Source organism: Streptomyces sp. NPDC107500 (genome assembly GCF_055582785.1).
In genome coordinates this window covers 905062-960719 of the sequence record NZ_JBVJPF010000003.1, presented here as the reverse complement: position 1 = coordinate 960719, position 55658 = coordinate 905062, and the positions used below count along the sequence as shown (strand labels likewise).

The window sequence follows — 55658 nt, the reverse complement described above, 5'->3', positions numbered from 1 at the left end:
CGTAAGGGGGGTGCGCAAGATCCTCGGAACGGACATGCGAAACTTTTCACATGAGTGCCGCCAGCCGCGCCCCCCTGCGCTCGAACCGCACCGCCGCCCACCTGAGAGGGCGCGCCGTCCTCGCCGTCGGCGCTGCCGCCGCGGCGCTGCTCGTGTCCGCGTGCAGCTCCGGCGGCACCTCGGGCGGCGGCGGCCAGACGGGCTTCATCACCGGCTCGGACGGCATCGCCACCGCCAAGCAGGGTGAGCGCGCCGACGCCCCCGAGCTGTCCGGCAAGACCGTCGACGGCGGACAGGTCGACGTCGCCGACTTCAAGGGCAAGATCGTCGTCCTCAACGTCTGGGGCTCCTGGTGCGGGCCCTGCCGCGCCGAGGCCAAGAACCTGGAGACGGTCTACAAGGACACCAAGGGCCAGGGCGTCCAGTTCGTCGGCATCAACACCCGCGACACCTCCACCGGTCCGGCCCGCGCCTTCGAGAAGGACTACGGGATCACGTACCCGAGCCTGTACGACCCGACCGGCAAGCTGATGCTCCGCTTCGAGAAGGGCACCCTCAACCCGCAGGCCATCCCCTCGACGCTGATCATCGACCGGGAGGGGAAGGTCGCCGCGCGCACCCTCCAGGCGCTCAGCGAGGAGAAGCTGCGCAAGATGCTCGACCCGTACCTCCAGTCGGAGAAGTGACGTGTCCGCAGTGACCACGCTGGCCGCCGAGGGCTACAACGGCACGGTGCTCAACGGCGCCCTCCTCGTGGCCCTCCCCATCGCCCTGCTCGGCGGCCTCGTCTCCTTCTTCTCGCCCTGCGTGCTGCCCCTGGTCCCCGGCTACCTCTCCTACGTGACCGGGGTCACCGGCACCGACCTCGGCGAGGCCCGGCGCGGCCGGATGGTGGCCGGCGCCTCCCTCTTCGTCCTCGGCTTCACCGCCGTCTTCGTCTCCAGCGGGGCGCTGTTCGGCTACTTCGGCGACACGCTCCAGGAGAACCGGGGCGTGCTGAGCAAGGTGCTGGGCGTCTTCATGATCCTCATGGGCGTCTTCTTCATGGGCCTGATGCCCTGGCTCACCCAGCGCGAGTTCCGCTTCCACAAGAAGCCCGTGAACGGCCTGATCGGCGCCCCCGTGCTCGGTGCCCTGTTCGGCATCGGCTGGACCCCCTGCATCGGCCCGACCCTCGCCTCCGTGCTCGCGCTCTCCGCCGACCAGGGCACCGCCGGCCGCGGCGCGATACTGACCGTCGCCTACTGCCTCGGCCTCGGCGTCCCCTTCGTCCTCGCCGCGATCGCCTTCCGCAAGGCCCTCGGCGCCTTCGGCTGGATCAAGCGGCACTATGTCTGGGTGATGCGCGTGGGCGGCGTCATGATGATCGCGACCGGCCTGCTGCTGGTCACCGGCGCGTGGGACGCCATCGTGCAGGACATGCAGACCTGGTCCAACGGCTTCACTGTGGGGATCTGACCGATGAGCAAGACGACAACGGGCGAGACCCCGACAGCCACCGACGAGGGGGACCTCGGCGCCGCCGGCTCCCAGCTCTCCACCGCGCCGAAGGAGGAGGCCCCGAACCTCCCCTCGCTCGGCGTGATCGGCTGGGCCCGCTGGTTCTGGCGCCAGCTCACCTCGATGCGCGTCGCGCTGCTGCTGCTCCTGCTGCTGTCGCTGGGCGCGATCCCCGGGTCGCTGATCCCGCAGGACGGCGTCGACGCGATGAAGGTCGAGGAGTTCCGCCAGAACCACGACATCCTGGCGCCGGTCTACGACAAGCTCGGCCTCTTCCACGTCTACAGCTCGGTGTGGTTCTCCGCGATCTACATCCTGCTGTTCGTCTCCCTCATCGGCTGCATCGTCCCGCGCACCTGGCAGTTCGTCGGCCAGCTCCGCGGCCGCCCGCCCGGCGCCCCACGCCGCCTGGACCGGCTGCCCGCCTACACCAGCTGGCGCACCGGGGCCGAGCCCGAGGAGGTCCGCGAGGCCGCGCTGACGCTGCTGAGGAGGCGCCGCTTCCGCGCGCACACCGTCGGCGACGCCGTCGCCGCCGAGAAGGGCTACCTGCGGGAGGTCGGCAACCTCGCCTTCCACATCGCGCTGATCGTGATGCTGATCGCCTTCGCGTGGGGCCAGCTGTTCAAGTACGAGGGCAACAAGCTGATCCTGGAGGGCGACGGCTTCGCCAACACCCTCACCCAGTACGACGACTTCAAGTCCGGGAACCTCTTCGACCAGGACCAGCTCGACCCGTTCAGCTTCTCCCTGAAGAACTTCCGCGGCACCTACGAGCCGACCGGCCCCAACCGCGGCACCCCGCGGATCTACGAGGCCCACGTCACGTACAGCGAGGGCGCCGACGGCGCCGAGAAGACCAAGACCATCAAGGTCAACAAGCCCCTGGAGATCGAGGGCTCCAAGGTCTACCTCGTCAGCCACGGCTACGCCCCCGTCGTCACCGTCAGGGACGCCAAGGGCAACGTCGTCACCGACAAGCAGGCCGTGGCCCTGCTGCCGCTGGACTCCAACGTCACGTCCTCCGGCGCCATCAAGGTCATGGACGGCTACCGCAACGCGAAGGGCGTCAAGGAGCAGCTCGGCTTCAACGCGTTCTTCCTGCCGACGTACGGCGGCAAGGGCAGCACGATGCTCTCCACCTTCCCGGCGCTGATCAACCCGATGCTCGCGCTCTCCGCCTACCACGGCGACCTCGGTGTCGACGCGGGCTTCCCGCAGAGCATCTACCAGCTCGACAAGACCAACCTGAAGGAGTTCAAGGGCTCCGACGGCAAGCTGTTCAAGAAGCAGCTGAAGGTCGGCGAGACCATGACCCTCCCGAACGGCGCCGGCTCGGTCACCTTCAACGGCATCCACGAGTGGGCCGGCTTCCAGGTCACGCAGCAGCCCGGCAGCGGCTGGGCGCTCGGCGGCGCCGTCGTCGCCATCCTCGGCCTGGCCGGCTCCCTGTTCATCCAGCGCCGCCGCGTCTGGGTACGGGCCGTGCGCGGCGCCGACGGCGTCACGGTCGTCGAGATGGCGGGCCTCGGCCGCAGCGAGTCCGCGAAGGTCCCCGAGGAACTGGGCGACCTGGCCGGGGTCCTGTACGACCAGGCACCGGACGCGCCGAAGAACGACGACGAAACCCCCGACTCCCCGGATTCCCCCGACACCCACGCCGTACCTGCCGAAGGGGCTGAGAAGTGAATCTCGCCGCCGCGACCAACGAGAATCTGGCGAACGTCAGCAACACGCTGATCTACTCGTCGATGGCCGTCTACACCCTGGCCTTCTTCGCGTACATCGCCGAGTGGCTCTTCGGCAGCCGCAGCAAGGTCGGCCGCACCGCCGCCGCGCTCACCGCCACGGACGAGACCAAGGCCGCCAAGGCGAAGGCCGGTCCGGCCGTCACCGTGAACAAGGCCGGCGGCACCGCCGTACTGGAGCGCCCCGAGGTCGTCGTCCGCGCCGCCTCCGGCTCCCGTGACGTGCCCGACGGCCCCGGCGCGCACGGCGGTACCGAGCAGGGCGACCTGTACGGCCGGATCGCCATCTCGCTCACCCTCCTCGCCTTCGCGATCGAGGCGGGCGGCGTCCTCACCCGCGCGCTGTCGGTGCAGCGGGCGCCGTGGGGCAACATGTACGAGTTCAACATCACGTTCACGACGGTCGCCACCGGCGTGTACCTGGCGCTGCTCGCCCTGAAGAAGAACGTCCGCTGGCTGGGCCTGCCCCTGATCACCACGGTCCTGCTCGACCTCGGCCTCGCCGTCACGGTCCTCTACACCGCCAGCGACCAGCTCGTCCCGGCCCTGCACTCGTACTGGCTGTACATCCACGTCTCCACGGCGATCTTCTGCGGCGCGGTCTTCTACGTGGGCGCGGTCTCCACGATCCTGTACCTCTTCAAGGACTCGTTCGAGAACAAGCTCGCCTCCGGCGGCACCCCCGGCCGCTTCGCCAACTCGGTCCTGGACCGGCTGCCCTCCGCCGCCTCCCTCGACAAGTTCGCCTACCGCGTCAACGCCGCCGTCTTCCCGCTGTGGACGTTCACGATCATCGCGGGCGCGATCTGGGCGGGCGACGCCTGGGGCCGCTACTGGGGCTGGGACCCCAAGGAGACCTGGTCCTTCATCACCTGGGTCGCCTACGCCTGCTACCTGCACGCCCGTGCCACCGCCGGCTGGAAGGGCCGCAAGGCCGCCTACCTGGCCCTGATCGCCTTCGGCTGCTGGCTGTTCAACTACTACGGCGTCAACATCTTCGTCTCCGGCAAGCACTCGTACGCGGACGTCGGCCTGGGCGCCCTTCAGTCGGTGGGCTTCTGACCAAGGCGCCGCGAAAGGCCGGTTCCGGTGACCCAGGTCACCGGACCCGGCCTTTCGCGTCCGAGACGCATCTGTCGTCCGGGGAGGGGCTCTCTCACCCGCGGCTGGGGGCCCTCGGCACCGGGCCGGAGCGGGCCACGCCCCTGACGACGTCCCGCAGGCGTTCGACGTACAGCCGCAGGTTCTTGTGCGCCACGTCGGTGTCCGGGTAGCGGCTGGCGAACCAGAGGCCCTCGGGGAGCCGGGTGACCCACGCGCACACCTGGTCGCCGTACGAGACCCGGAGCAGGGCGTACGCCGACTGGTCCGGCCAGTGGCCGGCGCCGGGGACGTCGCGGGCGTCGACGTACGAGACGATCGAGTACAGGTCGGGCGAGGTCGGCCGGAAGTCCGTGCCGAGCAGGCGCAGCACCCGGTCGATCGGCATGCGGGACAGCCGCCGGTTGGCCTGGAGTTCGGCGCGTACGGTGCGCAGGGCGCTCGGGAAGTCGTGGGCCCGGTCCACCGGGACCTCGATCGGGGCGCCGCCCACGTACCAGCCGACGGACTCCGACCACTGGGACCGGGAGCGGGTGTGGAAGGGGACGACGGTGCGGTAGACGGGCTCGCCGCCGATCTCGTGGACGATCAGGGCGGTCGCGGCGAGCACACCGACCAGGCTGCCGCCGTACGGGCGGCAGTACGCCTCGAAGGCGGCGGCGTCGTCCGCGTCCACCAACGGCTCGCGCAGCATGTGCTGCTCGGGCAGGGTGGCGCCCGGCTCGACCCCGAGGTCGACGGGGAAGGACGGCAGCCGACCGTCGCACCGCCGGATGAACTCCCGCCAGCGGGCGACGATGTCGTGGGTGCCGTCGATCCGGTCCGCGTCGGCCCGCTCGGCCTCGCAGAAGTCGACGTAGGAGCCGACGCGGGACCGCGGCACGGTCCGGCCCGCGACGCCGGCCGCGTACAACTCGCCCACCTCGGCGGGGATCCGGTAGATCGAGTACGCGTCGACGTTGCTGTGGTCGAAGGCCATGTAGACGCTGACGCCGTCCTCGCGGACGACAGCCGTATAGATGAGGTTGGGCCAGCGCAGCGCGTCCGCGACCCGGTCGAAGCGGTCCTGGAGGTGGCGGGCGAGGACGGTCGCGTCCGGGAAGTCGCCGACGTCCTCGCGGTGCAGGTCCACGGCGTCCGCGTCGAGCGTGAACCGGCGCATCGTGTCCCCGCCCTCGCCGCCCCACCGGAAACCGCTGCGCAGGGTCTCGTGCCGCAGGGTCCAGGCGCGCAGCGCCTCCTGGAGCACGTCGAGGTCGACCGGGCCGGGGATGTCGAAGGCCGTGCCGAGCCAGGTCGGCACGAACAGCCCGTCCTCGCGCACCGACCGGGCCGTGCGGATGTGCGACTCCTGGATATAGGCGGGTGGTCGCGCGTCCTCGGGCAGCGCCGCCGCGATGTCGAGCGTCCTGGCACTGAGCGTCCACTCGACGAGGCGCCCGGGCCGGATCTCGCAGCGGTGGATGTCGGTCATTCGCACGAGGGGTCTCCGTTCGCAGATGTAACAGACCCGACCAAGGGAATGCCGGTTTTACGACCGCACACCGGCCGTGTCGCCACGGTTCAACGGAACGGATGGCCCTTCGAACGGCGGTGCGGTGCCCGGGTGAGGCCATAATGCGGGACATGTCGCTTCAGGGGACGGACGCCTACCGGGACGACGACCCCACCCTGCCGGCACTGGTCGTCCGCGCCGTGGCGGCGGCCCGGGCACACGGCTTCGCCTTCTCCTGCCGGCCCGAACAGGGGCGCCTGCTCCACCTGCTGGCGGCGGGCGCATCGCAGGGCATCGCGGAGACGGGCACGGGCTGCGGAGTGGGCCTGGCGTGGCTTGCGTCCGTCTTCGGGACCAACCGGTCGTCAATGCGATACCGAAGGCCCTGTCCACCGCATTGCGGGACGCGCCCCAAGACGTCGCGGACCCCATCGTCGAATTCACCGCCCATGGACTGGGCAACCGCCCGGCCAAGCACCTCTGGAGGAACCTGGTGGCCGCGGACCTCTCCTTCTACAAGTCCTACATCTCCGAGGAACTCCGCGACGAAGGTCGTGCACAGGGCCGTGAACTGGGCCTTGAACAGGGCCGGGCGCAGCGTGGTGCCGAGGACGTCCTGCTGGTCCTCGAACAGCGTGGCCTCGACGTCCCCGACCACGTGCGCCTCCGCATCACCGAGTGCGCTGATCCCGACATCCTCCGCCACTGGCTCGCCCGCGCCGTCACCGCACCCAGCGCCGAGGCGGTCTTCGAGGCCGAATGACCCGACGTCGAAGGCCCCGGGCCGCGGCAGGGGAGGCCACGGCCCGGAGTCGGTCTGAGGGCCGAACGCCACGCGGCGCACAAGGCGCTGCGGGAATTGAGTGACGTCCTCAGCGACGTGACGAGGGCAGTACGTACTTGAGCCGGCGCTGGGGGTCGGGCGGGATGGGTGCCGTCCCCTCCGTCGTGTCCACCACCTGCGCCAGGGCCTCGTAGTAGTCCGCGGGCCGGGTGTCGAAGTCGACCCGGGCGGAGAGGCCTGCCGGGTCGCCGTCCGCGCCTCTCAAGAGGTCGACCGACGCCTGCGCGAACCGCTCGGCCACTCCGTCCCGCTCCGCCTCGGCCAGCAGTCTGCGCAGTTCGGCCACGGCCATCGGGACGTACCGGCGTTCCGCACGTCCCGCGCCGAGCATCTTCCGCCATCCGGCAGCGGGTGCCGCCCCGGCCAGTGCCTCGTGCAGCTCGTGCTCCAGAAGGTCGGCGGTTTCCGCTGCGTTCCGAGCCTGCGGTCCCGCCGCCACCAGTACTTGAAGAGCGTTGAGCAGGGCCACGGTTCGGGCGTCGGGCCGGTCTGCGTCGAGGCGTACCGTCGTGTCCCGGCTCACCCGCTCGGACAGCAGCCGGGCGGCTGCCCACACCTTCTCCGCCTCTTGCCGGCCCAGTCCGCCGACGTGCGCCAACTCCCAGGCTCCCGCATCGAGCACGTCCCGAACGCTGTGAATGCCGTTCCGCTCCAGGAGCCTGACGGGCAGACGCGTCTTCGTCGCTCCTCGGAGCCCGGCGACCGGGATTCTGTCCAGGCGCTTCTCCACCAGTTCCTCGTGCAGTGGCGCCCACGCGGTGCGTACCGCCTCCTCGGCCCGCGCGTGGTCCTGCGCGACCTGAACGGCCCTCTCACGCAACCGTTCCCCCCTGCGGACCACGGCCGGGCGCACGCCGATCAGACGAGCCAGCGAGCGGATGTTGCCGCCGATGAGACCGATGATCGTCGGAAGCAGACCGATCCCCAGCAGCTGGTCGGACAATGCGATGGACGCCTCGATGTCCTCATCCTCGTCGAGTGAGTAGAGCTCGCCCTTCTGCGCGTCCTCGGCAAAGACGTAACCGACGTCCCAGCCCAGATCGGTGCCCGGTTCGTAGTTCGGAGCCTTGAACGTGGCGGGCCGGTAAGGGTCGCACTGGTACGGCCCCGTGTGCTCGACGAGTTCGAACGGATCCGTCCACCGGACCGTGCACGACCCGTCGGGAGCCTCGCTCAGGACGGTCAGGTCGACCTGTTCTCGTTCGGGGTAGTCCGGTGTCGTCAGATGTACGCCCACCGAGCAGCCGATCAGCACCAGTCCCAGTGTGACCACCCACCGGAAGAAGGGCACGTGCTTCATTTCGATCCCCCCTGATCCCCCTGATCCATCCGAGCCCCGCCTCGGCGGTTCTCGCGGACAGCTTGTCGGGATCCGGACACGACGCCAAGGACGTATGCAGGCAACGGAGGGCCCCTTCGGCTGCCAGAACCACGACACGAAGAAGGCCCCGGTCCGTGGCAGGGGAGGCCACGGCCCGGGGCCGGTACGAGGGTCAGCGCTGATGTGCTGCCCGGTGGGTGACCTTCTTGATGGCCTTGAGGGCGAGGTCGGGGCGGTCGGTGTGGATGTAGTGGCCGGTGCCCTTGGCGGTGGTGAGCCGGCTGCGGGTGGAGAGGGCGCGCCATTCGTGCTGGCCCTTGGCCCACATGCGCTCCAGGGCGGGGCCGTACTGGGGGACCTCGGCGTACTGGGACTCGTGCTTGAGGATCTCGACGGGGATGCGGCCCGCGGAGCGGACCCTGCCGTCGGCGATGACGAACTGCTCCGGGTTCTGGCCCTCGTTGACGGCGAGGGCGCCGGCGCGGACCTGGGCGGGGATGCCGGTGGCGTCGGCGGGGATCGTGCGGTTCATGTCGCGGGTGAGGTGGGGGATGGTGGCGTCGAGGAGGACCAGGCCCTTGACGCGGTCGGTGTGGTGCGGGGTGTAGCGGGCGGCGATGTAGCCGCCGAGGGAGTGGCCGGCCAGGACGACGGGGCGGTCGCCGGCGAGGCGGTCGAGGACCTTGGTGAGGAGCCTGCCGGTGTCGTCCATGGTCTGCGGGGTGCCCGGGGCGGGCTTGTCGCTGGCGCCCTCGCCGAGGCGGTCGTAGGAGCAGACGCGGTTCGTCCTGCTCACCGCCTTCTGGAGGGGGGCCATGTTGTCCAGGCCCTCGCCGCCGCCGGCCATCAGCATCACCAAGGGCTGGTCCGCGCCGTCGGCGTCGCCGGAGCAGGAGACGTTGACCGTGTGGCCGTCGACGCGGAGCTTCTTCGTGCCGGTGAAGGCGGCACCCGTCGAGGACGTACCGGTGTCGGTGGTGGCCTTGGCGTACTCCTCGTCGAGGACGAGTCCCGCACCGGCGACGGTGCAGACCACGGCGATGGCGGCGGTGGCCTTGGCGAGGGTGCGGAACATGGGGGCCTCCAGCAGGCATGGTGGGGGTGGGACAGCGGTGGGTGGGGGGGGGCTTCTCCGTCGGCTTCCGGCGATTTCCGTCGGTCTCCGGCGACTTCCGTCGGCCTGGGACGGCCCCGGTTCGGCCTGTCGTGCTCGGCGACTGGTGAAGACTCTATGGACGGGGCCGTCCGCGATCGTCACCCCGCGGTGGACACCTGCGTGTAGCTCCCCCGGGGGACAAGCCGCCCCGCCTGCTTCCCGCCCGCTCTACTCCCCGCCCGCGCTGATCGAGCGCCAGATCCGGTCCGGCAGCACCCGCGCCGCCTCCTCCAGGTCCAGGTCCCGGATGCCGGCGACGTGGCGGCGGGCGACGGCCACGACCGGGCCCAGGACGAGGGACTCCAGCACGGGCTGCGGCAGCGGGGCCAGTTCACCGGAGGCGATGTGCGGCTGGGCCCACGCGGCGAACGCCGACACGGCCGGCGCCTGGGCCTCCATCGTCTCCCGGGCCTTCGGCATCATGCGCTCGTCGGCGTACGGGGAGTGGAGGAGCAGGGCCGCGCCGGGGTGGTCGCGGACGAAGGCGAGGTACGCCTCCACCACCGCCCGGATCCCGGCCCGTGCGTCCTCCGTGGCGATCAGCGCGGTGACCAACTGCCCCATCAGCCTGCCCGTCCAGCGTTCCGTGAGGGCCGTGAGCAGGCCGTCCAGGCTGCCGAAGTGGTGGTACAGGCTGCCGAGGCTGACGCCGCTGGTCCGGGTGACGGCGGTGACGGTGACACCCTGTTCGCCCGACTCCGTGTAGAGGCGCAGCGCGGCTTCCAGGAGCCGGTCGGAGGTGACCTCACCGCGGTGCTGCTTGGGGCTCATGGACAGGCCGTTCTCGTTCGTCCGTGCTGGGGCTGGTTCTCGACGCCGTTCTAGAATCATTTTCTAGAAAGCACTTCCAATTCTACGTCCTCCTGGCTCAGACTGTCCCACGTCGGACGCGCGCGTCCGCCCGGATCCAGGAGGGGAGCGGGCGGGCCGCGGGTCCGCGGTAGGCAGGGCAACGGGGAGACGGGGCAGGCGTGTTGGAGCTGGACGGCAGCGGTGCCGAGCCACTGGAGGACGAGGACCCGCGGCGGATCGGGCCGATCCCGCTGATCGGACGCCTCGGCGCGGGCGGCATGGGCCGCGTCTACCTCGGCGTCCACGAGGGGCGGTACGCCGCCGTCAAGCAGCTGCTGCCCTCGATCGTCGCCGAGGACAAGGACTTCCTGCGCCGCTTCGGACACGAGCTGGACAACCTCGCGCGCTTACCCGCACGGGCGACCGCGCCGCTCCTCGCGGGCGACCGCACCGCCAGTCCGCCGTGGTTCGCCACCGCCTACGTCCCGGGGCTCACCCTGAACGAGGCGGTCGACGTCCACGGGGGCCCGCTGCCCGCGGACGCGCTGTGGCTGCTGCTCCGCGAGGCCGCCTCGGGGCTGGCGGCGGTGCACGCGATGGACATGGTGCACCGGGACCTCAAGCCGTCCAACGTGATGCTCACCCTGGACGGCCTCACCCTCATCGACTTCGGGGTGGCCCGCGCCGCCGAGCAGAGCCGGCTCACCCGCACCGGCATGGTGGTCGGCACGCCCGCCTACATGTCGCCCGAACAGGCGTCGGGGGCAGCGAGTTCGTCCGGTGCCGTCGACGTGTTCGCGCTCGGCTCCGTCCTCGCCTACGCGGCGACCGGCCGGCCGCCCTTCGGCGAGGAGTCCGGGCACGCCGTGCTGTACCGGATCGTGCACGAGGAACCCGATCTCGGCGCCGTACGCGAGCTGGACGCGGACCTCGCCGACGTGGTCGCCGCCTGCCTGGACAAGGACCACGAAGGGCGGCCGACCGCCGCCGAACTGGTCGGGATCGCCGACCGGCACGGCCCGTTCACGCCGCCGCTGTGGCCGGAGCCCGTCACCGGGCGCCTGACCGGGCGCGCCGCCTTCGCCGAGACGGTCCCGGACGCGGCGGACCTGCCCGCGGAGGTGCCCGCCGAGGCGTCCGTCGTGCCGCCCGCCGATGCCGCCGCCGAACCGGAGCGGCGTGAGCGCCGACGCCGTACGCGCGTCCTGTTCGCCGTGATCCCGGTCGTGGTCGGCGCCGCGAGCACCATCGCCGTCCAACTCCTGCCTCATGCCACCGACTCGGGCGCGGAGGCGGGCGCCGGTCCGGCCTCCTCCGTCCCGGCCTCCGCCTCGTCGCCGGCCGATCCCGCGACTTCGAAGCCGGAGAAGGAGAGCCCGACGCCCAGCACCTCGGCGTCGCCGTCGGCGTCCGCCTCGTCCGGGGGAGAAGGACGCGACGGAGGGGGAGCGGGGGAGGGAGAGGGCCGTTCCGGCGCGCCCGCCGGTACCGGCAGCGGCGGCGGTGCGGAGGGCGCCGACGGCTCGGGCGGCTCGGGCGGTTCAAGCGGCTCGGGCGGCTCCGGCAGCGCGGGTGACTCCGGCGGGTCGGGCGGCTCGGGCGATTCCGATGGTTCGGCGGGCTCGGACGGGTCGGCCGGATCCGGGTCAGGATCCGGGTCCGGTGACACGGACCAGGACCCGCCCGCCTCCGGATACTTCGGCCTCAAGAACGGCGAGGAGGGCAAGTGCCTCACCCAGGTCCTCAACAGGGCCGACACCGGGTTCTGCACGGACATGGCCGCCCACTGGACCTTCCGCGGCGCCGGGAACGGCACGGTCAAGGTGGTCAACAAGTCGGGCTCCTGCCTGAGCGCCAACATGAAGGACCAGGCCGTCTTCACCGGTGACTGCGCCACCAACAGCACCGCGCTCCTGTGGCGGACCGGGTCGGGCTCCACGCTCCGGAGCGTCTTCAGCGGAGGCTGCCTCGACCTGGCCTTCGGCCCGGGCGTCGACACCCAGACCTGCGGGTCCGGCGCGGCGTCCCAGAAATGGACACGGAACTAGCGGAACCAGGAGCCGTCCGACGGTCCGCGCCGGACGTCGTACGCGGCGACCGTCGTCCGGACGAACGAGCGGATCAGCGGGCTCTGGTGGTCGGCCTCCCGCCAGGCCACCAGGACGCGGCTCGGCGGCAGCCCGGTCAGCGGCACCACGGTGAGTCCCTCACCGGGCTCGTGGCCGACGAGGGTCATCCCGACCGTGCCGTTCCAGAGCACGGCCTGCCGGCACTCCCGCACGGTGCGCACCACGGGACCGGGCCGAACCTCCCCGCCGTTCCAGTACGTCTGCCACTCGGGGTCGGTGCCCTCCGGGAAGCGGAACCAGCGGCGGTCGGCCAAGTCGCCCGGTGCCAGGGCGGCGCGGTGGGCGAGTGGGTCGTCGGCGCGCAGCAGCGCCCCCACCGGGTCGGCGCGCAGCTCGTACGTGGTCAGGCCGGTCCGGTCGAAGGGGCCGCGGGTCAGCGCCACGTCGACCAGGCCCGCGTGCAGCCCGCAGGTGGGGTCGGTCAGGTCGGTCTCCCGGACGGTGACCTCGACGTGGGGATGGCGGCGGCGGTAGGCGTCGGCCAGCCGGACCACGTCCGGGTCGGTGCTGTCCCCGAGGATGCCGACGGTGAGGGTGGCGTCGCCGGCCGCGGCGGCCACGCGTGTGCGGACCCGGTCGGCCCGGTCGAGCAGCGCGCGCGCCTCGTCGAGCAGTACCGCCCCCGCGTCGGTGAGCGTGACGCCGGCGGAGTTCCGGTGGAAGAGCGTGGCGCCCAGCTCCGTCTCCAGGCCCTTGACCGCCCGGCTCAGCGGCGGCTGGCTCATGTGCAGCCGTACCGCCGCCCGGCCGAAGTGGAGTTCCTCGGCGACCGCCACGAAGTAGCGCAGCGTACGTAGCTCCATCCAGCGACGATACCCGTACGGTATCGAGGGCGCGGAACAGGTCTTGGACGCTCCACGTCACCCGGCGGTGGAATCGGGGCATGACCGAAGAACCGCAGACCAGAGAGCCCGGCAGCGAACCGGACGCCGAGCCGGACACCGAGCCGGGCACGGAATTGGACGCCGAGCCGGCCCGGGACCCCGCCGTGTCGGTGGTCGGCCCCGACGACGGGGAAACCCTCGTCCCGCACACCCCCGGACCGCGCCAGCACCGTCACGCCCGGCACGACGAGGGCTTCTACGATTTCGCCGACTCCTCCCGGGGGACCGGGTCGTGAACGTCGCGTACTGGATCGCCGCCGGTCTGCTCGCCGCCTTCTACCTCTACGGGGGCGCGCTGAAGGTCATCCGCGACCAGGACGGTCTCCGGCCGATGATGGCCTGGGTCGACCGTGTGCCGATGCCGGTCGTCCGGGCCGTCGGAGTCGTCGAACTGCTCGGCGCGGCCGGGCTGCTGCTCCCTCCGCTGACCGGCGTCGCGCCCTGGCTCGCCCCGGCCGCGGCGGTCGGCTTCGTGGTCCTCCAGATCGGCGCGACCGGGGTGCACCTGCGTCTCGGGGACCGCGAGGTCGCCCTCAACCTCACGCTGCTCGCCACCGCGGCCGTCACCGTCTGGCTCGCCACGACCTGGCTGTGACGGGGCGGGGCGCCTCAGCCCTGGGGTGGTGTGCGCCGGGCCGAGTCCATGAGCCGGCCGGCGAAGTCCGCGACGAGGTCCCGCAGTTCGTCCGGCCGCTCGACGGCGAACGGGCGGTCCAGCGAGGCGAGCACACCGGGCAGCCAGTCGAGCCGCTCGGCCCGCATCTCGACCCGTGACCAGGTCTCCGGCTCCGCCTCCGCACGGGCCGCCCCGGCACCGGCCCCGTCGCTCACCCCGCCGGGCCCCGGCGCCTGCGCCCCCACGATCGCCACGCTGCCCGGCAACCGGGTGCGTAGCTCCTCGGCCGTCCCCTGGACCCACACCGTCACCGCGTGCCGGTAGGGGGCGGTGGCCAGTGCCGTCAGGACCCGCTCCGCCGGGTCGGGACCGGTCGGCGGCTCGAAGGTGCCGGGCAGGGTCCGCACCCCGGCGACGCGGTCCAGCCGGAAGGTCCGGTCGGCACCGACCGAGAGGTCCCGTCCGGTCACGTACCACCGGCCGGCGTGCGCGACGAGCCCGTACGGGTACAGCGTGCGTTCGCCGTCCCCGCCCCGGCCGCCGCTGTACCGGATCGCCACCGGCCGGTGATGGCGTACCGCGTCGGCGACCGGGAGCAGGACAGCGGTCTCCGGGACGGCCGACTCGGCCGGCGGGGCCGTGAAGGCGACGGTGTCCAGTACGGCGTCCAGGCGGCGGCGCAGGCGCTCCGGGAGCACCCGGCGGATCTTCGCCGACGCCGTCTCGTCCGCCGTGCCCGCCGCCGAGGTGAGCCCGGTCCGCCGCCCGGAGACCAGGCCCAGCAGTACGGCCAGTGCCTCGTCGTCGGTCAGCATGAGCGGCGGCATGCGGTGGCCGGGGGCGAGGCGGTAGCCGCCGTAGCGACCGCGTACCGACTCCACGGGGACGTCGAGGTCGATCAGGTGGTCGACGTACCGGCGCACCGTGCGCTCGGCGACGCCCAGCCGGGCGGCGAGGTCGGCGACGGTCCGGACGCCTCCGGCCTGGAGGAGTTCGAGCAGGGTGAGGACGCGCGACACGGGACGGGACATGCCCGCAAGTCTGCCGCCGATACCGGCCGGATTATGACCGGTATCGCTCCTAGCGTGAGCACGCGAGCAAGGAGTTCGCAAGCAGCAAGCAGCAAGCAGCAAGCAGCAAGCAGCAAGCAGTGAGCCGCGAGCACCGAGCCGCGAGCACCGAGCCGCGAGCGGCCGGCCGCACGCAGCCGGCCGCACGCAGCCGGCCGCAAGCACCGATCGCCCAGGAGGCCCCCATGAATCTCGTCTCTCTCCGCGTCATCACGCACGACGTCGCCCGCCTCGTCGGCTTCTACGAGCGCGTCACCGGCGTCCGCGCGGACTGGTCCACCGAGGACTTCGCCGAACTGCGCACCGCCTCCGGCACCCTCGCGATCGGCAGCACCCGTACCGTCCCGCTCTTCGCCCCCGGCTCCGCCCGCCCGGCGGACAACCGGAGCGTCATCATCGAGTTCCTCGTCGACGACGTGGACTCCGTGCACCGGAATCTGACCGGCTTCGTCACGGAGTTCGTCAAGGAACCCACGACGATGCCCTGGGGCAACCGCGCGCTCCTCTTCCGCGACCCGGACGGCAATCTGGTCAATCTCTTCACCCCGGTGACCCCGGCAGCCATCGAGAAGTTCGCCGGCTCCGCCCGCTGACGGCCCCCCTATGCTGGACCGGCGACGGGGGTCAAGATCGCACGCCGGGAGGCATCTGTGTCAGCGCTGGAGCCGGACGACCCGCGCTCCGTGGGGGAGTACCGGTTGCTGGGCCGGCTGGGTGTGGGCGGCATGGGCCGGGTCTTCCTCGGGCGTTCACCGGGCGGACGGCTGGTCGCGGTCAAGGTGGTCCACGCCGAGCTGCTGCGCAGGCCCGAGTTCCGCGACCGCTTCCGCCGTGAGGTGCAGGCCGCGCGGATGGTCAGCGGCGCCTTCACCGCGCCGGTCGTCGACGCCGACCCCGACGCGCCCCTGCCCTGGCTGGTCACCAGCTACATCGCCGGGCCGTCGCTGGAGCGCGCGGTCGCCGAGCAGGGGCCCTTCGACCCGCGGGCGGTGCTCGCGCTGGCGGCCGGGCTGGCCGAGGCGCTGGTGTCGATCCACGCGGCGCACCTCGTCCACCGCGACCTCAAGCCCTCCAACGTCCTCCTCGCCGAGGACGGGCCGCGCGTCATCGACTTCGGCATCGTCCGCAGCGTCGACGCCGACTCCATCACCGGCACCGGGCACATGGCGGGCTCCCCGGGGTTCATGTCCCCCGAGCAGGTCAACGGCGACGAGGTCACCTGGGCCAGCGACGTGTTCTGCCTGGGCGCGGTGCTGGCCTTCGCGGCGACCGGCGCCAACCCCTTCGGCGGTGGTCCCACCCCCGCGCTGCTCTACCGCGTGGTGCACAACGCCCCCGACGTGGACGCGGTGACCGACCCGGCCCTGCGCGCCCTGATCGCCGACTGCCTCGCCAAGGAACCGGCCCGCCGTCCCACCCCGCGCGAGATCCTCGCCCGGATCGGCCCGCTGGGCGGCGAGAGCGCGACGGCCCTGCCGTACGCCCACCAGTGGACGCCGGCTGCCCGTCCGACCCGCGCGGACGCGGTACCCACCATGGTCGTGCCGCCTCCCGGGATGCCGGCGGCCCACCCGCACACCCGCGTCGACACCACGCCCCCGCCACCGCCCGCACCGGCGGGCGCGCGCCGCACGGCGGCCGATGGCGGTGGCCGCCGCAGCAGACGGGCCTTCCTGCTCTCCGGCGCGGGCGCGGTCGCCGCGCTCGGCGTGGGCACCGGGTTCTGGCTCAACCGCCCCGCCGCGTCGGACGACTCCGCGCCGGCCCCCTCGCCCTCCACCGCCGCCCCGCAGCCCCCGGGCCCGGTCGGGCTCTGGCCCCTCGACGAGGCCGACGGCGGGATCGCGCGGGACACGGCGGGCGGACACGACGGCACCGCGACCGGCGTCACGTGGCAGGCCGGCGAGGGCGGAGCCGCCTTCGACGGGACCGGCGGCCAGATCGTCACCGACGGGCCGGTCCTGGAGACCGGCGAGGGCCGCAGCTTCACCGTCGCGGCCTGGGTCCGCCTGACCGCCGTACCAGGCACCTTCGCCACCGCCGTCAGCCAGGACAGCGACACCGCCAGTGGCTTCTACCTCCAGTACGCCCACGAGGACGGCGGCTGGGCCTTCTCCCGTCCCGGCCTGCGCGCCGTCGGCCGCACCGCACCGGCCGCCGGCGTCTGGACCCACCTGACCGGAGTCTGCGACGGCCGGACCCGCAAGCTCCGCCTCTACGTCAACGGCGTCCAGGAGGCGGAGACCGACGACACCGGCGCCGCCCCCGCCACCGGCGCCTTCATGATCGGCCGGGCCTCCTACGACGGAACACCCGCCGACTTCTTCCCCGGCACCGTCCGGGACGTACGCGCCTTCGACCGTGCGCTGCCCCCGGCCGAGGTCGGGAAGCTCGTGTGACGGGACTGACGCTCCCTCACCGGCACGCCGCGAGGCGCCGGTCGGGCGGGACGGGGATCACGCCCCGCCGCGACCCCCGTCCGGGCGGTCGTCCTTGTCGGCGTCCCGGTCCTTGCCGCCGTCTGTGTCCCGGTCCCCGTCCGGGTCCGGATTCTTCGGGTCGTCCTTGCCCAGGGACTTCAGGAAGTCCGGGTTGTCGTCCGGCGCGACCCACTGCCGCCGGCCGCCGCCCGCCCAGGGCGACGCTCCCGCCGGGTGCCGCTTCTTGCCGGCGATGATCCACGAGACCGACCCGACCAGTGGGAACAGCAGCACGAGGATGGCCCAGAAGGGCTTGGGGATGTACCGCACGTCCTCGTCCTTCGTGCTGATGCAGTCGATGAACGCGTAGACGCTCAGGGCCAGTGGCACGAGGAACATCAGCACCCGGAGCATGGGCGTCTCCAGCGGAAGCGGGGGGGTGGGGACGCGTCACGACCCCAGGTACAGGGCCAGGGTAGCGGCTCGGGGATACTGGACGGCATGGCTTACGACGATCTTCGCTCCCTGCTCAGGGCGCTGGAGCGCGAGGGCGACCTCAAGCGCATCAAGGCCGAGGTGGACCCGTACCTGGAAGTCGGGGAGATCGTCGACCGGGTGAACAAGGCCGGCGGCCCCGCCCTCCTCTTCGAGAACGTGAAGGGCTCCGACATGCCCCTCGCGATGAACGTCTTCGGGACCGACCGCCGTCTGCTCAAGGCCCTCGGGCTCAAGTCGTACTCCGACATCTCCGACAAGATCGGCGGCCTGCTCCGTCCCGAGCTGCCGCAGGGCTTCGTCGGGATGCGCGAGGCGTTCGGCAAGCTCGGCACGATGACGCACGTGCCGCCGAAGAAGGTGAAGCAGGGCAGCGCGCCCGTCCAGGAGACCGTCCTCACCGGCGACGACGTCGACCTCGACCGGCTCCCCGCCCTCTTCACCTGGCCGGACGACGGCGGCTCCTTCTTCAACCTGGGCCTCACCCACACCAAGGACCCGGAGACCGGCGTCCGGAACCTGGGCCTGTACCGGCTCCAGCGCCACGACAAGCGCACTATCGGCATGCACTGGCAGATCCACAAGGACAGCCGGAACCACTACCAGGTGGCCGCCCGGCGCGGCGAGCGCCTGCCGGTCGCCATCGCCTTCGGCTGCCCGCCCGCCGTGACCTACGCCTCCACCGCCCCGCTCCCCGGCGACATCGACGAGTACCTGTTCGCCGGGTTCCTCCAGGGCAAGCGGGTCGAGATGGTCGACTGCAAGACGGTCCCGCTCCAGGTCCCCGCGCAGGCCGAGGTCGTCATCGAGGGCTGGCTGAAGCCCGGCGAGATGCTCCCCGAGGGCCCCTTCGGCGACCACACCGGCTTCTACACCCCGCAGGAGCCCTTCCCCGCCCTGAAGATCGACTGCGTGACGATGCGGAAGCGCCCGCTCCTCCAGTCGATCGTGGTCGGCCGCCCGCCGACGGAGGACGGCCCGCTGGGACGGGCGACGGAACGCTTCTTCCTCCCGCTCCTCAAGATCATCGTCCCGGACATCGTGGACTACCACCTCCCCGAGGCCGGCGGCTTCCACAACTGCGCGATCGTCTCGATCGACAAGAAGTACCCCAAGCACGCCCAGAAGGTCATGCACGCCATCTGGGGCGCCCACATGATGTCCCTGACCAAGCTGATCGTGGTCGTGGACTCCGACTGCGACGTCCACGACCTGCACGAGGTCGCCTGGCGCGCGCTCGGCAACACCGACTACGGGCGCGACCTGACCGTCGTGGAGGGCCCGGTCGACCACCTCGACCACGCCTCCTACCAGCAGTTCTGGGGCGGCAAGGCGGGCATCGACGCGACGCGGAAGCTGCCCGAGGAGGGCTACACCCGCGACGGGGGCTGGCCGGACATGGTGCTGTCCGACCCGGAGACGGCGGCGAAGGTCGACCGCCGCTGGAAGGAGTACGGACTGTGACGTCGGCATCCGCCGCGCTGCCCCATCAGCCGGGGCGCACCAAGGCGTTCCTGCGCCTGGTGATGATCGAGCACTCGGTCTTCGCGCTGCCCTTCGCCTACATCGCCGCCCTGACCGCGATGTACGAGTGGGACGAGAACATCCACTGGGGCCGGCTGCTCCTGGTCACCGTCGCCATGGTCGGCCTGCGCACCTTCGCGATGGCGGTCAACCGGATCATCGACCGCGAGATCGACGCCCGCAACCCGCGCACCGCCCACCGCGAACTGGTCACCGGCGCGATGTCGGTCCGGCACGCCTGGACCGGCGCGCTCATCGCCCTGGCCGTCTTCCTGGGCGCGGCGGCCCTGCTCAACCCGCTCTGCCTCGCGCTCGCCCCCATCGCCGTGATCCCGATGGTGGTCTACCCGTACGGCAAGCGGTTCACGAACTTCCCGCAGGCCATCCTCGGCCTCGCCCAGGCCATGGGCCCGATCGGCGGCTGGCTCGCGGTCACCGGCAGCTGGTCCTGGGACGCGGTGATCCTCGGCCTCGCGGTCGGCATCTGGATCGGCGGCTTCGACCTGATCTACGCCTGCCAGGACGTCGAGACGGACCGCGAGGTCGGCGTGAAGTCGGTCCCGGCCCGCTTCGGCGTCCCGGCGGCCATCTGGGGCGCCCGCGCCTGCCACACCGTGACCACCGCCCTCTTCGTCTGGTACGCCCTCGCCACCGACGCCGGTCTCCTCTTCTGGCTCGGCCTCCTGATCGTCGCGGGCGCCTTCGTCTACGAGCACACCATCGTCCGGCCCACCGACCTGACCCGCCTCAACAGGGCGTTCTTCAGCGTCAACGGGTTCATCGGCATCGCCCTGTTCGTGTGCGCGCTGCTTGATCTGCTGGTGCGGGGCCTCACGGTCTGAAAACCCTGAGCCTGCGACTAGGCTCGACATCATGAACCCAGGACAGACGCAGCGCGTGCCTTGGATCGTGGGGGTCTCCGGAGCATCCGGTACCCCCTACGCCGCCGCCGTGCTGCGCGCGCTGCTCGCCGCCGGCGAGAGCGTCGACCTGGTGGTCAGCCGGGCCTCGCGGCTCACCCTGCTCGACGAGACCGGCATCTCCTTCCGCGACGCCCACTGGCAGCACGACCTGCGCGAATGGCTGGCCCGCGGAGCCGACGGCAAGCCCGGCACCTTCGAGGTCGACCTCGGCGACGACCGGGTGCGGCACTGGAGCGCCGGCGACCTCGCGGCCGGGCCGTCGTCGGGGTCGTACCGGACGCGGGGCATGCTGATCGTGCCCGCGTCGACGGCGTGCGTGGCCGGAGTCGCGCTGGGGCTGTCGAAGGACCTGCTCCAGCGGTCGGCGAGCGTGACCCTGAAGGAGGGACGCAAGCTGGTCGTGGCCGTGCGCGAGACCCCGCTGGACGGCCGGACCCTGCGCCACCTGGTGACCCTGGACGACGCCGGAGCGGCCGTGGTGCCCGCGTCCCCCGCCTTCTACGCCGGGGCGACGCACATCCAGGACCTCGTGGACTTCGTCGCCGGACGCGTCCTCGACGCGGCGGGCGTCCCGCACGACCTCTACCGCCGCTGGCGCGGCGACCTCGGCGGGGCCCGCCCCACCACCTGAGCACGACCTCCCCCCACAGCTTTTGTAATCCACATCCGCAGAACTCTCAGAACCCGCAGATTTCTTCAGTTTTCTTCAGTGGAAGGCTTCGATCGCATGGACGCGGTGGACAGGCAGCTCATCCAGGCCCTGAGGGAGAACGGCCGGGCCTCCTACGCCGAGCTGGGGCGCCTCGTCGGACTGTCGGGACCCAGCGTCACCGACCGCATCAACCGGCTGGAGGCGGCCGGCGTCATCACCGGCTACCGGGCGACCGTGGACTCCGCCTCGCTCGGACTCGGCGTCATCGCCCTGATCGGCATCTCGCTCTCCGACGCCGCCGACCACGAGGACGTCGCGCAGCGGCTGAAGGACCTGAGCGAGATCGAGGACTGCTGGTTCATCGCCGGCGACGACTCCTACATGCTCAAGGTGCGGGCCACCGACGTGGACGGCCTGGAGAGCATCATCCGCCGCCTCTCCGGCACCAAGGGCGTCTCCCGCACCCGTACCACCATCGTGCTCTCCACCAAGTGGGAGAACCGGGTGGGCGAGCTGCCCGAAGAGGTCTGACACCGGGGCCCGGCACCGGGGGCGTACGGTTTACGAGTCTGTCTCAGAAAGAGGTATCGCATGGACGCCGGGCTCAAGCGGGAGCTGGAGCAGAAGGTCCGCTCCGGGGAGCGGCTGACCCGCGAGGACGGCATCGCGCTGTACGAGTCGGACGATCTCGCCTGGCTCGGCGGCCTCGCGCACGAGGTGCGGACGCGGAAGAACGGCGACGTCGTCCACTTCAACGTCAACCGCCACCTCAACATGACCAACGTGTGCACCGCCTCCTGCGCGTACTGCTCCTTCCAGCGCAAGCCGGGGGAGAAGGACGCGTACACGATGCGCATCGAGGAGGCGGTGAAGCTCGCCAAGGCGATGGAGGGCGAGAACCTCACCGAGCTGCACATCGTCAACGGCCTGCACCCGAACCTGCCGTGGCGCTACTACCCGCGCTCCCTGCGGGAGTTGAAGGCCGCGCTGCCGGACGTCTCGCTCAAGGCGTTCACCGCCACCGAGATCCACCACTTCGAGACCATCTCCGGGATGTCCGCCTCCGACATCCTCGACGAGCTGATCGACGCCGGTCTCGAGTCGCTGACCGGCGGTGGCGCGGAGATCTTCGACTGGGAGGTGCGGCAGCACATCGTCGACCACCGCACCCACTGGGAGGACTGGTCCCGCATCCACCGCCTGGCGCACGAGAAGGGTCTGAAGACCCCGTGCACCATGCTCTACGGCCACATCGAGGAACCGCGTCACCGCGTGGACCACGTGCTGCGCCTGCGCGAACTCCAGGACGAGACCGGCGGCTTCCAGGTCTTCATCCCGCTGCGCTACCAGCACGACTTCGTGGACATGAAGGACGGCAAGGTCCGCAACCGGCTCCAGGCGCGCACGCAGATGGCGACCGGCGCGGAGGCCCTCAAGACCTTCGCCGTCTCGCGGCTCCTCTTCGACAACGTCCCGCACGTCAAGGTCTTCTGGGTGATGCACGGCGTCCAGACCGCCCAGCTGGCCCTCCAGCACGGCGCGGACGACATGGACGGCTCGGTGGTCGAGTACAAGATCACCCACGACGCGGACGACTTCGGCACGCCGAACAAGCTGACGCGGGAGGACCTGCTCGACCTGATCCGCGACGCGGGGTTCCGGCCGGTGGAGCGGAACACGCGGTACGAAGTCCTCCGTGAGTACGACGGGCCCGACGCGGCACGCCGGGAGTCGCCGCAGCCGATGCGGGTGTGACGTCTCCGGTTGTTTCCCGGGTCCGGGTGAGTGGGTGGTTGCTCGCGCAGTTCCCCGCGCCCCTTCAGGGACGTGCGCTGAACGTCCCTGAAGGGGCGCGGGGAACTGCGCGACCAGCCACATACGGCCCGCACTTTCAGGTAATGGTTACCATGGGGCCGTGTCCCTTACCTTCGCCTTCGATCCGCCCGTCACCCCCGACCTCCGCGACGGCGTAATCGACCTGTGGACCGACGTCACCAACGCCGGCGGTTCCGTGGGCTTCGTGCCGCCGGTGACGCGGGAGGACATCCGTCCCGAACTGCTCAAACACCTGACCGGCATGGCCGAGGGCCGCACCCGCCTCCTCGTCGGACACGACGCCGAGGGGCAGGTGGCCGCCACCGCGTTCCTCGCCCTGAACACGCACCGGCTGATGGGCCACTGGCTGTGGCTCTACACGGTGATGGTCCACCCGCGCCACCAGGGCCGGGGCTACGGCCGCGACCTGATGACCGCCGCCGCGGACGCGGCCCGCACCGTCGACGGCATCGAGGCGATACGCCTCACCTGCCGCGGCGGCCTCGGCCTGGAGCGGTTCTACGAGTCCTGCGGATACAAGGAGGTCGGCCGGGTGCCCGGCGCGATCCGGGTGGCCCCGGGCGACGACCGCGACGACATCTTCCTCCTCCTGCCACTGACCTGACTCCACCCCCCTGCGGGACGCGCACCCCGGCATGCTTCACTGGGCAGTGCCTCTTTGTGCCAGAAACGGAAGAGTGGATTGAGATGCTCCGGTACACGCTGATGCGGCTCGGGATCTTCGTGGCCTGCCTCGTGGTCGTCTGGGGCCTCGTCTACGCCGGCGCGCTCCCGCGCGGCCTCGGCGACTCCAACGGCATGTGGGTCATCCTGCTCGCCCTGCTCATCTCGGCCCCCATCAGCTACGTCGCGCTGCGCAAGGAGCGTGACCGGGCCTCCGTACAGGTCGTCGGCCGGGTGGACCGCATGAAGGCCAACCTGGAGGCCAACCGCGGCCAGGAGGACCTCGCCGACGACTCCGCACGGGCACAGGCGCGGACGCGGGAGCAGGCCTCGTAACGTCCGTCACACCACGCGCACGCCCCGGCTTCCTGATTCACAGGAAACCGGGGCGCTTTGCGTTTTGCGGGCGATAGTGGACTCCAGCCTCTCAAAGATAGGCTTTGAGTGTCCCAAAGCATGGGTGTTAAAGTCGTGTGCATGAAGCAAGCAGCCGCGCCCGCCACACCGCCGAGCCTCGGGCTCGTGGCGCGCCTGCACGTGGACCTCTGTCGGTGCGCGTCCGCGAACTGTCGCCCCTGACGTCCTCCCCCCACCCGTCGTTCTCCACGTCAGTCCAGCGCGCCCGTCCCCGCGTCCCGTCCCCTTACGGAGCATGTCCGTGTCTTCAGAGACTTCAAAGTCTTCCGTGTCCTCGGTCACGAAGTACTTCAAGGTGCCCTTCTGGGCCCAGATACTCGCCGGCCTCGTGCTCGGCGTCCTGCTCGGCTGGCTGGCCCGAAGCCAGGACATATCCTGGCTGGTCACCACCCTGGAGAAGGTCGGTGACACCTTCATCGGCCTGCTGAAGCTGGCCGTCGCACCGCTCGTCTTCTTCGCGATCCTGGTGTCGATCACCAACCTGCGGAAGGTCAACAACGCGGCCCGCCTGGCGTCCCGCACCCTCCTCTGGTTCATGATCACCTCGCTGATCGCGGTGGCCATCGGCCTCGTCATCGGCCTGGTCACCAACCCGGGCGCCGGCACCGGCCTCACCCCCGCCGACGGCGCCAAGCCCGAGAACACCGGGTCCTGGATCGACTTCCTGACCGGCATCGTGCCCACGGACGTCATCACCCCGTTCACCGAGCTGAACGTCCTCCAGATCGTCTTCATGGCCGCCGTCGCCGGCATCGCCGCCCTCCAGCTCGGCGAGAAGGCCCAGCCGATCCTGAACCTGAGCGAGTCGATCCTCGAACTCCTCCAGAAGGCCCTGTGGTGGGTCATCCGCCTCGCCCCGCTCGGCACCGTCGGCCTCATCGGCAACGCCATCGCCACCTACGGCTGGGACCTGATCGGCAAGTACGCCACCTTCACCGCCGACATCTACGTCGGCTGCGCCATCGTGCTGTTCGTGGTCTACCCGGTGCTGCTCGCCACCGTCGCCAAGGCCAGCCCGATCCAGTTCTTCAAGGGCGCCTGGCCCGCGATCCAGCTGGCCTTCGTCTCCCGCTCCTCGGTCGGCACCATGCCGCTCACCCAGAAGGTCACCGAGCGCCTCGGCGTCCCGAAGGAGTACGCGTCCTTCGCCGTGCCCTTCGGCGCGACCACCAAGATGGACGGCTGCGCCGCGATCTACCCGGCGATCGCCGCGATCTTCGTCGCGCAGATCTTCGACATCCAGCTCGGCATCGGCGACTACCTGCTGATCGCCTTCGTCTCGGTGGTCGGCTCCGCCGCCACGGCGGGCCTCACCGGCGCCACGGTCATGCTGACCCTGACCCTCTCCACCCTGGGCCTGCCCATGGAGGGCGTCGGCCTCCTCCTCGCCATCGACCCGATCCTGGACATGATGCGCACCGCGACGAACGTCGCCGGCCAGGCGCTGGTCCCGGTCATCGTCTCGGCCCGCGAGGGCATCCTCGACCGCAAGGCCTACGACGAGGCGCACGCCTCGCCGATCGACGAGCCGGAGCGCGAGAAGCAGGCACCGGAGCCTGTTCCGGCCCCCGCCTGAGCACTGGCCCACCCGACACAGGACGCCCCGCGCCGGCACCCGGCGCGGGGCGTCCTGTGTCGTGCCGTGCGGGCTCGGCGGTGCGCAGTGCGCGGCGGTGGCGTGCTGATCACCGCCGTGCGGACCGTACGCTGATGCGCATGGGTGCCGGGAAGACCAAGCGGATGCCGCGTGCGGTGCGTGAGCAGCAGATGCTGGACGCCGCCGTGCGCGTCTTCGGACAGCGCGGGTACATGGCGGCGTCGATGGACGAGATCGCCGAACTGGCGGGTGTCTCCAAGCCGCTGGTGTACCTGTACCTGAACTCGAAGGACGACCTGTTCACCGCGTGCATCCGGCGTGAGGCCCGGGCCCTCACCGAGGCGGTCCGGGCCGGTGTGCGTCCGGGGCTGTCCGCCGACGGGCAACTGTGGTCGGGGCTGCGGGCGTTCTTCACGTACACCGCGCGGTACCCGGACGCGTGGCGGGTGCTGCACCTGCACGCCCGTACGCACGGTGAGCGGTTCGCGGCCGAGGTGGCGGCGATGCGCGAGGAGATCGTCGCGTTCGTGACGCAGCTCATCGCGGCGGCGGCGCGGGACGCGCACCGCGATCCGCACCTGCCCGAGGGCGAGGTCGCGGGGCTCGCCGAGGCGCTGGTCGGTGCCGCCGAGTCGCTCGCCGACTGGGCGGGCGCCACCGAGGGCGTCACCGCGAGGCAGGCGGCGGCGACCCTGATGAACTTCGCCTGGGCGGGCCTGGGCGACCTGATGGCGGGCCGCCCCTGGTCCGAGCCAGAGGACGCCGGACCGGAGCCACTGGCTCAGGCCGCCGGGTAGGGCCCCGCCTCGCCGGACAGGTGCAGCCGTCGCCCCGAGTCGCCGCGCAGCTCGAACCGGCCCCCTTCGGCCCCGTACGTCACCGTCCCCGGCAGCAGCACGGGCGCCCGGAACTCCGCCCGCACCACCGTCGCGTCCGGTGTCCCGTGCTCGGCGAGGCAGCGGGCCACGGTCCACATGCCGTGCGCGATGGCCCGGGGGAAGCCGAAGAGGCGGGCGGTGAGGGGGTGGAGGTGGATGGGGTTGCGGTCCCCGGAGGCGGCACCGTAGCGGCGTCCGACGTCACCGGCGAGGCGCCACTCGCGGTGGGTGGGCAGAGGCGCGGGGCCGGAGGCCGGCGTGGGCGACGCGTGTTCCGGGCCGGAGGCCTGCGCGCTCCCGTGCCGGGCCAGGTACGTGCTGCGTGACTCCCACACCACCGCCCCGTCGGTCCGGACCTCCGTCGCCACCGTGGCCTCGGTGCCGCGGCGGTGCGGTGCCAGGCCCTCGACGTACGTGGTGAGTTCGTACGCGGCGGTCGCGGGCATGGCGGCGTACCGGGTCATGGCGATCGACGTGTGGACGAGCCCGAGCAGCGGGAGCGGGAAATCCCGGCCGCTCATCAGGCGCATGGCCGAGGGGAAGCCCAGGACGTGCGGATACGTCACCGGAAGCGCGTCGGCCCCGGTGGGAAAGCCGCACACCCGCTCGTACGCCGCGAGCCGCGCGAGGTCGACGCGGAGGCCGGGCAGGACCAGCCGGGTGCGGGGGAAGTCCGCGTCCGGGCGGGGTCGTTTGAGGGGCGACAGGAGGGCGCCGCGGGCGAGCAGCGGCGCGAGGGCGGGCGGCCCGGTCAGGGTGGTGGTCGTCGGGTTCGCGGTGGTCATCACGCCCCCAGCAGGCTCTGGCCGCAGACCCGGACGACCTGGCCGTTGACCGCGCCGGAGGCCGGGTGGGCGAGCCAGGCGGTGGTCTCGGCGACGTCGACCGGCAGGCCGCCCTGGGCGAGGGAGTTCATGCGCCGGCCCGCCTCGCGGATGAAGAGCGGGACGGCCGCGGTCATCCTCGTCTCGATGAACCCGGGCGCCACCGCGTTCACCGTCACCCCGTGCCCGGCCAGCGCGCGCGGCGCGAGCGAGCGGACCAGGCCGGTGATCCCCGCCTTGCTCGCGCCGTAGTTGGTCTGGCCCGCGTTGCCCGCGAGCCCGGCGATGGAGGCCGTCGCCACGATCCGCCCGCCCCGGTTGACCGCGCCCGCGGCGAGCAGCGCGTCCGTGGTGCGCAGGACGCTCGCGAGGTTGACGTCGAGGACGGAACTCCAGCGTTCGGCGGGCATGTTGGCCAGGCGCCGGTCGCGGGTGATGCCGGCGTTGTGGACGAGGACGTCGATGCCGCCGGGCACGGCGGCGGCGATGCGCTCGCCCGCGTCGCCGGCCGTGATGTCGAGCGCGAGGGCGGTGCCGCCGAGGCGTTCCGCGGCCCGGCGTGCCTCGTCCTCGGCCTGCGGTACGTCGAGAACGACGACCTGGGCGCCCTGTCCGGCCAGTGTCCGGGCGACGGCGGCGCCGATGCCGCGGGCGGCGCCGGTGACGAGTGCGGTGCGTCCGGCCAGCGGGAGTTCCCAGTCGTCCGGTGCGGCCGTCCCGGGGGCGGGTCCCACCTCGACCACTTGGCCGCTGACGTAGGCGGAGGCGGGGGAGAGGAGGAAGCGGAGGGTGGATTCGGCGGCGTCGGCGTGGGCGGTGTCGGTGAGCCGGACGAGGTTGACCGTCCTGCCCCGGCCGATCTCCTTGCCGAGCGAGCGGGTGAAGCCCTCCAACGCCTGCTGGGCGGCGGCCTGGTGGTGGTCGGCCGGGTCGGGCGGGGTGCCGAGCACCACCACCCGTCCGCTGGTCGCGACGGACCGTACGACGGGGTGCAGCGCGGCGTGCACCTCGGCGAGCGCGTCGACGTCCCGGACTCCGGTGGCGTCGAGGACGACGGCGGCGGGGCGTCCGGTGCCGTCCGGGCCGAGGCCGGTGCGGGCGAGGACGGGCGCGAGGTCGAGGTCGGTCTTGCCGGCGGTGAGGTGCAGCAGGCTGCCGGAGAACGCGCCGCGTTCCAGCGGGGCGGGTTGCGGCAGCCCCAGTCGCCGGGTGAGGAAGCGGCCGGGCGCGGTGCCGGTGAAGCTGAGATAGCGGTCGGCCATGTCCTGTCTCCCCAAGCCCTCGGTCATATCCACATGTGCTTACTCTGGAGTAAGGTTACCGAAGGTAAGCCTACGTCACGGGTGAGGAGCAGGTCGAGATGAGCCCTCTGGCAGCGCAGCCCACGCGCCGCGTCGCGGTCATCGGCGGCGCCCGCGTCCCCTTCGCCCGCTCCGACGGGCCCTACGCCACCGCGTCCAACCAGGAGATGCTCACCGCGGCCCTCGACGGCCTGGTCGTCCGCCACGGCCTCCAGGAGCCCGGCGCCGTCGGCGAGTTCGTGGCCGGCGCGGTCCTCAAGCACAGCCGCGACTTCAACCTCGCCCGCGAGACGGTCCTCGGCTCGGCGCTCGACCCGCGCACCCCCGCGTACGACATCCAGCAGGCCTGCGGCACCGGGCTCCAGGCCGTGATCGCCGCCGCCAACAAGATCGCCCTCGGGCAGACCGAGTCGGCGATCGCGGGCGGCGCGGACACGGCGAGCGACGCCCCGCTCGGCGTCAACGACCGCCTGCGCCGCATCCTGTTGGAGGCCCGGCGCGCGAAGTCCCTCGGCGGCCGGGCGAAGGCGCTGGCGAAGATCCGCCCCGGCCACCTGGTCCCCGACATCCCGCGCAACGCCGAGCCGCGCACCGGCCTGTCGATGGGCGAGCACGCCGCGGTCACCGCCCGGGCCTGGGGCATCGCCCGCGAGGACCAGGACGAACTCGCCGCGACCAGCCACCAGCGGCTCGCGGCGGCCTACGAACGCGGCCTGTTCCAGGACCTCGTGGTCCCCTTCCGCGGCCTGGCCCGCGACCAGAACCTGCGCCCGGGCTCGACGGTGGAGAAACTGGCGGCGCTGAAACCGGTGTTCGGGCTCTCCGGCGCCGAACCGACCATGACGGCGGGCAACTCCACGCCGCTGACCGACGGCGCGGCCACCGTGCTGCTGGCGAGCGAGGAGTGGGCCGAGGCCCGGGGCCTGGAACCGCTGGCGTATCTGACGGCGTACGAGACGGCGGCCGTGGACTTCGTCGGCGGCGACGCGGCCGGCGGCGAGGACGGGCTGCTGATGGCCCCGGCGTACGCGGTCCCACGCATGCTGGAGCGCGCGGGCCTGGGCATCGAGGACTTCGACCTCGTCGAGATCCACGAGGCGTTCGCGTCCCAGGTGCTGGCCACGCTGGCGGCCTGGGAGAAGCGCGGTCTCGCCCCGGTCGACCGGGCCCGGCTGAACGCGGCCGGCTCCTCCCTCGCCACCGGCCACCCCTTCGCCGCGACCGGCGCCCGCGTCGTGGCGACCCTGGCCACCCTGCTCGCCGAACGGGAGGGCCCGGGGCGCGGACTGATCTCGGTCTGCGCGGCGGGCGGCCAGGGTGTGACGGCCATTCTGGAACGAACGTGACCTACCCGCAGGTAACCCCCGAGACTGCACACCCCCGGCGCCGGACCATCCCCGAACCCGCACCAACTCCCCACGCGGGCCCCGTACGATCCCGAGACTGACCGCCGGTAACCCCGCCTGCCCGGTACCGGCGATGAACGCCTCGGCGCGCGAGGCACGTACGTCATGCAGCAGAGCACCGACCGCAGAGCGGTGTCGCCGCTGCACGTCCCAGGAGCCGCCCGTGTCCACCCCGCTTCCCTCTTTCGCCGCATCCGCCGCCTACGCCGACTCGCCCGGCCCCACCCTGGTGGCGCCCGAGACGCGGCGGCTGGACGGCGCCGTACGGGAGGCCTACGTACCGCCGTTCGCCCCGCCGGTGCGCCGCGGGTCCCTCGCCGACCTGCCCTTCGACAACGCGGCGGCCGTCCCCGGCCAGGTGGTCCTCAGCCGCCGCTCCGCGGACGGCGACTGGTCCGACGTGACGGCGGCGGACTTCGCCGACCAGGTGCACGCCGTGGCCAAGGGCATGATCGCGGAGGGCCTGATGCCGGGCGACCGCATCGCGATCATGGCGCGGACGACGTACGAGTGGACACTGCTGGACTTCGCCGCGTGGGCGGCCGGCCTGGTCACCGTCCCCGTGTACCCGACCTCCTCCCTCTTCCAGACCCGCTGGATCCTCCAGGACTCCGGCGCGGTCACCCTCGTCACCGAGACCACCGCGCAGGCCGCGGCCCTCGGACCCGAGCTGGACCGCATCCCCGACCTCCAGCACCTGTGGGTCATGGAGAAGGGGCACGTGGAGCGGCTGGCGGAGCTGGGCGCGCGGGTGCCGGACGCGGAGGTCGAGGTACGGCGCGGCATGCTGGGCCCCAGCACCCTCGCCACCCTCATCTACACCTCCGGCACCACCGGCCGCCCCAAGGGCTGCGTGCTCACCCACGGCAACTTCTTCGCCGAGGTGGACAACGCGATCGAGCTGCTCTACCCCGTCTTCAAGGCGGAGACCGGCGAGGAGCCCTCGATCCTGCTCTTCCTGCCGATGTCCCACGTCTTCGGCCGCATGGTCGCCGTCGCCTGCGTCCGCGCCCGGGTCCGCCTCGGCCACGCCCCGAGCCTGAAGCCGGAGGACCTGCTCCCCGATCTCGCCGCCTTCCGCCCGACCTGCCTGCTGACCATCCCTTACATGCTGGAGAAGATCTACAACAGCGCCCGCGCCAAGGCCGAGTCCGGCGGCCGGGCCTCCGCCTTCGACCGCGCCGCCTCGGTGGCCGTGCGCTACGGCGAGGCCCGGGAGGCCCACCAGACCGGCACGGGCGGCGGCCCCGGCCGCGGCCTGAAGACCGCCCGCGCCTTCTACGACCCCCTCGTCTACCGCAAGATCCGCAACGCCATGGGGGGCCAGGTCAAGTACGCCATCTGCGGCGGCTCCCCGCTCGGCCGCCGCCTCGCCGCCTTCTACGCCGGCGCCGGCATCGAGATCTTCGAGGGCTACGGCCTCACCGAGACCACGGCCGCGGCCACCGTCACGCCCCCGCTCAAGCCGCGCCTCGGCACGGTCGGCTGGCCGCTGCCAGGCACCCGTATCCGCATCGCCGCCGACGGCGAGATCCTCGTCGCCGGCGAGCAGGTCCTGCACGGCTACTGGGACCCCCAGGCGGGCGGTGTCGTCCAGGCCGCCCCCGACGGCTGGTTCGCCACCGGCGACATCGGGAGCCTGGACGACGAGGGCTACCTGACGATCACCGGCCGCAAGAAGGAACTGCTGATCACCGCGGGCGGCAAGAGCGTGGCCCCCGCCCCGCTGGAGAACTGGCTGCGCTCCCACCCCCTCATCTCCCAGTGCATCGTCCTGGGCGACCGCCGCCCCTACGTCTCCGCCCTGTTCACCCTCGACCCCGACGGTGTCACCCACTGGCGCCGCATGAACGGCAAGCACCCGGTGCCGCCGGAGCTGCTCACCGACGACGAGGAGGTCCTGGCGATCCTCCAGCGCGCGGTCGACGAGGCCAACAAGCTGGTCTCCCGCCCGGAGTCCATCCGCCGCTTCGCCGTCCTGCCGAGGGACTTCACGGAGTGGGAGGGCCACCTGACCCCCTCGATGAAGCTGCGCCGAGAGGCGATCATGCGGGACTTCGCGGGAGCGGTGGAGGAGCTGTACGACACGTAGGCCGCGCGTCCGCCCTAGCGGCGGGCGATCAGGCAGGCCTGCGGGACCTTCGCGGACGTGTCCGCCTCCTGAATACGCACGGTCCGCGACAGCACGGTGAACCCGGCCCGCTCCAGCAGCCCGGCCATCGCCTCCGGCCGCCGCCGCTCGAACTCCAGGGCGACCGGGTGGCCGAACGGGCGGTCGAGCAGGCTCGGTTCGTCGCCGACCTGGAAACCGAGCAGCAGATGCCCGCCCGGGGCCAGCACGCGCCGGATCTCCCCGAAGAGGTCCGGCAGCCGCCCGGCCGGGGTGTGGATCGACGAGTACCAGGAGACGGCCCCCGCGAGGGCGCCGTCGGGCAGGTCCAGCTCCAGCATCGAACCCTGCTCGAACCGCAGCCCCGGGTTCTCGCGGCGCGCGATCGCGAGCATGGACGCGGACAGGTCCAGGCCGAAGACCCGCAGGCCCAGCGAGGCGAGGTGCGCGGTGACCCGGCCGGGCCCGCAGCCGAGGTCGGCCACCTGTCCGTCCGGCCCCACCAGCTCGGCGAAGGCGGCCATGAGGGCGCGGTCGAGCGCGGTGCCGGCGCCGGTGGAGCGGTGGTGTTCCGCGTAGTCCTCGGCGATGGCGTCGTAGAACGTCCGGGTGGTGGTCACGAAGGCGGCGTCAGTCATGGCGGGACCCTAGTGGCGGGCACTGACAGCCGCGCCGCACGGCCCGGGAAAGGGCAGGAGCCCCGTCGCCGGGACGGCGCGGGGCTCCTTGGGTACTGCTGTCAATCAGACAGGAGTGACGTTCTCCGCCTGCGGGCCCTTCGGACCCTGCGTGACGTCGAAGGACACCTGCTGGTTCTCCTCGAGGGAACGGAATCCCTGAGCGTTGATCGCGGAGTAGTGGACGAAGACGTCCGGGCCGCCGCCTTCCTGGGCGATGAAACCAAAGCCCTTTTCGGCGTTGAACCACTTCACGGTTCCGGTAGCCATAAGCCCTCCTTGGGCCCAAAGGGTTGCCCTGCTCCAGAACCAGCAAATGTGAAGACGGGAATTCCGCACAACTGCATACGTCTGAGAACGACGAGAGCCCGCGGTCACATGCTCCGCAGGCTCTGTACTGCAAGGGAAACCAAACTGCAACTTGCTGTGAGCCTAGCACGCGGCCACCCCAGCGCAACAGAGGTCAAGATCACTTCACCCGGACGTTTGAACACCTCCGCCGTTCGGCTGACGCCGGGGGGCGGCGGAGGGCGGATCCGGGAGGAGGTCTAGCCTCGCGATGTGGACAATTCTCGCACCCGGCCGCGCGTCGGCCACATCCAGTTCCTGAACTGCCTGCCCCTGTACTGGGGGCTCGCGAGAACAGGCACGCTCCTCGACTTCGAGCTGACGAAGGACACCCCGGAGAAGCTCAGCGAGCAGCTGGTGCGCGGTGATCTCGACATCGGTCCCGTCACCCTGGTCGAATTCCTCAAGAACGCCGACGACCTCGTCGCCTTCCCCGACATCGCCGTCGGGTGCGACGGGCCGGTGATGTCCTGCGTGATCGTCTCGCAGGCCCCGCTGGACCGCCTGGACGGTGCCCGGGTCGCCCTCGGCTCGACCTCGCGCACCTCCGTACGCCTCGCCCAGCTCCTGCTCGCCGAGCGCTTCGGGGTCCAGCCCGACTACTACACGTGCCCGCCCGACCTGAGCCTGATGATGCAGGAGGCGGACGCGGCCGTCCTGATCGGTGACGCGGCCCTGCGCGCCAACATGATCGACGGCCCGCGCTACGGCCTCGACGTGCACGACCTCGGCGCGCTGTGGAAGGAGTGGACCGGCCTGCCCTTCGTCTTCGCGGTCTGGGCGGCGCGCCGGGACTACGCGGAGCGGGAGCCGGTGCTCACCCGCAAGGTGCACGAGGCGTTCCTCGCCTCCCGCAACCTCTCCCTGGAGGAGGTCGACAAGGTCGCCGAGCAGGCGGCCCGCTGGGAGGCCTTCGACGAGGAGACCCTCGCGAAGTACTTCACCACCCTCGACTTCCGCTTCGGCGCCCCGCAGCTGGAGGCGGTCACCGAGTTCGCCCGCCGCGTCGGCCCCACCACGGGCTTCCCGGCGGACGTGAACGTGGAGCTGCTGCGCCCCTGATCCGCGCCGGACCCCGCGCGGGGGCCGCCCACTACCCTGCTCCCAGGGACTGGCGTACCTGCTGACGGGGGAGGGGTGGACGCCATGCGGCCGCTCGAAGTCGACGAGCCCACCGCCGTGGGACCCTACCGGTTGCTCGGCCGGCTGGGGTCCGGCGGCATGGGCCGGGTCTACCTGGGCCGCAGCGCCGGCGGCCGCACGGTCGCCGTGAAGATCGTGCACCCGCACTTCGCGCTGGACGAGGAGTTCCGGGCCCGGTTCCGGCGCGAGGTGGACGCCGCGCGCAGGGTCGGCGGCGCCTGGACCGCGCCCGTACTGGACGCGGACCCCGAAGCCCGGGTGCCGTGGGTCGCCACGGCCTACGTGGCCGGTCCGTCCCTCACGGCGGCCGTCGCGGACGGCGGCCCGCTGCCCGCCCACTCGGTACGGGCGCTCGGCGCGGGCCTGGGCGAGGCGCTGGCCGCGGTGCACGAACTGGGCCTCGTCCACCGGGACGTGAAGCCCTCCAACGTCCTCCTCACCCTCGACGGCCCCCTCTTGATCGACTTCGGCATCGCCCGCGCCACCGGGGGCACCTCCCGGACGGAGTCCGGGGGAGGCACGGCGTCCCTGACCTCGACGGGCGTCTCGATCGGCTCGCCCGGCTACATGGCGCCCGAGCAGATCCTCGGCAAGGGCGTGACGGGCGCGGCGGACGTGTTCTCGCTGGGTGCCGTCCTCGCGTTCGCGGCGACGGGCACGCCGCCCTTCCCGGGGGACTCCTCGGCCGCGCTGCTCTACAAGGTCGTCCACGAGGAGCCGCGGCTCGACGCCCTGGACGGGGAGCTGCGCGGCCTGGTCGCGGCCTGCCTGGCCAAGGACCCGGCCGCCCGTCCGGCCCCCGGCGAGGTCGCCCGGCGCCTGGCCCCCGAGGGCGCGGCCCGCCTGGTGACCGGCGGCTGGCTGCCGGGGGCGCTGGTGGAGCGGGTCAGCCGGAGCGCCGTACAGCTGCTGAACCTGGAGGCGGCGGACGCGTCGAAGCCGGGGCCGGTGTCGGGGCCCGTCGGCTTCAGCAGCCCGTCGGTCGGAGCGCCGGACGCGAACGGCGGTGCGGCGGACCCCGGCGTCTTCGGGCCGGCGCCGGTGATGCCCACGCCGACGGCGGCGAACGTGCCGGGTCCGCGTGACGGTGACCGCCCGCCTTCCCCCGCTCCCGGCAGGCTGTCCGTCTCCGTCGCGGCGACCTCCACCCGGGAGGACGAGGGGCGGCGCGGCCGCCGGATCAGCTGCACGGTGGCCCTCGCGGTGGCCGGGGCGATGGCCGCGGTGACGGTCGGATCGGTCTTCGTCCTCGACCTGCTCCCGGACGGCGGCAGGGACGACAACGCCGACGACGGCGGCCGCAACCCGTCGGCGACCGCGCCGTCGGAGCCCGGTTCCGGCGGGGGCGCCCAGCCCGTCCCCGGCCGCTACCTGGGCACCTGGGAGGGCCAGGCCGTCGCGGTCGAGGGCAACCTGCCCCTCGGCACCTTCCGCCTGACCGTCCGCGAGGCCGCGGTCGGCGCCCGGCTGGGCACCCTGCGCCACACCGACCTCTTCGGCGGCACCTGCGACGACGTACTGACCCTGAAGAAGGTGACCGGGAAGCAGGTCGTCGCGAGCGCCGTGGGCGCCGAGGGCAACCGCGACGTCTGCAACCAGGCCCGCCACACCGTGCTCCTCACCCCGGTCGGCGACGACCTCCGGTACGAGTCCGACAGCGAGGACTCGGGGCGGCCGAAGGCGCGGTTGTCGAAGGTCGGGTAGCGGCGACGCGGGCACGGGCGCGGGTCCCGCACCCGACCGTCCCGCCGCTCAACCCGGTACCACCACCGTGCGCAGCTCACCGTCGCCGAGGTGCAGCATGCCCTTGCCCGGCGCCACCGGGCCGCCGACCATGGCGCGGGAGACGCGCAGGCCGATGAGGTCGCCGCTGGAGGACTCCTGCGGGGAGAGCAGGATGCCGCGGCGGGCCTTCTTGGCGTCGACCTGCCAGCCGGAGAAGCCGCTGCACACGTCCTCCTCGTCACCGGCGATGACGAGGGCGAGGCCGCGTTCGGCGCCCCGGGAGACGATCTTCTTCATCTGGCTCTCGGCGTCGCAGTCCTCCAGGATCTCGCCGTCGTCGATCAGGACGGCGATCGGCTCCTCCGGGCTGGCCTGGTCGATCAGCTCCTCGAACTCGTCCTCGTCGATGTCGTCGCCGGTGAAGACCTTCAGCACGCCGTCCGCGCCGTCCAGTTGCCGCATCGGCGACTGGCGGGGCGCGGCGACGACCAGGCGGGTGCCCTGGGCGAGGAGCGACTGGGCGACGTTCATCAGGACGGTGGAGCGGCCGGACTTGGCGGGCCCCGCGATGACGAACGACGGTACGCCGTCGGCGAGATCGGGGCCGAAGCCGACGATCTCGTCGCCGCCGATGCCGATCAGCGCCCACAGCTTGGAGCGGGACGCCTCCGGGTCGCGCAGCTCCCAGGCCTCGGGGAAGGTGATCCGGCTGGGCAGGCTGTCGACGCGGAACGGACGCCGGGCGCGCGGCACTTCGGCGTCGCGGGCCGTCGCGGCCTCGCCGATCGCGGTGATCGCCGCCGCCTGGCCCTGGCCGGTGGTGTCCTCGGAGAGCAGCGCGAACTGCGTCTCCGTACCGGCCTCGTTGCGGAACGCGCGGCCCGGCGGGATCTCCTCGGGGACCTTGCGGGCCGGGATGCCGAGCGAGGCGAAGTCGCTGCGGTCGGCGAGGCGCAGACCGTACTTGTCCTCGGTGAGGGTCGCGATGCGGCCGACGAGGAGGGTGCGGTCACCGGTCAGGACCAGGTGGATGCCGATGCTCGCGCCCTCGCGCATCATCGTCTGCAACTCGTCGGTCAGCGCGCCGTGGTCCACCTCGCCGAGGGTCGGCACCCAGCCCTCCCAGCGGTCGAGGAGCACGACGATGTGCGGCAGCCGCTCGTCCTCGGTCACCGCGGCCCGCTGCTCGCCGATGTCGGCGAAGCCCTTGTCGGCCAGCAGGTTCTGGCGGCGGTCCATCTCCCCCTTGAGCCGGTTGACGAGCCGGACCACCCGCTCGGTCTGGTTGCGGCTGACGACCGCGCCGCAGTGCGGCAGCCGGGTCAGCGCGTTGAGGGCGCCGTTGCCGCAGTCGATGCCGTAGAGGTGGACGTCGGCGGTGGAGTGGGTGCGCGCCAGCGAGCCCGCGATGGTCCGCAGCACCTGGGAGCGGCCGCTGCGCGGGGCACCGCCGATCATCAGGTGCCCGAAGCTCGCGAAGTCGACGACGACCGGGCGGCGGGCCTGGTCGGAGGGCAGGTCCTCGATGCCGTACGGGGCGGGCGGCAGCTTGCCCGGGGCGGCGCCGGCGAGGACCGGGACCTCGACGTCGTCCAGCAGCAGCTTCTCGTCCAGCGCCGGCAGCCAGGGGCTGTGCTGGGCGGGGATGCCCATCGACCGGTTGGCGTCGCGCACCGCGTCGACCAGCACCTTGAGGTCGGTGATCTCGTCGTCCTCGCGCGACTCGGCCTTCGGCTTGGTCAGCGCGGCCCGGCCCAGGTCCTCCCAGCCGAGCGGCCCGACCCAGGGAGCGAGCGCGGCCGGGTCGGCGGCACCCGGCCGACGGCCACCCACACGGCCCGACTGGAAGGGGACCAGGGAGGAGTGGCCGAGGCGCACGTAGGCGCGGCCCGGGGTGTTCTTGGAGATGTGCCCGGCCTCCGGCGAGTCGATGACGTCGCTCGACTCGCCGCCGTCGGTCACGCGCAGCGCGATGCGGAGGTTGGTGTTGGCGCGGATCTCGGGGGAGACGACACCGCTGGGCCGCTGGGTGGCGAGCAGCAGGTGGATGCCGAGGGAACGCCCTCGCTGGGCGATGTTCACGAGGCCGGTGACGAAGTCCGGCAGGTCCCGCACCATGGACGCGAACTCGTCGATGACGATGAGCAGCCGCGGCACGGGCGCGTGCGAGGGGTCTCGCCTCACCAGATCCTGGTAGTCCTCGATGTCCTTGGCGTCGGCGGCGGCGAGGATGTGCTCCCGCCGCTTCAGCTCGGCGCCCAGCGACTCCAGGGCCCGCTCCACGAGGTGGGCGTCGAGGTCGGTGACCATGCCGACGGTGTGCGGCAGCTTCACGCAGTCCTTGAACGCGGACCCGCCCTTGTAGTCGACGAGGACGAAGGTCATGTTCTCGGGCGTGTTCGCGACGGCCAGCGCGGCGACGATCGTCTGCAACAGCTCGGACTTGCCGGAACCGGTCGTACCGGCGATCAGGCCGTGCGGCCCGTCCTTGCGCATGTCGATGCCGAAGGGACCGTCGTACGACTCACCGATGACGGCCATCGTCGACTGCCCGCCCATCCGCCACCGCGCGCTGATCGCGTCGGGCGTCGGCGGCTCCAGCTGGAGCACGTCGAGCAGCCGGCTGGCGCCGGGCAGCGCGGAGTCCTCGGTCTCGCCGCTGATGTCGCGCAGCGCGGACAGCGAGCGCGTCAGCCGCAGACACCACGCGGGCGTGACGAAGTCGGGCCGCACATCCGTGATCCGCTCGACCCCGGCCTCCTCGACCCGCAGCCGCAACTTCTCGGTGCGGGCCCGCTGTTCGGGCTCGGCGACCGCGTTGCCGTGCCAGGCCTGGAACGACGGGAACCCGCCGGGCGTCTGCTGTACGGCGGCCTGCTGCCCGCTCTCCTGCCGCCCCGGGTCCTCCGCCTTGGGCTCGGCGACGACGAACGCCTGGCACTCGCCCGGCAGGAACCGCTCCTCGGAGTCGAGGCACACGGCGAACATGGACACCGCCGGCCCCTCGCGCAGCAGCCGTACGACACCCGGCAGGGACCGCAGCCGGCGCGACCCGTCCCAGACGACGACGATGTCCGGGTCGCTGAAGCTCGTCCCCGGCCCGCCGCCGCCCTTCTGCTCGGCGGCCTTCTTGCGGGCGTCGAGGATCTGCGTCAGCTCGCCGATGCGGGCGCCGACGGTCTCGGCGTCGGTCCCGATGAGGACGTTGACGTCCTGACCGCCGGAGGGCCGGGAGTGCGGCAGCCAGCGCACCCAGTCCCACCCGGGCCGCGCCGAGTTCTCACTGAGCACGTAGAACTGCACGTCCATGGGGCTGTGCAGCGCGGCCGTCTGCGCGACCGCCCAGCGTCCGAGCGACCGGGCGGAGTCCCCTGGGCCCGCGACGCCGATGACACCGAGGGAACGCAGGGAGAGCGCGACGGGCGCGTCCTCGATCTTCCAGGTGACCTGGCGGCGGTGGTCGTCCTGCTCGGGGTCGTCGAGGACGACCTCGGAGGGCAGTTGCCCCGTACCGAAGCGCAGCAGGAGATGGTCGCGGTCGGTCCGCCGCCGCTCCCACAACCGTGTCCGCGGCCCCGTCCCGACGGACAGCACGACCGCCGGATCGGGAATGGCGTGCCGCCGGTCGGTCCGCTCGGTGACGAGCGCGTCCTGCGCGTCCTTCTCGATCCGGGCCTTCTGCTCCTCGTACTCCTTGACCTGCTTGGCGTGGGACTTGCGCCCGTGCTTCTTGTCGTTGAAGTAGTTGGCGAAGAGCAGGATGGGACTGAGTCCCGCCATGATCAGGTAGTACCAGCGCCCGAAGACCGCCACGGCCACCACCGCACCCACCAGCGGGGTCAGCGCCATCAGCCAGGGCAGCGGCCGTGCCTCGTACTCGCGGGGCGGCGAGGGCAGCCGGAAGTTCGTCTGCCGCTCCGGCGGACGCAGCCGCGGCGGCCGGTTGTAGTCCAGCCCGACGCCGTCCTCGGACCACTTCAGGGCGGCGTTGGGCGGCGAGTACCGGGCCAGCTCGACGAGTGAGTTCCCGACGGCTATCTGCGCGCCGAGCGGCCACTCGTCACCGTCCCGGTCCTTCATGGACTCGCCGTCGAGGGTGACCTCTTCCTTCTCGGCGTGCACGGCGACCTTGCAGGTGCCGTCGGTGGAGACGGAGAGGGTGAGGGCGCGCGCGTCGACCTCGGGATCGTCGATCCGGACGTACGACGCCGCTCCGCTGCCGATGTCGTACTTCCCTACGCCGAGCCGGTGCACGAACCCGGCCCCCGGCCCGCCGACGATCCGCAACTCCACCAGCCCGGTGGGCTCTCCGGGCAGACACCCGGACGGATCCTGGAGGGAGACGACGGCGCCCTCGCGCAGCGGCGAGCCGACCACGGTGGCGGAGGGATCGACGGCGTACCCGTCGACGTAGACGAGCGGCGCGCCGCTCGCCGGCGCCTGCCGCTGCTGCCCGATGGGGATGACCTGCGCGCCCGCGACGCCGACCTGCTTGGCCAGCTCCTCGGCGATGTCCCCCACGGTGGACTCTGGATCGGCGTCGAGCACGACATCGGCGGTGCCACCGCCGAACGGGTCGACGACGGTCAGGGTCAGTCGCACGCTTGTCCTCCCCAGGCGAGCCCCTGGAGCCGCTTCCACACCACGGCTCACAGTCCAGGCGACGATATCCGCTGGGTGTCGCGGTCCGGCAACAGGGAGGTGACCGGACGTTCCCGAAGGCAACGCAGGGATGTGACACCAACGGCCTCACCCGTAAGCTGCTGCCTCAAGAGCGGACGATCACACCGGTCGTGACATACGACCGGTCTGACCGGTGCGCCGGTTCGATCCGCAAAGAGGAGCCACGGGGGTTGGCCCTGCGGCGTTGTGAGAGGAAGCGGCTTCATGGCCAAAGACCTTGACATCACATACCAGGACATGCGGGATGCGGCCAAGCATGTCGTGAAGGAGAAGGAAAAGCTCCAGGAGAAGCTCGACGGCCTCCGCAAGTACATCGCGAACCTGGTCGAGGGGGGCTATGTCACGAAGTCCTCCTCGAAGGCCTTCGACGACAACTTCGACGAGTTCACCAAGGGCGCGAAGGACACGCTCGACGGCCTCGACGGCATGGGCGACTACCTGACCACGGCCGCGGACAAGTTCGAGCAGATCGACGAGGAACTGGCCAAGCAGGCGCGGAGCAAGTGACTCCCCGCCGGTAGGCGTGCGCACTGCCGCTCGGAGCGGCCCTCGGAGACTTGTTCCGGGGGCCGCTCCGTGAAGGTTGGCCTCATCCGGCCCGTTCCTTGACGGGGCTTGATCGATGAAGGGTCAATCAGGCGTATGCCTCGCAAGGCTGTCGACTGCCACCCGCCGAGACCGGATGAATGCATGAGTGACCTGACCCTTGACGACACGATTTTTCAGCATTTGAAGACGACCTTCTCCACAATCAGCGACCGCATGGAGGCCACCCGCCGCAGCCTGCGTGGCGCGGACGCCTCGGCTGTCGGAGAGAGTCAGCTCATCGAGGACGTGCAGGACTTCGCCGACGAGTGGGGCTACGGCATCAAGCAGCTCGGTAAGCACACGCAGGGTGCGGTGAAGATGATCAACACGATCGGTGACACCTTCGGCAAGCTCGACCTGGAGCTGGCCGAGTCGCTGAAGGCCAAGAAGAAGGGGAAGTGAGCGTGGCTGGAAAGCGCCCCGCCTTCCCTCACATCGGATGGGATCCGACGCCGGGCGACGTCGAGGACACTCGTGAACTTGCCAAGAAGCTCGGGAGTCTGGCAGGTGAGCTGGGCACCGCGGTCCGGGAGCTGGAGCGCATCGAGTGCGGTGCGTGGAAGGGGAAGACCGCGATCGCCTTCACCGAGTACATAGGTGAAGACGTCACTCCTCTCATCCGCAAGAGCTACGAGTCCTTCGACAAGGCCTCGCGTGCCCTGCACCGTTGGGCCGGCGAATTGCAGGACTTCCAGGACGAGGCGAACCGGCTGGAGAAGTCCGCCGGCGAGAAGCTCGACGACCGGGCCGAAGCCGAGGCGAAGGCCGAGGGCAAGGGCAGTAAGGAACTCGGCGAGGCCTCCAGTGCGGTCGACGGAGTTGTCCAGAAGGTTCACGCCCTTGAGGAGAGGTACAAGGCGGCCGCCCGGCAGATCAGCAAGGAACTGGACAAGGCTGCTGACATCGCACCGGATGAACCGGGCTTCTGGGACAAGCTCGGCAAGGGCATCGCCGATGCCTGGGACGCCACCGGTGACTGGCTGAAGGAGCACGCCGACCTCATCAAGGCAATCGGCGATGTGCTGAGCGATGTGACGGCCGTGCTCGGCATGCTGGCCATCATCACCCTGCCGTTTCCGCCCCTGGCCGCGATCTTCGGAACGGCCGCCCTCATCGGCAGCGGTCTCGCGCTGGCGACCCATGGAGTGGCCATGGCGGCGGGTGCGGACGTGAGCTGGGTGACGATGGGCACGGACGCACTGGGGCTGCTGCCAGGAATCGGCATGTTCGGCAAGGGCGTGAAGGTTGTCGGGGAGTCGGCCAAGGCGGCCCGGGGCTTGGCGGCGGCCAAGGTCGGCGCGTTGGGCAAGGGGTTCCAATCCACGAACCTCGGTTCGTCTCGCGTTCTGGTTGCCTTCGGCAAGTCTTCCAGGATCGTCGAAGGTGGGCTCGGCAAGGCCGGTCTGGTGAAGATCGGCGGCCAGGGAAGCTTCGTTCACGAAGTCGCGCATGCCAGCAGTGGGCTCAAGTCCCGTATGGGTGGTCTCGTGAGTGCGGGCTATCACGAGGGGCAGTGGCTGGGCACCAAGGGGATCAACACCTTTTTCAAGGGCAACATGGATCCGTTCAGTGGCCTCGGTAGAACCGTCGACGCAGGACTGAAGATCGCCCCCAAGGTGGGGACACACATCAGCAGTGCCGTTTCGGGGGATTAGCCTTGAAAGGCGGAAGGCCGCACTGACCACCGTCGTCGGAGAGGGAAGTCACGAGTGAACGTCTGGCAGCCGGAGTCCGGTGAAACGCTGCTCGCACGCGCGCCCGTCACCTTCGCGACGGGGGCGGCGCCACATGTACGAGGAATGCGCTGGTTTCGCGACGCGGAGCGCAACGACATCCAGCATGACCTTCAGGGGTGGCCGGAAGGCCCGTCCTTCTCGCCCCGCTCAAGCGGTGACACCGTCGCACACCGCTTGTTGAGGGGCGCCGCAAAAGTCACCGGAGCGACCGTCATGGCGGCCCTGGGTGCCGCGGGGGGCAACATCTCCACGCCCTCGTCCGCAGACTCCGGCTCGGACACACCCAGCGACCCCGCGAATGAGGTAGATGACTTTCCCGTCATGTGGGCCGCCCCGGACACGGTCGCCAGGACGCTTCCCTGGCAGTTGGATCCGGGCCGTGCGGATCAGAAGCACTGGCGAACGCATCTCATCGTCACGGACCGCAGGGTCCTCGTCGTCCAGCTTCCCTACGACGGGAAGAAGTTGGAGGCGGTCGACGACGAGATCCTGTGGCAGATTCCGCGCACGGAAGTCGCTGCGGTCGAGCCGAGGAATTTCAAAGAGGGCGAAGATTTTACGATCGCCTTCACGGACGGTTCCTGGTGCAGGTTGAGCTGCAGATCGCGGAGGCAGTTGACTCGATATCTCATGCGAGCACCGGAGCTGCTCTCCGTGGCCGATCTCAATCCGGCGCAACGGAAGGCTGTTCTGGACTACGCGAGAGAGATCGAGATGCCGGGTTCTGTCACGCCCGTCATCACGCGAAATTCTTGCGGTCACCTCAACGTCGATATCCTTCTCCCCGATCGGCTCACCTCGGCCTTCGGTGCCTCTGAAGAAAATATCGTGCTGGATGAAGAAGGGTGCGAAGTCGCTTTCTCGGACTACCACCCCGAAGACCTCTGAAGCTGCGGTCGTAGCTGCGGTCGTTCCCTTCCCTACTCGATGCATCGGTTCACATGACCTCCTCTGCTGGTTCCTCCTCCGCCGTTCTTCCCGCATCGTCGGCCGAGCCTCCCCCGATATGGTTTCTGGCGCCTGAGGGGTTCTTCGCACTGCCGTTGGCCGACGGCCCCGCGGAGCGGGCCGAACGTGCGGAGTCCTTCGTGCGACAGCTCTACTCGCGTGGGGATGAGGAGGTCTGGAACCCCGCCGCACCCGTCTACGCGACCTTGGCCGAGAGGATCGGGGACACGGGGGTGTCCTACGCCGCCCTGGGGTTGTTCTCCACCTCCGAGGTGGAACGCGCCACGACGGGCGATGTCGCCAGGCACGACCTCTCCGGGGGAGCCGCCCAGTGTGCGTTCACCCTGGCGGCCGTTCCCACCGATCACGATGCCGATGCCACCGACGTGGTCGCGCAGGGCATTGTGGCCATCCTGTCGAAGGACACGTTCAACGACGTTCAGTGGCTCGACCTCCCCTGTGGGCCGGCGGTCTCGTGCGTCACCTGGCGGCAGTACCAGCTCAACCCCGAGGTCACGGCCACAGGGGAGCCGACGGACCTCGTCACCGCCGAGATCCAGGTCCATGTGCCCTTCCCGACCGGCCCGTTCACCGCGGTGTTCACGCTCGTCACGGCCTCTGTCGATCAGTGGACCGAATTCGTCGACATGATGGCCGGGATCCTTCAGACGATCTCCTTCACGGATCCTGCCGAGGCCCTTGCCGAGTAGTCCGCCATCACCGTGTGCCGACCCAGGTGCCCGAAGAAGGGACATACAGCAGAGGTGATGCGTGAGACCTCGCAGGCTCTCCGGGCCCCGGGGTCAATGCGTCGTGGCAGGGAGCCGCAGCGTTCGCGCGAAGTCGTCCAGGGGCTCCATGGCCGCGGCGATCACTTCCGGATCGTCGTGGTGCCCGCGGAGTACGACGTCGGGTAGGCCGGGCGGGGTGTGCCAGTGGTACGTGACCGAGGTCATCATGATGGTGCTGTCCGCAGGATAGGAGCGGGTGACCCGGACGCCGTCCGCGCCCAGGTACGGGGAGGCGAACGGAATACTGCCGGATCGCTGCTGCCACTCGGGGATGTCAGGGTGCGGCACCGTGAACGCGGTGGCTCCCTCGCAGGAGGACGGGTCAGGGGCTTCGCAGTGGAGGCGAGTGGCGTGCATCACCAGAGGCATATAGGTGAGTGGGACGGGGCGATAGATGAACGCCTCGTCGGCCTGGAGCTTGTCCCGGAGGATCACGATCGTCTGCTCGTAGAAGCTCTTCTGAAAACGGCGGAGTTTACGGGTGAGTTCGATTCCGTGTATGGCAGCCAGTTCGGACAAGGTCGCATCGAGCCAGTCCTTGAACGTCTTCTTGTCCATCTGGAGCCAGAGATAGTCCCAAAGACCCTTGTTGGCATCTGTATCGACATGAAGAGCGCCGAGGTCGGCGCTCCACAGGGTGCCTTCAGACATGAGCGGTCACTTTCGTCGGGGCATGGGCAGGGTGCGATCCATCAGGCATAGCTCCAGCGGAAGGTGCCCATCACGGCATCGAACAACTCAACCAGGGTGTCGTAGAAGGCGGGATCCGAACCGGGGGCGACCAGAGCGCTGAAGGAGAACGCGAGGTACTGGTCGGGGGTGCTGTCCGGGACCGGAACGAAGTACTCGACGCGGCGGTGGGCAACGTCCACCCCCTGGGCCGCATCCGCGGGTACGTCTCGCTCCGAGCGCAAGGCTGCGGTGTCGTCGAGTTCCCGCGCCTTGGCGCCGGGCGTCTGGGAGGCGAGCGCGGCCAGGACGGCTTCCGGGCCGGTGTCGGGCCTGACCCGTGGAACCTCGATCGGCGCGGAAGCCACGATCGAAACGGGGAGCGCGACGCCGTGGAGTCGTTCGGTGGGAAGGTAGAGGGTCATTCCCCCCTTGGCGCGGGCCCGGCGGACGACCTTCTTCAATTCCTGGATCAGTTTCAGCCGGGCCTGCGGAATGTCGTCCCTGGGAAATCCGGCGGGTAGCTGTGCGACAGCCTTGCGGACGATGCGTTCCATCGCCTCCTTGGTTCCGCTGTGCAGCGGAATCACGTCCCAGCCGGGCGGCGGCACCAGGTTGAATCCAACGGGGGCTCGACGAGGTTCAGCGGTGATCATTTTGCTCCCGAGTCACTTCCACGGCATAGGTAATGCCTACGAACAGCGCCCACGCCGGGGCAGCGATCATGCCTGGCCAGAAGCCGAAGAACAGGGAAGGGAGGAAGAAACCGCCCCCCATGGCGAGATCTCGGGTGAGGTAAGGCGGACGGGCCGCATGCCGGGGATATTTTGTGAAGACCCAGACGTAGTGCAACAGGCAGCCGATGATGCCGGCCTCGTAAACGTACAGTACGTCATTCATCAACGACTTCGGCACCAGGATCATGATTCCCAATACCGGCAGGAACAGCGGCATTCCGATGATCAACGTCAGCCGAAGCCGTCGGTTGGGGCCGGTGCCGATTCCGGTGCGGCCGGCTTCGGCCTCGACAATGCGTCGCGCCGAGTTCAGATCCATGGCATTCCTCACCAGTGGGTGTCGGGGGCCGGCTTCAGGGTGTTGTCCTTCCAGTCCGAGTACCCCGCGTTGTAGGGCTTCTCGTCTGTTCCCCATTTCTCCTTGGTCCAGCTCGTCAGATCGCTCTTCCCCAGCGCCTTGTCCGTGACGTCCATCGCCATTCCCGTCCAGGCGATGCCGAGGCCCACCTGATAGGACTTGTACGCCTTGTCCGCTGCGGCCCCCGCCGCCGCGGGGAACGTGGCCTTGTTCGCCTGCAGCATCTTTGCCATGCCGGCCATCTCCTTGTCGCCGAGGTGTACCAGCGTCGACAGCGGACTGACCCTCAGTGGGTTCTTGGCGACCAGGCCGACGTTCTGGGAGATGGACTTGCGTATGTCGTTACGGGCCGTGCGGACAATCTGTCGTCCCGCTCCTTCCGGCATTCTGGTCATCAGGCGGCCCATGTCGTCCATGACGCCCTTGACGCCCCTGAGCCCTCGGCTCAGCCCGGCGGTCCGGGCAGCCTGAGCAGCGCCCACGGTCGCCTTGGCACCACTGGCGAGCTTCGCGGCCGCCCCGAGGCCGCCCACGACGAGCAGCCCACCCACGACGTCGAAGATGACATCTGTCCAGGTGGCGTCGCCCGATGCCACCAGCAGGAGTCTGAGCCCGATCGTCAGCGCCGCGATGCCGAGGACAAGCAAGTTCAAGCCGGGAATGGCGAGTGCCAGGAAGCCTGCCGCCGTCGCCACCCAGCCGAGAACATCGATGAAGGCTTTGATCCCGTCCGCGTGATCATGGACCCAGCCCTTGACGTCGTCCCACCACGAATCCTCGATCACATCGTCGATCTCGTCGCGGATCTTGCCCGCGTGATGGCTCGCGCGGGTGTCCCGGTTGCCGGTAATGGTGCTCAGCCGGGTGCGGTACGAGTGGAGGGGGTCGTCGTGGGGATGCTCGGTGCCGCTGGGTGGGGCCTGCGGAGCGTCCTTGTCACCGGAGTCGGCCTTCTTGGCCTTGTCGGCCTCGACCTCGGCCTCCTTCTCCTTGGCCTGGCGCAGCACCTTGTCCGCGTCGCTCTGGAAGTCCTCCAGTTCGTTCGACCACTTGGTCAGGTGGCCGTGCACCCGTTCGTACCGTCCGGCCACCTCCCGCATGTGCTTCTCCAGCGTGGAGGACTCGTCCCGCAAGGTCTTTACGTATTTGCCCTTGAGGGTCTCGTCGTCGCTGATCGCCTTGAGGTTCTTGGCCTGGTCCCGGAGCTTCTTGGCCACCGAGACCATGTGCTTGACCTCGGCACGGATCTCCTCCGGATCGCCGGGAACGGGATCGGATGCGCACAGCGGCTGCCAGTCCACCGGACGGCGCTTGGATGTCGGTGTCACGGCGTCACTTCTTCTGCTTCTTCTTGTTGGCATCGGCCAGCTGCTTGTCGAGATCCTCGAAGGCCTTCTTGCTGCCGGCCACGAGCTTGCCGACCGATTCGATGGATTCGATGAGCCTGGTGCGGTAGTCGTCCCAGTTGTCGACGAAGTCCTCCATCGCCGAGGCAATGTCACCGGCGCCCCAGTGCTCCTTCATGTCGTCGCGCCGGTTCTCGATGTCCTCGAAGGTCTTCTTGAGCTGGCCGAGCTTGCGCTCGCAGTCCGCGAGGAAGTCGTAGTCGACCGTCAGATCCGGTTCGCCCACAGTGGCCCCTCCCCGCGCACGCGCTCTCGCTGTTCCGCCTTCACCGGTTGACCGCCTGTATCTCCTGTACGACGACCTCCTGGCCGTTCCCGAACGTCCCGTCGGGCAGGTCGCCGCCCGCTCCACCGGAGCCCGTCCAGGCGACCTCCCACGTGACCGTTGCCTGGAGGTCGAACGCGCCGTCTCCGGAGCTGCGGAGGTACTTGACGCCGCACGGCGGGGTCCGGTCGGCGTTGCCCTTGGTGTAGGGCTCGCCGATCGATCCGTCGTCGTTGATCGCGCACTCCCCGGAGGCGGGGTAGGTCTCGGCGTCCGGCGTGCCCGGCTCCAGCTTGAGGGAGACCGGGGTGGCGGTGGTGGTCGCCTGGATGTTCACGCCGCCCACGTCGAGCGACGCGGTGACGGACACCTCGTCGAACTTGGCCCGGTCGAGCCAGGCCCACGTCGGCAGGTTGACCTTCGTCGCGCCTCCGGGGGCGAGGGTGACCGCAGTGTCGGGGACCTTGATCCTGGCGTAGGCGAGCTGGGCGAGGATCTCCGGGGTCACGGCGTTCTCGACCTCGGGGGCCTCCCCGTTCTCGACCCAGAACGTCTCGGTGTCGCAGGCGAAGGCGGCCGGGTCACCCGCTTCGGCGCGGTCCTCGTCCCGGACCGAGTCCCACCAGATGCCCTTGCCGGCTTCCTTCTTGTTGAAGTCGTCGTAGGGCTCCCCGTTGATGTAGTGGTCCTGGGAGAGGCGGTAGGCCTCGCCCACTCCACTCGCGTGGGGTATGTCCCAGCGTTCGCGGAACTCGTCGGCGAACTCGTCCGGGGTCCACTTCGGCTCGTACCAGCAGGCCGGCGGGCTCCAGCCCCCGGCCGGGGTGAACCCTCCCGGGCTCTCCTCGCCGCCCCCTCCGGTCGATCCGGTGAAGACGATCCGTGATTCGAGGGTCTGACCCTTGTCCTTGTCGTTGGTGCCCTCGACGTCGAACTGGGACCCGCCGGGGTCCTTGCCGAGCGCCGTGCCGGCGGTGGCGAGCACGCACGTGGCGGCCAGCGCCCCCGTCGCCGTCACGAGCCGGGCCTTTCTCACTGCACGCATGTCTTGCTCCCCCGTACAGAAGTGCCGTCCGTCGTACGCCAGACGCCCTGGTCGTTCTTCTCCAGCCGGGTGTTGTACAGCACGTAGGAATCGCTCGTGGCCGGAGACTTGTCGACCTTTCCGGTCTTTCGCTCCTTGTTGTACGCCTTCGTCTCGTCGGCGCAGAACGAGACGCCCGCGGACTTCGCGTCGAAGAGTTCGACCTTGGGGTCGAAGTACCGGGTGGTGCCGGTGTACGTGATTCCGGCGTCCAGCCACTTCTGCACCCACTTCACGGACGTGGTCAGCGCCTTGCCCTCGTAGTAGAAGGTCAGACCCGCCGTGTCCGTCTTGCCCTGCACGATGGCGTCGTTCATCGCCGACTGCGCCCGCGCCGCGTCGGCGAGGGCGGCGTCCTTGGCCGTGTCGCCCGTCTCCCACTTCTCGAAGACGTCCTGGACGTCCTTCGGAAGCGTGATGTCCGGGCGGTCGGCGGAGTCCGACGCGGCGTCGCTCGGCGCCGTGGCCGACGGCGAGCCCCCGGTGTCCGCTCCCGCGATCTTGTCACCGTCGTCGGACTTGTCGTCCCCGCCGCCGCAGGCCGTCAGAAGCAGCGCTGCCGTTGCAGCGAGCGCGGTGGCAACGGGCAAAGAACGGCGCTTCACAGTGAGCTCCCCCGTGAGACAAAGATTCGGTCAAGAGATCTGACGGTAGTCGTGGGGTTGTTGGTTTCGCCAGAGCGAACTTCCCTGAGAAGAGGGGCAATACCGGGCGTAGAGGGCGCTTCGGGGAGCGGGCCGTGTGGCCATGACACGCTCGTTAGAGTGATCCCGGACACGCGAGGTGCGGTTGAAGGGCTGGGGGCACGTGGCGGACGACATACCCCGCACCGGCGGCGGATCCGTGTGGTGGCGCGTGCACTGGTTCCGCTGGTTGCTGTTCAGCCTGATGTGCGCCGGCGGCTCGTTGGGGCTCTCCTGGCTGGGACCCGTGGTGCCGCTCCCTGCCGTCGCGCGGGCGACAGGGCTGCTGCTTGCCGTCTTCGTGCTCCCACTGGCGACGCTGCTGGTCCCGGTGCTCGCGTTGCGGCGGGTGCCGCGCAAGAAGAGGAAGGTCGCCTGGCAACTCATCGTCCCTGTGATCACCGGTGTCGCCATGGGCTTCCTGGGGACCGGCGCGGGTGCTCAGGAAGCCCTGACGGACCGGGGCCTGTGGACCGAAGCCATGGTCGTCGGCATGGACGACAGCGGCACCAACCACTGCGACCTCCGCTCCGTCGACGGACGGGCGATATCCCCCTCGCTCTCGGAGGGCGACGGCTGTGAGGACTGGGTCGAGAAGGGCGACGAGATGCGCGTGCGGTACGACCCCGAAGGCATCGCCGGCCCGACTACGGACAGGGACATCAGCTACAACGGAGGGTTGCTCGCGCTGCTCTTCGGGGCGGCGGTCGTGATGGGGACCTGGGGTGGCGTGCGGCAGAGCAGGTGGGATCGGGAGTATGACGGGAGCTGACCGGGGGGCGCTCGGGGAGAGGGGCGACGGTCGCATCCGGGTGCGGGACGTGGTCGGGCTGTTGCTGTACCTCGTGGTCGGCGGGGCGCTGCTGGTCCTTGGCGTCGGGGGTACGCGGTGGTTCTCGCGTCACGTCGCGCCGGTGCTGTACGACCTGCCCGGTGGCTCCTGGGCAGTCGGGGGCGCTCTGGGGCTGCTCAGCCTGGTCGGGTGGGCCGGGGCCTCGTCGAGACGGTTCGAGAGCCCCGGCGCGGACGGTACGGGCAGGCCGGCGCGCGTGGCGCGGGTCGTGGCCCGTGGTGTGTGCTGGGCGGCCGCGCTGGTGCCGGTCTTCTTCCTGATCAGTGGCCTTCGTGGCAGGAACTGTCGCTCGTACGAGCCTGGTTGCGCGTACATCTCCGGGACCGGTCCGGCGGTGCTCGCGTACGTCGTCGTCGCGGGCGGAGTGGGCTGGCTCTGCCACCGGTGGCGCCGCGCTCGCATCGAGGAGCGCCGTGCGCGGGAGCGCGAGCGTTTGCGCAAGTTGCGGAAGAAGGGCAAGGGCAAGAGCCGCGGCGTCAGGTAGCGATGGCCACGGCAAGGGCCGCCGAGCCTCAGGTCAGCGCCCCCTTCGGCAACTCCACCGTCTGGAAACGCACCCAGCGCCCCACCCGCTCACTCCGCCCCGCCGCCATGAACAACAGGAACGGCGCCGGAACCCCCACCACCGCGACCACCCACCCCGGCAGGAACCACCCCAACTGGGACACGCACAGGCAGCAGACGAGAAGCGCCGTGCCGGTACGGGCGAAGTCGGCCGTGGCCGCCGTGAGGCCGTGGTCCGGATGCGGCCGGAGACGGGCGGCGGCCAGGAGGCCCGCGGCCGCGCCCGCGTGCAGGCCCCAGAGGATGCCGCCAGGGAGGAACATCGCCGGAGCGCCCGCCCTCGGGAAGGGAAAGTTGCGGCCGAGTACGAGGCCCACGACGGCCCCGGTGCACACCGCGGTGAGGACGACCACCGTCGCCAGGTGCTCGCGGACCTGAGCGGGCGGGGCCTCCCCGGGCCCTGTCTCGCGGAACACCGAGCCCGAGACCACCGCGTACACCACCGTGCCGATCACCAGTCCGATCGCCGCGCCGAAGAGGCCGCCGCTCCTGCCCGGACCGTCGGTTGCGGGGAACAGCCCCTCCACCTGCCAGGCCACCGGCGCGAGCAGCAGGACGAACAGCCAGTAGCCCGCCAGCAGAGCCCAGCCGGCTCCGAGGCGCGCGCCGCGCAGCCGCGCCACCGGCGTTTGCAGCAGGCCCGCCACGGGCAACGCGATCAGCGCCCAGGCGAAGATGAGGGCCTCGCCCGCGCGGCCCCGTTCCTCAGCCTTTGCCCTGGCCCACTCGAACAAGCCGACGGCCTCGGGATTCAAGGTCAACAGCACCGTCAGGACGAGCGCGCCGACGCCCGCCGTGACACCCGCCGCGATGCGCAGCCGGAGGACGCTCACGTCCTTACGCCAGCTTCGCGTTCTGCGCCTTCACCACGGTCGGCGAGAGCTTCGCGTCGCTCGGCCTGGCGTTGGCGATCGCCATGCCGTCGACCGAGAAGTAGACGGCGAGGGTGTCGCCGCTGCGGACGACCTCCGTGTGTACGACGTGCTGAACGTCGCGGACGGTCAGCGTGGACTTGAAGCCGAGCGCCTCGTCCCCGGCGGGCGTGACCTTCTCCGCCGTGACGGAGTCGTAGGGGCTCTCGGTCTCCTTCGACTTGGCCGTGAAGCCGCCGCCGCACCCCTCCACGGCCTTCTTCACGTCGGCCAGCGCGGACGCCGCGCCCCCGGACGCGTAGCTGGTCAGGGTGATGTACGTGTAGCCGTTGCCGCTCTTGCGCTCCGACTCGATGTGTCCCGAGACCGAGCGGGTCAGGTCGGCCCGGGGGTCGCCCAGCGGCAGTTGGTTCATGGCGAGCGCCAGCGGCGCACAGTCGGGCTTGTCCGTGGTCACCTCGTCGGGGGATTTGGCGAAGAGGAACTCGTCGTCCATCTCGTTCACGTTGAGTCCGTCGACCTCTGACGTCGTGACCATCGTCTTCGCCAGGTACTCCGCCGGTGCGGGCTGCTTGGCCGCGGTCTCGGTCGTGTCCGGCTTTCCGGCCGCCGGGTCCGCGTCCGAACCGGAGTCCCCACCACACGCCGTGAGCGCGGCGAGGGAGAGCAGGGTCAGGGTGGAGAGGGCGGTCTTCGTGGCGCGGTTCATCGAGGCTCCTTGGTGGGGGAGAGGAAGAGATCAGGGCCGGTGGCGGCAAGTCGGCGGTTAGGCCTCGGCCACCAGCTTCCGCAGTTCGGAGGAGAGTTCCGGCACCCGGGCGCCGGCCGCCTGTGCCGTCGCGATCGCCCTCACGTAGGCCAGCGCCTCCTCCCGCAGGCGTTCCTTCTCCCTGCCCTGGCGCCGGCCGGCCAGCCAGACGTACAGGGCCAGGGGTACGAGGACGAGAGCGCCGTAGCCGGCCGGCTCACTCGACGTCGCGGCATAGGCCGCGCCACCGCCGCCGACCAGGATCAGCAGGCAGCCGGCCTCGTCGTGCCAGCCGCCCTCGTTGACCCTCGACTCGTACTCCGACACGGCGGCGGGCTTCGGCGGTACGGCGACGGGAGCGGAAGGTGCCCCGGGAGTGGGGACGTCCGTCGCCGGGGGCCGGACGTCCAACGGCGCTGCGGCCGGATACGACGGCACCGGCGCCGCCCCCTTCCCGCCCTCGGGTGACGACCTGCCCTCCAGCCACGGCGGGATGTGCGTCAGTGGGATGCCGTGGGCGCGGGCGATGCCGAGGGTCTCGCGGTAGCCGGCCAGCGTGGGATGGTTCAGCGCGCGCTTCCAGCGGGTGTACGCGTACACGACCAGGGCGGTGCCGACCACGACGAGGCACCCCGAGGCGGCCAGTACCGCGATCAGGCGGTGGCCGCTCAGCGTGCGGATCGTCGGGACGACGGCCGGCAGGAGCAGGCCCACCGTCAGTGCGAGGATCCCGAGCCATGCGGACGGGTGCCGACGCTCCCCTTCCATCGCCTGCCGCCGCTCCGCGAGCAACGCGCTCACCGCGCCGTCGTCCATGTAGTCGACCCCGTGCCGGGCGCTCACGGCGCCTATCGCCTCCGCGGCCCGCGGGTCGGCGGCCAACGCCGTCCCGTTCACTGGAAGAAGGTCCATCGACGCCCCCGGTGATCTCTCCGTGCTCGCCCCGTCACTGATCCGAGCGAAGATCATGGCACGCCGGGTCCGCTCCCTCGTGAGTGAATCGTGCAGGCCTGATGGGCGCACCGTGACGAAGAGCACGCGGACGGTGCCCGGCGGTACCGCTCGTGGATTCGCGCGTGCACAGTTGAAGTGCCGTTTGCCGCGCGGTACTCAAGGGGGTTCCGTGGGCGCGAAGTTGCAGATGAGTAACGGTGGGCGGGGTGGCGGTACGGGGGGCGGGGACGCCTTGAGGGGCTTATGTGTGGCTGATACGGTGCGATGGCTTGACACCCGCCTCACTGCTGGTCATTCGCCCAGGTAGGACGGGTGTGTGAGGGGATGTCCCGGGGCGTCACCGGTGGGGTGGGCGCGAGTGGACTGTCCGAATTTGCAGACGATTCTGCGTACTTGGGCCGTCCTGGCTCGGGTGTGAACGTGGCAGACAATTTCTTGGTCGTACGGGGAGCGGTTGCGTGAAGATCCAGGAGCGTACGGGGGCGGGCGCGGGGCGTTCCGCGGCTCCGGCTCAGCCGTCGGTCGGTGACCGGCTTCCCAGCCCTCCTCGCGAGCGCAAACCCGCGCTCGCCGCGTTGGCGGTGCTGCTGATTCTGGTGGGTGCGCTGGGAGCCACGATGCTCGTGCTGCGGGCCGGGGACCGGGTGGAGGTCGTCAGGGTGACCTCCGACATCCAGGCCGGCGAGTCCGTGGGCAACAACGTCGAGTCCGTGATGGTGGCCGCCGACGACAGCATCAACTACATCCAGTGGACGCAGCTGGAAGCGCTCAAGGATCTCAAGGCCAAGTCCACGATCTTCAAGGACACGGTCGTGATGGGGCAGATGTTCGCGGAGCAGGAGCAGATTCCCGCGGGCAAGGCCTCCGTCGGTGTCGCCCTGAAGGAGGGGCAGTACCCGGCGGGCATCAAGTCGGGTGACATCGTCGCCGCCTACCGCGTCGGAGCCAACGGCTCCGGCAACGACTCCGACTCCTCCGGCAACGACGCGTCGTCGTCCGCCTCCGGTGGAGCGATCGTGCCGGACGCCCGGGTGAACGGCGTGTCCGAGGACAGCGACTCCACGGTGAGTACCGGAAGCAAGTCCCTCACCCTCCTGGTCGACGAGGCCGACGCCGCAGCCCTCGCCTCGGCCGCCGCCGCCGGCGAGGTCGCCGTCGTGCGCGTCCCCGGCAAGTAGAAGGGGCCCCATCCCATGGCCCTCATCGCACTGGCCGCCGACAAGGGTTCCCCCGGCGTCACCACCGCGGCCGTCGCCCTCGCGGCGGTCTGGCCGCGCCGTGTCCTGCTGGCCGAGACCGACCCGGCCGGCGGTGACCTGGTGTACCGGTCCGCCGCCGCGCACGGCGGTCCGCTGAACCCGAACACCGGCATGCTGTCGATCGCCGCCACCGCGCGCCGCGGACTCGTACCCGACCAGCTCTGGGACCACGTACAGCCGCTCAGCGGCGGCCTCGAAGTCCTCGTCGGGCTCGGCATCTCCGAGCAGGCCGCCGGGCTCGCGGGCCTGTGGCCCACCCTCGGCCGGGCCTTCGCCTCCCTCGCCGACTCCCCGAACGCGCCCGCCGACGTCATCGCCGACTGCGGCCGCGTCAGCGGCGACACCCCCGTGGCGGAGCTGTTCCCGCACGCCGCGCTCGTCCTCCTCGTCTCCCGTACCGAGCCGGAGGCCATCGCCCGCGTGCGCGACCGTGCCGCCGCCCTGTCCAACAAGCTGCACGGCGGCGCGCGCGGTGCCGCGAACGCCGGTATGCCGCTGATCGGCGTCGTCCTCGTCGCCGACACGAACAACGCCGCCAAGCTGTCCGGCCAGGTCAACGACATGCTCGTGCACGCCCAGACCGGCGCGCGCGTGGTCGGCACGATCGCCGACGACCCGGCGGGAGCGGACCAGTTGGCCGGGCGCAGGCGCGGGCGGCTGGAGAAGTCGCTGCTCATCCGCTCGGCCCGCAAGGTCACGTCGGACCTGTACCAGCAGTTCGGCGCCGCCTGGTCGATGCCCACCGGACCCACCGGACCCGCCGGCACCGGCATGTCCGGCCACGCGGGGGCCGGCCGATGACCGCTGTCGACCACTCGTTGGTCAAGCGGTTCCGGCAGGACGCCGGCGACCGCATCGCCGAGCA

55 protein-coding genes and 2 pseudogenes (1 of these 57 running past the window's edge) are annotated in these 55658 nt (G+C 70.9%); 35 read left to right on the top strand and 22 right to left on the bottom strand.

Annotated elements, in window-relative coordinates; genetic code table 11:
• Nucleotides 1-50 precede the first annotated feature (50 nt).
• The 4 genes from ACZ67M_RS16080 to ccsB are packed head-to-tail and all read left to right on the top strand — an operon-like array spanning nucleotide 51 to nucleotide 4310.
• On the top strand, nucleotides 51-686 hold the full coding sequence (locus ACZ67M_RS16080) for a TlpA family protein disulfide reductase (RefSeq protein WP_385804005.1): 636 nt from the start codon (nucleotides 51-53) through the stop codon (nucleotides 684-686).
• Between the two features lies 1 nt (nucleotide 687).
• Nucleotides 688-1458: a cytochrome c biogenesis CcdA family protein gene (locus tag ACZ67M_RS16075; RefSeq protein WP_361353338.1), complete on the top strand. Its 771-nt coding sequence runs from the start codon at nucleotides 688-690 to the stop codon at nucleotides 1456-1458.
• Between the two features lie 3 nt (nucleotides 1459-1461).
• Entirely contained in the window at nucleotides 1462-3189 is a 1728-nt protein-coding gene (gene resB, locus ACZ67M_RS16070) for a cytochrome c biogenesis protein ResB (RefSeq protein ID WP_469851265.1), read from the top strand.
• Entirely contained in the window at nucleotides 3186-4310 is a 1125-nt protein-coding gene (gene ccsB / locus ACZ67M_RS16065) for a c-type cytochrome biogenesis protein CcsB (protein ID WP_361353333.1), read from the top strand. Before resB ends, ccsB begins: the two co-directional genes overlap by 4 nt.
• A 94-nt stretch (nucleotides 4311-4404) precedes the next feature.
• On the opposite strand, the gene ACZ67M_RS16060 is transcribed toward ccsB, so the two are convergent.
• Nucleotides 4405-5829 carry a condensation domain-containing protein gene (locus ACZ67M_RS16060; RefSeq protein WP_385794215.1) on the bottom strand — a complete coding sequence of 475 codons (1425 nt, stop codon included), beginning with the start codon at nucleotides 5827-5829 and terminating at the stop codon, nucleotides 4405-4407.
• A gap of 146 nt (nucleotides 5830-5975) precedes the next feature.
• On the opposite strand from ACZ67M_RS16060, the pseudogene ACZ67M_RS16055 reads away from it, so the two are divergent.
• Together ACZ67M_RS16055 and ACZ67M_RS16050 are read left to right on the top strand one after the other, a co-directional pair.
• Nucleotides 5976-6188 (top strand): annotated as a pseudogene (locus ACZ67M_RS16055) (SAM-dependent methyltransferase); the annotation flags it as partial.
• 11 nt (nucleotides 6189-6199) lie between these two features.
• Nucleotides 6200-6607 (top strand): annotated as a pseudogene (locus tag ACZ67M_RS16050) (hypothetical protein); the annotation flags it as partial.
• A 109-nt stretch (nucleotides 6608-6716) separates the two neighbouring features.
• Here ACZ67M_RS16050 and ACZ67M_RS16045 read toward each other — a convergent pair.
• The 3 genes from ACZ67M_RS16045 to ACZ67M_RS16035 all read right to left on the bottom strand — a co-directional run bounded on the left by ACZ67M_RS16045 (nucleotide 6717) and on the right by ACZ67M_RS16035 (nucleotide 9936).
• Nucleotides 6717-7988: a hypothetical protein gene (locus tag ACZ67M_RS16045; RefSeq protein ID WP_469851262.1), complete on the bottom strand. Its 1272-nt coding sequence runs from the start codon at nucleotides 7986-7988 to the stop codon at nucleotides 6717-6719.
• 193 nt (nucleotides 7989-8181) lie between these two features.
• The gene (locus tag ACZ67M_RS16040) at nucleotides 8182-9084 is read right to left on the bottom strand and encodes an alpha/beta fold hydrolase (protein WP_392098938.1); all 903 of its coding nucleotides are present in this window, start codon (nucleotides 9082-9084) and stop codon (nucleotides 8182-8184) included.
• Between the two features lie 249 nt (nucleotides 9085-9333).
• Nucleotides 9334-9936, bottom strand: a complete 603-nt coding sequence (locus ACZ67M_RS16035; RefSeq protein WP_361353324.1) for a TetR/AcrR family transcriptional regulator — start codon at nucleotides 9934-9936, stop codon at nucleotides 9334-9336.
• Between the two features lie 200 nt (nucleotides 9937-10136).
• On the opposite strand from ACZ67M_RS16035, the gene ACZ67M_RS16030 reads away from it, so the two are divergent.
• Complete coding sequence (locus ACZ67M_RS16030; RefSeq protein WP_469851260.1) at nucleotides 10137-12005, top strand: serine/threonine-protein kinase; 1869 nt, start codon at nucleotides 10137-10139, stop codon at nucleotides 12003-12005.
• Here the strand turns inward: ACZ67M_RS16030 and ACZ67M_RS16025 are convergent.
• Nucleotides 12002-12889: a LysR family transcriptional regulator gene (locus ACZ67M_RS16025; protein ID WP_469851258.1), complete on the bottom strand. Its 888-nt coding sequence runs from the start codon at nucleotides 12887-12889 to the stop codon at nucleotides 12002-12004. The genes ACZ67M_RS16030 and ACZ67M_RS16025 overlap by 4 nt on opposite strands.
• Nucleotides 12890-12969: 80 nt before the next feature.
• On the opposite strand from ACZ67M_RS16025, the gene ACZ67M_RS16020 reads away from it, so the two are divergent.
• Complete coding sequence (locus tag ACZ67M_RS16020) at nucleotides 12970-13206, top strand: hypothetical protein (protein ID WP_469851257.1); 237 nt, start codon at nucleotides 12970-12972, stop codon at nucleotides 13204-13206.
• Nucleotides 13203-13565 carry a DoxX family protein gene (locus tag ACZ67M_RS16015; protein ID WP_469851255.1) on the top strand — a complete coding sequence of 121 codons (363 nt, stop codon included), beginning with the start codon at nucleotides 13203-13205 and terminating at the stop codon, nucleotides 13563-13565. The genes ACZ67M_RS16020 and ACZ67M_RS16015 overlap by 4 nt, the downstream gene beginning before the upstream one ends.
• A gap of 14 nt (nucleotides 13566-13579) precedes the next feature.
• Here ACZ67M_RS16015 and ACZ67M_RS16010 read toward each other — a convergent pair whose 3' ends face one another.
• Nucleotides 13580-14617 (bottom strand): helix-turn-helix transcriptional regulator, encoded by a 1038-nt coding sequence (locus ACZ67M_RS16010; RefSeq protein WP_469851253.1) that lies wholly within the window; start codon nucleotides 14615-14617, stop codon nucleotides 13580-13582.
• A gap of 224 nt (nucleotides 14618-14841) precedes the next feature.
• Between ACZ67M_RS16010 and ACZ67M_RS16005 the strand changes: the two genes are divergently transcribed.
• Nucleotides 14842-15249, top strand: a complete 408-nt coding sequence (locus ACZ67M_RS16005; RefSeq protein ID WP_385794232.1) for a VOC family protein — start codon at nucleotides 14842-14844, stop codon at nucleotides 15247-15249.
• Nucleotides 15250-15306: 57 nt separating this feature from the next.
• Nucleotides 15307-17055, top strand: coding sequence for a protein kinase domain-containing protein (locus ACZ67M_RS16000; protein ID WP_469851250.1), 1749 nt, complete (start codon nucleotides 15307-15309; stop codon nucleotides 17053-17055).
• Nucleotides 17056-17112: 57 nt separating this feature from the next.
• On the opposite strand, the gene ACZ67M_RS15995 is transcribed toward ACZ67M_RS16000, so the two are convergent.
• Nucleotides 17113-17490 (bottom strand): PLD nuclease N-terminal domain-containing protein, encoded by a 378-nt coding sequence (locus ACZ67M_RS15995; protein ID WP_385794237.1) that lies wholly within the window; start codon nucleotides 17488-17490, stop codon nucleotides 17113-17115.
• An 87-nt stretch (nucleotides 17491-17577) separates the two neighbouring features.
• On the opposite strand from ACZ67M_RS15995, the gene ACZ67M_RS15990 reads away from it, so the two are divergent.
• From ACZ67M_RS15990 to ACZ67M_RS15945, 10 genes are all read left to right on the top strand, one after another.
• On the top strand, nucleotides 17578-19035 hold the full coding sequence (locus ACZ67M_RS15990; RefSeq protein WP_469851248.1) for a menaquinone biosynthesis decarboxylase: 1458 nt from the start codon (nucleotides 17578-17580) through the stop codon (nucleotides 19033-19035).
• Complete coding sequence (mqnP, locus tag ACZ67M_RS15985) at nucleotides 19032-19937, top strand: menaquinone biosynthesis prenyltransferase MqnP (RefSeq protein WP_392009608.1); 906 nt, start codon at nucleotides 19032-19034, stop codon at nucleotides 19935-19937. The genes ACZ67M_RS15990 and mqnP overlap by 4 nt, the downstream gene beginning before the upstream one ends.
• A gap of 55 nt (nucleotides 19938-19992) precedes the next feature.
• On the top strand, nucleotides 19993-20649 hold the full coding sequence (locus ACZ67M_RS15980; RefSeq protein WP_122615614.1) for a UbiX family flavin prenyltransferase: 657 nt from the start codon (nucleotides 19993-19995) through the stop codon (nucleotides 20647-20649).
• A gap of 96 nt (nucleotides 20650-20745) precedes the next feature.
• Nucleotides 20746-21201, top strand: a complete 456-nt coding sequence (locus ACZ67M_RS15975; RefSeq protein WP_064729209.1) for an Lrp/AsnC family transcriptional regulator — start codon at nucleotides 20746-20748, stop codon at nucleotides 21199-21201.
• A 60-nt stretch (nucleotides 21202-21261) separates the two neighbouring features.
• Nucleotides 21262-22425 (top strand): aminofutalosine synthase MqnE, encoded by a 1164-nt coding sequence (gene mqnE, locus ACZ67M_RS15970; RefSeq protein ID WP_385794244.1) that lies wholly within the window; start codon nucleotides 21262-21264, stop codon nucleotides 22423-22425.
• Nucleotides 22426-22585: 160 nt separating this feature from the next.
• Nucleotides 22586-23110: a GNAT family N-acetyltransferase gene (locus tag ACZ67M_RS15965; RefSeq protein WP_469851246.1), complete on the top strand. Its 525-nt coding sequence runs from the start codon at nucleotides 22586-22588 to the stop codon at nucleotides 23108-23110.
• An 83-nt stretch (nucleotides 23111-23193) separates the two neighbouring features.
• On the top strand, nucleotides 23194-23505 hold the full coding sequence (locus tag ACZ67M_RS15960; protein ID WP_432099523.1) for a DUF4229 domain-containing protein: 312 nt from the start codon (nucleotides 23194-23196) through the stop codon (nucleotides 23503-23505).
• 141 nt (nucleotides 23506-23646) lie between these two features.
• On the top strand, nucleotides 23647-23748 hold the full coding sequence (locus tag ACZ67M_RS15955) for a putative leader peptide (RefSeq protein WP_312023977.1): 102 nt from the start codon (nucleotides 23647-23649) through the stop codon (nucleotides 23746-23748).
• 73 nt (nucleotides 23749-23821) lie between these two features.
• The gene (locus ACZ67M_RS15950; protein WP_392009615.1) at nucleotides 23822-25162 is read left to right on the top strand and encodes a dicarboxylate/amino acid:cation symporter; all 1341 of its coding nucleotides are present in this window, start codon (nucleotides 23822-23824) and stop codon (nucleotides 25160-25162) included.
• Nucleotides 25163-25302: 140 nt separating this feature from the next.
• Entirely contained in the window at nucleotides 25303-25980 is a 678-nt protein-coding gene (locus ACZ67M_RS15945; protein WP_382803365.1) for a TetR/AcrR family transcriptional regulator, read from the top strand.
• Here ACZ67M_RS15945 and ACZ67M_RS15940 read toward each other — a convergent pair.
• The gene (locus tag ACZ67M_RS15940; RefSeq protein ID WP_469851243.1) at nucleotides 25965-26846 is read right to left on the bottom strand and encodes a MaoC family dehydratase; all 882 of its coding nucleotides are present in this window, start codon (nucleotides 26844-26846) and stop codon (nucleotides 25965-25967) included. The two genes, ACZ67M_RS15945 and ACZ67M_RS15940, sit on opposite strands and share 16 nt — an antisense overlap.
• Nucleotides 26846-28147 (bottom strand): 3-oxoacyl-ACP reductase, encoded by a 1302-nt coding sequence (locus ACZ67M_RS15935; RefSeq protein ID WP_469851242.1) that lies wholly within the window; start codon nucleotides 28145-28147, stop codon nucleotides 26846-26848. The genes ACZ67M_RS15940 and ACZ67M_RS15935 overlap by 1 nt, the downstream gene beginning before the upstream one ends.
• Nucleotides 28148-28245: 98 nt before the next feature.
• On the opposite strand from ACZ67M_RS15935, the gene ACZ67M_RS15930 reads away from it, so the two are divergent.
• Together ACZ67M_RS15930 and ACZ67M_RS15925 are read left to right on the top strand one after the other, a co-directional pair.
• The gene (locus ACZ67M_RS15930; protein ID WP_469851240.1) at nucleotides 28246-29532 is read left to right on the top strand and encodes an acetyl-CoA C-acetyltransferase; all 1287 of its coding nucleotides are present in this window, start codon (nucleotides 28246-28248) and stop codon (nucleotides 29530-29532) included.
• Between the two features lie 223 nt (nucleotides 29533-29755).
• Entirely contained in the window at nucleotides 29756-31684 is a 1929-nt protein-coding gene (locus tag ACZ67M_RS15925) for an AMP-dependent synthetase/ligase (RefSeq protein ID WP_385794258.1), read from the top strand.
• Nucleotides 31685-31698: 14 nt separating this feature from the next.
• Here the strand turns inward: ACZ67M_RS15925 and ACZ67M_RS15920 are convergent, their stop codons facing one another.
• Both ACZ67M_RS15920 and ACZ67M_RS15915 read right to left on the bottom strand, forming a co-directional pair.
• Nucleotides 31699-32340, bottom strand: a complete 642-nt coding sequence (locus ACZ67M_RS15920) for a class I SAM-dependent methyltransferase (RefSeq protein WP_469851239.1) — start codon at nucleotides 32338-32340, stop codon at nucleotides 31699-31701.
• Nucleotides 32341-32445: 105 nt separating this feature from the next.
• Nucleotides 32446-32649: a cold-shock protein gene (locus ACZ67M_RS15915; protein ID WP_003974443.1), complete on the bottom strand. Its 204-nt coding sequence runs from the start codon at nucleotides 32647-32649 to the stop codon at nucleotides 32446-32448.
• Nucleotides 32650-32940: 291 nt separating this feature from the next.
• On the opposite strand from ACZ67M_RS15915, the gene ACZ67M_RS15910 reads away from it, so the two are divergent.
• On the top strand, nucleotides 32941-33789 hold the full coding sequence (locus ACZ67M_RS15910) for a menaquinone biosynthetic enzyme MqnA/MqnD family protein (protein WP_469851237.1): 849 nt from the start codon (nucleotides 32941-32943) through the stop codon (nucleotides 33787-33789).
• An 84-nt stretch (nucleotides 33790-33873) separates the two neighbouring features.
• Nucleotides 33874-35574 carry a serine/threonine-protein kinase gene (locus ACZ67M_RS15905; RefSeq protein WP_469851235.1) on the top strand — a complete coding sequence of 567 codons (1701 nt, stop codon included), beginning with the start codon at nucleotides 33874-33876 and terminating at the stop codon, nucleotides 35572-35574.
• A gap of 48 nt (nucleotides 35575-35622) precedes the next feature.
• Here ACZ67M_RS15905 and ACZ67M_RS15900 read toward each other — a convergent pair whose 3' ends face one another.
• Nucleotides 35623-40197: an FtsK/SpoIIIE domain-containing protein gene (locus tag ACZ67M_RS15900; protein ID WP_469851233.1), complete on the bottom strand. Its 4575-nt coding sequence runs from the start codon at nucleotides 40195-40197 to the stop codon at nucleotides 35623-35625.
• 285 nt (nucleotides 40198-40482) lie between these two features.
• Between ACZ67M_RS15900 and ACZ67M_RS15895 the strand changes: the two genes are divergently transcribed.
• The 5 genes from ACZ67M_RS15895 to ACZ67M_RS15875 all read left to right on the top strand — a co-directional run bounded on the left by ACZ67M_RS15895 (nucleotide 40483) and on the right by ACZ67M_RS15875 (nucleotide 44260).
• Nucleotides 40483-40785, top strand: a complete 303-nt coding sequence (locus tag ACZ67M_RS15895; protein ID WP_202557588.1) for a WXG100 family type VII secretion target — start codon at nucleotides 40483-40485, stop codon at nucleotides 40783-40785.
• Nucleotides 40786-40968: 183 nt separating this feature from the next.
• A complete protein-coding gene (locus ACZ67M_RS15890; RefSeq protein ID WP_385794270.1) occupies nucleotides 40969-41268 on the top strand; it encodes a hypothetical protein in 300 nt (99 codons plus the stop codon).
• 2 nt (nucleotides 41269-41270) lie between these two features.
• Nucleotides 41271-42521, top strand: a complete 1251-nt coding sequence (locus ACZ67M_RS15885) for an enoyl-CoA hydratase/isomerase family protein (protein ID WP_392009641.1) — start codon at nucleotides 41271-41273, stop codon at nucleotides 42519-42521.
• 54 nt (nucleotides 42522-42575) lie between these two features.
• Nucleotides 42576-43490, top strand: coding sequence for a hypothetical protein (locus ACZ67M_RS15880; RefSeq protein ID WP_392009644.1), 915 nt, complete (start codon nucleotides 42576-42578; stop codon nucleotides 43488-43490).
• 200 nt (nucleotides 43491-43690) lie between these two features.
• Nucleotides 43691-44260, top strand: coding sequence for a hypothetical protein (locus tag ACZ67M_RS15875; RefSeq protein WP_469851232.1), 570 nt, complete (start codon nucleotides 43691-43693; stop codon nucleotides 44258-44260).
• A 93-nt stretch (nucleotides 44261-44353) separates the two neighbouring features.
• On the opposite strand, the gene ACZ67M_RS15870 is transcribed toward ACZ67M_RS15875, so the two are convergent.
• The 7 genes from ACZ67M_RS15870 to ACZ67M_RS15840 are packed head-to-tail and all read right to left on the bottom strand — an operon-like array spanning nucleotide 44354 to nucleotide 49465.
• On the bottom strand, nucleotides 44354-44992 hold the full coding sequence (locus ACZ67M_RS15870; RefSeq protein WP_469851231.1) for a hypothetical protein: 639 nt from the start codon (nucleotides 44990-44992) through the stop codon (nucleotides 44354-44356).
• Between the two features lie 41 nt (nucleotides 44993-45033).
• Nucleotides 45034-45666, bottom strand: coding sequence for a hypothetical protein (locus tag ACZ67M_RS15865; protein WP_469851229.1), 633 nt, complete (start codon nucleotides 45664-45666; stop codon nucleotides 45034-45036).
• Complete coding sequence (locus tag ACZ67M_RS15860; RefSeq protein ID WP_392009654.1) at nucleotides 45653-46066, bottom strand: hypothetical protein; 414 nt, start codon at nucleotides 46064-46066, stop codon at nucleotides 45653-45655. The genes ACZ67M_RS15865 and ACZ67M_RS15860 overlap by 14 nt, the downstream gene beginning before the upstream one ends.
• Nucleotides 46067-46074: 8 nt before the next feature.
• A complete protein-coding gene (locus tag ACZ67M_RS15855) occupies nucleotides 46075-47433 on the bottom strand; it encodes a hypothetical protein (protein ID WP_469851227.1) in 1359 nt (452 codons plus the stop codon).
• Nucleotides 47434-47437: 4 nt separating this feature from the next.
• Entirely contained in the window at nucleotides 47438-47737 is a 300-nt protein-coding gene (locus ACZ67M_RS15850; protein ID WP_385794286.1) for a hypothetical protein, read from the bottom strand.
• 40 nt (nucleotides 47738-47777) lie between these two features.
• Entirely contained in the window at nucleotides 47778-48821 is a 1044-nt protein-coding gene (locus ACZ67M_RS15845; RefSeq protein WP_469851225.1) for a hypothetical protein, read from the bottom strand.
• Nucleotides 48809-49465, bottom strand: a complete 657-nt coding sequence (locus ACZ67M_RS15840; protein ID WP_392009661.1) for a hypothetical protein — start codon at nucleotides 49463-49465, stop codon at nucleotides 48809-48811. Before ACZ67M_RS15840 ends, ACZ67M_RS15845 begins: the two co-directional genes overlap by 13 nt.
• Nucleotides 49466-49667: 202 nt before the next feature.
• On the opposite strand from ACZ67M_RS15840, the gene ACZ67M_RS15835 reads away from it, so the two are divergent.
• Together ACZ67M_RS15835 and ACZ67M_RS15830 are read left to right on the top strand one after the other, a co-directional pair.
• Nucleotides 49668-50315 (top strand): hypothetical protein, encoded by a 648-nt coding sequence (locus tag ACZ67M_RS15835; protein ID WP_469851224.1) that lies wholly within the window; start codon nucleotides 49668-49670, stop codon nucleotides 50313-50315.
• Complete coding sequence (locus ACZ67M_RS15830; RefSeq protein WP_469851223.1) at nucleotides 50302-50880, top strand: hypothetical protein; 579 nt, start codon at nucleotides 50302-50304, stop codon at nucleotides 50878-50880. The genes ACZ67M_RS15835 and ACZ67M_RS15830 overlap by 14 nt, the downstream gene beginning before the upstream one ends.
• 28 nt (nucleotides 50881-50908) lie before the next feature.
• Here the strand turns inward: ACZ67M_RS15830 and ACZ67M_RS15825 are convergent, their stop codons facing one another.
• The 3 genes from ACZ67M_RS15825 to ACZ67M_RS15815 are packed head-to-tail and all read right to left on the bottom strand — an operon-like array spanning nucleotide 50909 to nucleotide 53492.
• Nucleotides 50909-51793, bottom strand: coding sequence for a hypothetical protein (locus tag ACZ67M_RS15825; RefSeq protein ID WP_469851221.1), 885 nt, complete (start codon nucleotides 51791-51793; stop codon nucleotides 50909-50911).
• Nucleotides 51794-51797: 4 nt separating this feature from the next.
• Nucleotides 51798-52541 (bottom strand): hypothetical protein, encoded by a 744-nt coding sequence (locus tag ACZ67M_RS15820; RefSeq protein ID WP_469851219.1) that lies wholly within the window; start codon nucleotides 52539-52541, stop codon nucleotides 51798-51800.
• Between the two features lie 57 nt (nucleotides 52542-52598).
• Nucleotides 52599-53492 (bottom strand): hypothetical protein, encoded by an 894-nt coding sequence (locus ACZ67M_RS15815; RefSeq protein WP_469851217.1) that lies wholly within the window; start codon nucleotides 53490-53492, stop codon nucleotides 52599-52601.
• Nucleotides 53493-53992: 500 nt separating this feature from the next.
• Here ACZ67M_RS15815 and ACZ67M_RS15810 point away from each other — a divergent pair, with 500 nt between their 5' ends.
• The 3 genes in view from ACZ67M_RS15810 to ACZ67M_RS15800 are tightly spaced (at most 15 nt apart) and all read left to right on the top strand, a layout consistent with a single transcriptional unit that may run on beyond the window.
• Nucleotides 53993-54712, top strand: coding sequence for a hypothetical protein (locus tag ACZ67M_RS15810; RefSeq protein WP_469851215.1), 720 nt, complete (start codon nucleotides 53993-53995; stop codon nucleotides 54710-54712).
• 15 nt (nucleotides 54713-54727) lie between these two features.
• On the top strand, nucleotides 54728-55594 hold the full coding sequence (locus tag ACZ67M_RS15805) for a hypothetical protein (protein ID WP_392009680.1): 867 nt from the start codon (nucleotides 54728-54730) through the stop codon (nucleotides 55592-55594).
• Nucleotides 55591-55658 carry the 5' portion of a CpaF family protein gene (locus ACZ67M_RS15800; protein ID WP_122615643.1) on the top strand. Its footprint extends 1240 nt past the window's final position, so 68 of the gene's 1308 nt are visible here — the first part of the coding sequence; the start codon lies at nucleotides 55591-55593; its stop codon lies beyond the right edge, outside the window. Before ACZ67M_RS15805 ends, ACZ67M_RS15800 begins: the two co-directional genes overlap by 4 nt.

Excerpts from the sequence above, each read along its gene's own strand:
- ACZ67M_RS16080 (WP_385804005.1), top strand. The coding sequence starts at position 51 with ATGAGTGCCGCCAGCCGCGCCCCCCTGCGCTCGAACCGCACCGCCGCC.
- resB (WP_469851265.1), top strand. The coding sequence starts at position 1,462 with ATGAGCAAGACGACAACGGGCGAGACCCCGACAGCCACCGACGAGGGG.
- ACZ67M_RS16045 (WP_469851262.1), bottom strand. The coding sequence starts at position 7,988 with ATGAAGCACGTGCCCTTCTTCCGGTGGGTGGTCACACTGGGACTGGTG.
- ACZ67M_RS16040 (WP_392098938.1), bottom strand. The coding sequence starts at position 9,084 with ATGTTCCGCACCCTCGCCAAGGCCACCGCCGCCATCGCCGTGGTCTGC.
- ACZ67M_RS16035 (WP_361353324.1), bottom strand. The coding sequence starts at position 9,936 with ATGAGCCCCAAGCAGCACCGCGGTGAGGTCACCTCCGACCGGCTCCTG.
- ACZ67M_RS16025 (WP_469851258.1), bottom strand. The coding sequence starts at position 12,889 with ATGGAGCTACGTACGCTGCGCTACTTCGTGGCGGTCGCCGAGGAACTC.
- ACZ67M_RS16020 (WP_469851257.1), top strand. The coding sequence starts at position 12,970 with ATGACCGAAGAACCGCAGACCAGAGAGCCCGGCAGCGAACCGGACGCC.
- ACZ67M_RS16010 (WP_469851253.1), bottom strand. The coding sequence starts at position 14,617 with ATGTCCCGTCCCGTGTCGCGCGTCCTCACCCTGCTCGAACTCCTCCAG.
- ACZ67M_RS16005 (WP_385794232.1), top strand. The coding sequence starts at position 14,842 with ATGAATCTCGTCTCTCTCCGCGTCATCACGCACGACGTCGCCCGCCTC.
- ACZ67M_RS15995 (WP_385794237.1), bottom strand. The coding sequence starts at position 17,490 with ATGCTCCGGGTGCTGATGTTCCTCGTGCCACTGGCCCTGAGCGTCTAC.
- ACZ67M_RS15990 (WP_469851248.1), top strand. The coding sequence starts at position 17,578 with ATGGCTTACGACGATCTTCGCTCCCTGCTCAGGGCGCTGGAGCGCGAG.
- ACZ67M_RS15975 (WP_064729209.1), top strand. The coding sequence starts at position 20,746 with ATGGACGCGGTGGACAGGCAGCTCATCCAGGCCCTGAGGGAGAACGGC.
- mqnE (WP_385794244.1), top strand. The coding sequence starts at position 21,262 with ATGGACGCCGGGCTCAAGCGGGAGCTGGAGCAGAAGGTCCGCTCCGGG.
- ACZ67M_RS15960 (WP_432099523.1), top strand. The coding sequence starts at position 23,194 with ATGCTCCGGTACACGCTGATGCGGCTCGGGATCTTCGTGGCCTGCCTC.
- ACZ67M_RS15955 (WP_312023977.1), top strand. The coding sequence starts at position 23,647 with ATGAAGCAAGCAGCCGCGCCCGCCACACCGCCGAGCCTCGGGCTCGTG.
- ACZ67M_RS15950 (WP_392009615.1), top strand. The coding sequence starts at position 23,822 with ATGTCCGTGTCTTCAGAGACTTCAAAGTCTTCCGTGTCCTCGGTCACG.
- ACZ67M_RS15945 (WP_382803365.1), top strand. The coding sequence starts at position 25,303 with ATGGGTGCCGGGAAGACCAAGCGGATGCCGCGTGCGGTGCGTGAGCAG.
- ACZ67M_RS15940 (WP_469851243.1), bottom strand. The coding sequence starts at position 26,846 with ATGACCACCGCGAACCCGACGACCACCACCCTGACCGGGCCGCCCGCC.
- ACZ67M_RS15935 (WP_469851242.1), bottom strand. The coding sequence starts at position 28,147 with ATGGCCGACCGCTATCTCAGCTTCACCGGCACCGCGCCCGGCCGCTTC.
- ACZ67M_RS15930 (WP_469851240.1), top strand. The coding sequence starts at position 28,246 with ATGAGCCCTCTGGCAGCGCAGCCCACGCGCCGCGTCGCGGTCATCGGC.
- ACZ67M_RS15920 (WP_469851239.1), bottom strand. The coding sequence starts at position 32,340 with ATGACTGACGCCGCCTTCGTGACCACCACCCGGACGTTCTACGACGCC.
- ACZ67M_RS15915 (WP_003974443.1), bottom strand. The coding sequence starts at position 32,649 with ATGGCTACCGGAACCGTGAAGTGGTTCAACGCCGAAAAGGGCTTTGGT.
- ACZ67M_RS15905 (WP_469851235.1), top strand. The coding sequence starts at position 33,874 with ATGCGGCCGCTCGAAGTCGACGAGCCCACCGCCGTGGGACCCTACCGG.
- ACZ67M_RS15895 (WP_202557588.1), top strand. The coding sequence starts at position 40,483 with ATGGCCAAAGACCTTGACATCACATACCAGGACATGCGGGATGCGGCC.
- ACZ67M_RS15890 (WP_385794270.1), top strand. The coding sequence starts at position 40,969 with ATGAGTGACCTGACCCTTGACGACACGATTTTTCAGCATTTGAAGACG.
- ACZ67M_RS15870 (WP_469851231.1), bottom strand. The coding sequence starts at position 44,992 with ATGTCTGAAGGCACCCTGTGGAGCGCCGACCTCGGCGCTCTTCATGTC.
- ACZ67M_RS15865 (WP_469851229.1), bottom strand. The coding sequence starts at position 45,666 with ATGATCACCGCTGAACCTCGTCGAGCCCCCGTTGGATTCAACCTGGTG.
- ACZ67M_RS15860 (WP_392009654.1), bottom strand. The coding sequence starts at position 46,066 with ATGGATCTGAACTCGGCGCGACGCATTGTCGAGGCCGAAGCCGGCCGC.
- ACZ67M_RS15845 (WP_469851225.1), bottom strand. The coding sequence starts at position 48,821 with ATGCGTGCAGTGAGAAAGGCCCGGCTCGTGACGGCGACGGGGGCGCTG.
- ACZ67M_RS15830 (WP_469851223.1), top strand. The coding sequence starts at position 50,302 with ATGACGGGAGCTGACCGGGGGGCGCTCGGGGAGAGGGGCGACGGTCGC.
- ACZ67M_RS15820 (WP_469851219.1), bottom strand. The coding sequence starts at position 52,541 with ATGAACCGCGCCACGAAGACCGCCCTCTCCACCCTGACCCTGCTCTCC.
- ACZ67M_RS15815 (WP_469851217.1), bottom strand. The coding sequence starts at position 53,492 with ATGGACCTTCTTCCAGTGAACGGGACGGCGTTGGCCGCCGACCCGCGG.
- ACZ67M_RS15805 (WP_392009680.1), top strand. The coding sequence starts at position 54,728 with ATGGCCCTCATCGCACTGGCCGCCGACAAGGGTTCCCCCGGCGTCACC.